This window comes from Streptomyces sp. NPDC025784 (assembly GCF_055558435.1).
Window position 1 is genome coordinate 1 of record NZ_JBVHMN010000029.1, and the last position, 57671, is coordinate 57671.

The 57671-nt window shown below is 71.3% G+C and carries 47 protein-coding genes and 2 pseudogenes (1 of these 49 running past the window's edge); 25 read left to right on the plus strand and 24 right to left on the minus strand.

All coding sequences use genetic code 11. The annotated features are described in order from the left end of the window. Positions 1-90: 90 nt before the first annotated feature. The 6 genes from ACZ4IF_RS41505 to ACZ4IF_RS41530 all read right to left on the minus strand — a co-directional run bounded on the left by ACZ4IF_RS41505 (position 91) and on the right by ACZ4IF_RS41530 (position 9446). Complete coding sequence (locus ACZ4IF_RS41505) at positions 91-660, minus strand: DUF6461 domain-containing protein (RefSeq protein WP_467573481.1); 570 nt, start codon at positions 658-660, stop codon at positions 91-93. Positions 661-856: 196 nt separating this feature from the next. Continuing rightward, positions 857-2320 carry a catalase gene (locus ACZ4IF_RS41510; RefSeq protein WP_345653025.1) on the minus strand — a complete coding sequence of 488 codons (1464 nt, stop codon included), beginning with the start codon at positions 2318-2320 and terminating at the stop codon, positions 857-859. Between the two features lie 249 nt (positions 2321-2569). Further along, on the minus strand, positions 2570-4747 hold the full coding sequence (locus ACZ4IF_RS41515) for an ATP-binding SpoIIE family protein phosphatase (RefSeq protein ID WP_467573486.1): 2178 nt from the start codon (positions 4745-4747) through the stop codon (positions 2570-2572). A gap of 454 nt (positions 4748-5201) precedes the next feature. Beyond that, positions 5202-5894, minus strand: coding sequence for a cytidylyl-2-hydroxypropylphosphonate hydrolase (fomD, locus tag ACZ4IF_RS41520; protein WP_345653019.1), 693 nt, complete (start codon positions 5892-5894; stop codon positions 5202-5204). Positions 5895-6009: 115 nt separating this feature from the next. Continuing rightward, entirely contained in the window at positions 6010-7413 is a 1404-nt protein-coding gene (locus tag ACZ4IF_RS41525; RefSeq protein ID WP_359504380.1) for a class II fumarate hydratase, read from the minus strand. A 365-nt stretch (positions 7414-7778) separates the two neighbouring features. Further along, positions 7779-9446 carry a fumarate hydratase gene (locus ACZ4IF_RS41530; protein WP_467573490.1) on the minus strand — a complete coding sequence of 556 codons (1668 nt, stop codon included), beginning with the start codon at positions 9444-9446 and terminating at the stop codon, positions 7779-7781. Between the two features lie 175 nt (positions 9447-9621). Here ACZ4IF_RS41530 and ACZ4IF_RS41535 point away from each other — a divergent pair, with 175 nt between their 5' ends. Next, the gene (locus ACZ4IF_RS41535) at positions 9622-10374 is read left to right on the plus strand and encodes a DUF1707 SHOCT-like domain-containing protein (RefSeq protein ID WP_467573493.1); all 753 of its coding nucleotides are present in this window, start codon (positions 9622-9624) and stop codon (positions 10372-10374) included. 199 nt (positions 10375-10573) lie between these two features. Beyond that, positions 10574-10951, plus strand: a complete 378-nt coding sequence (locus tag ACZ4IF_RS41540; RefSeq protein WP_095936405.1) for a WhiB family transcriptional regulator — start codon at positions 10574-10576, stop codon at positions 10949-10951. 240 nt (positions 10952-11191) lie between these two features. Here ACZ4IF_RS41540 and glpX read toward each other — a convergent pair whose 3' ends face one another. Next, entirely contained in the window at positions 11192-12223 is a 1032-nt protein-coding gene (gene glpX, locus ACZ4IF_RS41545) for a class II fructose-bisphosphatase (RefSeq protein ID WP_359504387.1), read from the minus strand. Between the two features lie 125 nt (positions 12224-12348). On the opposite strand from glpX, the gene ACZ4IF_RS41550 reads away from it, so the two are divergent. Beyond that, positions 12349-12867 carry a DUF4245 domain-containing protein gene (locus ACZ4IF_RS41550; protein ID WP_359504390.1) on the plus strand — a complete coding sequence of 173 codons (519 nt, stop codon included), beginning with the start codon at positions 12349-12351 and terminating at the stop codon, positions 12865-12867. Between the two features lie 111 nt (positions 12868-12978). Here ACZ4IF_RS41550 and ACZ4IF_RS41555 read toward each other — a convergent pair whose 3' ends face one another. The 5 genes from ACZ4IF_RS41555 to ACZ4IF_RS41575 form a co-directional block, all read right to left on the minus strand. Beyond that, entirely contained in the window at positions 12979-13569 is a 591-nt protein-coding gene (locus ACZ4IF_RS41555; protein WP_467573497.1) for a malonic semialdehyde reductase, read from the minus strand. 176 nt (positions 13570-13745) lie between these two features. Then, on the minus strand, positions 13746-13979 hold the full coding sequence (locus tag ACZ4IF_RS41560) for a hypothetical protein (RefSeq protein WP_467573500.1): 234 nt from the start codon (positions 13977-13979) through the stop codon (positions 13746-13748). Then, entirely contained in the window at positions 13976-14212 is a 237-nt protein-coding gene (locus ACZ4IF_RS41565) for an exodeoxyribonuclease VII small subunit (protein WP_467573503.1), read from the minus strand. Before ACZ4IF_RS41565 ends, ACZ4IF_RS41560 begins: the two co-directional genes overlap by 4 nt. Positions 14213-14221: 9 nt before the next feature. Further along, a complete protein-coding gene (gene xseA / locus ACZ4IF_RS41570; RefSeq protein WP_467573506.1) occupies positions 14222-15430 on the minus strand; it encodes an exodeoxyribonuclease VII large subunit in 1209 nt (402 codons plus the stop codon). A 259-nt stretch (positions 15431-15689) separates the two neighbouring features. Continuing rightward, a complete protein-coding gene (locus tag ACZ4IF_RS41575) occupies positions 15690-16163 on the minus strand; it encodes a MarR family winged helix-turn-helix transcriptional regulator (RefSeq protein WP_467573508.1) in 474 nt (157 codons plus the stop codon). A 60-nt stretch (positions 16164-16223) separates the two neighbouring features. Between ACZ4IF_RS41575 and ACZ4IF_RS41580 the strand changes: the two genes are divergently transcribed. Further along, entirely contained in the window at positions 16224-16658 is a 435-nt protein-coding gene (locus ACZ4IF_RS41580) for a hypothetical protein (protein WP_467573513.1), read from the plus strand. 546 nt (positions 16659-17204) lie between these two features. Here ACZ4IF_RS41580 and ACZ4IF_RS41585 read toward each other — a convergent pair. Further along, a complete protein-coding gene (locus ACZ4IF_RS41585; RefSeq protein ID WP_467573516.1) occupies positions 17205-18632 on the minus strand; it encodes an APC family permease in 1428 nt (475 codons plus the stop codon). Between the two features lie 112 nt (positions 18633-18744). On the opposite strand from ACZ4IF_RS41585, the gene ACZ4IF_RS41590 reads away from it, so the two are divergent. Both ACZ4IF_RS41590 and ppgK read left to right on the plus strand, forming a co-directional pair. Continuing rightward, positions 18745-19761 carry a 4-hydroxy-3-methylbut-2-enyl diphosphate reductase gene (locus tag ACZ4IF_RS41590; protein ID WP_359489393.1) on the plus strand — a complete coding sequence of 339 codons (1017 nt, stop codon included), beginning with the start codon at positions 18745-18747 and terminating at the stop codon, positions 19759-19761. A 29-nt stretch (positions 19762-19790) separates the two neighbouring features. Next, positions 19791-20540 carry a polyphosphate--glucose phosphotransferase gene (ppgK, locus tag ACZ4IF_RS41595; RefSeq protein WP_095936413.1) on the plus strand — a complete coding sequence of 250 codons (750 nt, stop codon included), beginning with the start codon at positions 19791-19793 and terminating at the stop codon, positions 20538-20540. 281 nt (positions 20541-20821) lie between these two features. On the opposite strand, the gene ACZ4IF_RS41600 is transcribed toward ppgK, so the two are convergent. Continuing rightward, positions 20822-21172 carry a DUF6542 domain-containing protein gene (locus ACZ4IF_RS41600; RefSeq protein WP_467573695.1) on the minus strand — a complete coding sequence of 117 codons (351 nt, stop codon included), beginning with the start codon at positions 21170-21172 and terminating at the stop codon, positions 20822-20824. A 429-nt stretch (positions 21173-21601) separates the two neighbouring features. On the opposite strand from ACZ4IF_RS41600, the gene ychF reads away from it, so the two are divergent. Further along, positions 21602-22690 (plus strand): redox-regulated ATPase YchF, encoded by a 1089-nt coding sequence (gene ychF / locus ACZ4IF_RS41605; RefSeq protein WP_467573522.1) that lies wholly within the window; start codon positions 21602-21604, stop codon positions 22688-22690. A 175-nt stretch (positions 22691-22865) separates the two neighbouring features. On the opposite strand, the gene ACZ4IF_RS41610 is transcribed toward ychF, so the two are convergent. Together ACZ4IF_RS41610 and ACZ4IF_RS41615 are read right to left on the minus strand one after the other, a co-directional pair. Next, positions 22866-23258: a PIN domain-containing protein gene (locus ACZ4IF_RS41610; RefSeq protein WP_467573525.1), complete on the minus strand. Its 393-nt coding sequence runs from the start codon at positions 23256-23258 to the stop codon at positions 22866-22868. Beyond that, positions 23255-23521 carry a hypothetical protein gene (locus ACZ4IF_RS41615; protein ID WP_109376801.1) on the minus strand — a complete coding sequence of 89 codons (267 nt, stop codon included), beginning with the start codon at positions 23519-23521 and terminating at the stop codon, positions 23255-23257. The genes ACZ4IF_RS41610 and ACZ4IF_RS41615 overlap by 4 nt, the downstream gene beginning before the upstream one ends. A 196-nt stretch (positions 23522-23717) precedes the next feature. On the opposite strand from ACZ4IF_RS41615, the pseudogene ACZ4IF_RS41620 reads away from it, so the two are divergent. Continuing rightward, positions 23718-24242, plus strand: a pseudogene (locus tag ACZ4IF_RS41620) (SNF2-related protein); the annotation flags it as partial. 218 nt (positions 24243-24460) lie between these two features. After that, positions 24461-24944, plus strand: a pseudogene (locus ACZ4IF_RS41625) (C-terminal helicase domain-containing protein); the annotation flags it as partial. Here the strand turns inward: ACZ4IF_RS41625 and ACZ4IF_RS41630 are convergent. After that, complete coding sequence (locus ACZ4IF_RS41630; RefSeq protein WP_467573529.1) at positions 24916-25995, minus strand: SMP-30/gluconolactonase/LRE family protein; 1080 nt, start codon at positions 25993-25995, stop codon at positions 24916-24918. The pseudogene ACZ4IF_RS41625 and the gene ACZ4IF_RS41630 sit on opposite strands and share 29 nt — an antisense overlap. Before the next feature lie 184 nt (positions 25996-26179). Between ACZ4IF_RS41630 and ACZ4IF_RS41635 the strand changes: the two genes are divergently transcribed. Further along, positions 26180-26620 carry a MarR family winged helix-turn-helix transcriptional regulator gene (locus ACZ4IF_RS41635; protein ID WP_467573532.1) on the plus strand — a complete coding sequence of 147 codons (441 nt, stop codon included), beginning with the start codon at positions 26180-26182 and terminating at the stop codon, positions 26618-26620. A 73-nt stretch (positions 26621-26693) separates the two neighbouring features. Here the strand turns inward: ACZ4IF_RS41635 and ACZ4IF_RS41640 are convergent, their stop codons facing one another. Next, the gene (locus tag ACZ4IF_RS41640) at positions 26694-29291 is read right to left on the minus strand and encodes a glycosyl hydrolase family 65 domain-containing protein (RefSeq protein ID WP_467573535.1); all 2598 of its coding nucleotides are present in this window, start codon (positions 29289-29291) and stop codon (positions 26694-26696) included. A gap of 181 nt (positions 29292-29472) precedes the next feature. Beyond that, positions 29473-30579 carry a threonine synthase gene (locus ACZ4IF_RS41645; RefSeq protein ID WP_467573537.1) on the minus strand — a complete coding sequence of 369 codons (1107 nt, stop codon included), beginning with the start codon at positions 30577-30579 and terminating at the stop codon, positions 29473-29475. A gap of 161 nt (positions 30580-30740) precedes the next feature. Between ACZ4IF_RS41645 and ACZ4IF_RS41650 the strand changes: the two genes are divergently transcribed. The 6 genes from ACZ4IF_RS41650 (at position 30741) to ACZ4IF_RS41675 (ending at position 38089) form a co-directional block, all read left to right on the plus strand. Then, positions 30741-32141, plus strand: a complete 1401-nt coding sequence (locus ACZ4IF_RS41650) for a DUF4190 domain-containing protein (protein WP_467573539.1) — start codon at positions 30741-30743, stop codon at positions 32139-32141. A 148-nt stretch (positions 32142-32289) separates the two neighbouring features. After that, the gene (locus ACZ4IF_RS41655) at positions 32290-33042 is read left to right on the plus strand and encodes a GntR family transcriptional regulator (protein WP_467573542.1); all 753 of its coding nucleotides are present in this window, start codon (positions 32290-32292) and stop codon (positions 33040-33042) included. A 633-nt stretch (positions 33043-33675) separates the two neighbouring features. Then, positions 33676-33858 carry an SPOR domain-containing protein gene (locus tag ACZ4IF_RS41660; protein ID WP_028804678.1) on the plus strand — a complete coding sequence of 61 codons (183 nt, stop codon included), beginning with the start codon at positions 33676-33678 and terminating at the stop codon, positions 33856-33858. A gap of 30 nt (positions 33859-33888) precedes the next feature. Then, a complete protein-coding gene (locus tag ACZ4IF_RS41665; protein WP_467573548.1) occupies positions 33889-34290 on the plus strand; it encodes a (deoxy)nucleoside triphosphate pyrophosphohydrolase in 402 nt (133 codons plus the stop codon). 217 nt (positions 34291-34507) lie between these two features. Continuing rightward, on the plus strand, positions 34508-34918 hold the full coding sequence (locus tag ACZ4IF_RS41670; RefSeq protein WP_345653037.1) for an ATP-binding protein: 411 nt from the start codon (positions 34508-34510) through the stop codon (positions 34916-34918). Positions 34919-35221: 303 nt separating this feature from the next. Then, positions 35222-38089 carry a SpoIIE family protein phosphatase gene (locus ACZ4IF_RS41675; protein WP_467573552.1) on the plus strand — a complete coding sequence of 956 codons (2868 nt, stop codon included), beginning with the start codon at positions 35222-35224 and terminating at the stop codon, positions 38087-38089. An 81-nt stretch (positions 38090-38170) separates the two neighbouring features. Here the strand turns inward: ACZ4IF_RS41675 and ACZ4IF_RS41680 are convergent, their stop codons facing one another. Then, on the minus strand, positions 38171-39760 hold the full coding sequence (locus tag ACZ4IF_RS41680) for a hypothetical protein (protein ID WP_467573555.1): 1590 nt from the start codon (positions 39758-39760) through the stop codon (positions 38171-38173). Between the two features lie 459 nt (positions 39761-40219). On the opposite strand from ACZ4IF_RS41680, the gene ACZ4IF_RS41685 reads away from it, so the two are divergent. Further along, complete coding sequence (locus tag ACZ4IF_RS41685; protein ID WP_467573558.1) at positions 40220-41377, plus strand: glycoside hydrolase family 18 protein; 1158 nt, start codon at positions 40220-40222, stop codon at positions 41375-41377. Between the two features lie 157 nt (positions 41378-41534). Next, complete coding sequence (locus ACZ4IF_RS41690) at positions 41535-41828, plus strand: hypothetical protein (RefSeq protein ID WP_467573561.1); 294 nt, start codon at positions 41535-41537, stop codon at positions 41826-41828. A 40-nt stretch (positions 41829-41868) separates the two neighbouring features. Here the strand turns inward: ACZ4IF_RS41690 and ACZ4IF_RS41695 are convergent, their stop codons facing one another. The 4 genes from ACZ4IF_RS41695 to ACZ4IF_RS41710 are packed head-to-tail and all read right to left on the minus strand — an operon-like array spanning position 41869 to position 45762. Beyond that, on the minus strand, positions 41869-42639 hold the full coding sequence (locus tag ACZ4IF_RS41695) for a succinate dehydrogenase/fumarate reductase iron-sulfur subunit (RefSeq protein WP_095936425.1): 771 nt from the start codon (positions 42637-42639) through the stop codon (positions 41869-41871). After that, the gene (locus tag ACZ4IF_RS41700; protein ID WP_467573565.1) at positions 42636-44579 is read right to left on the minus strand and encodes a fumarate reductase/succinate dehydrogenase flavoprotein subunit; all 1944 of its coding nucleotides are present in this window, start codon (positions 44577-44579) and stop codon (positions 42636-42638) included. Before ACZ4IF_RS41700 ends, ACZ4IF_RS41695 begins: the two co-directional genes overlap by 4 nt. A gap of 16 nt (positions 44580-44595) precedes the next feature. Further along, positions 44596-45417 carry a hypothetical protein gene (locus ACZ4IF_RS41705; RefSeq protein ID WP_345652936.1) on the minus strand — a complete coding sequence of 274 codons (822 nt, stop codon included), beginning with the start codon at positions 45415-45417 and terminating at the stop codon, positions 44596-44598. 18 nt (positions 45418-45435) lie between these two features. After that, positions 45436-45762, minus strand: coding sequence for a hypothetical protein (locus ACZ4IF_RS41710; RefSeq protein ID WP_467573570.1), 327 nt, complete (start codon positions 45760-45762; stop codon positions 45436-45438). A gap of 567 nt (positions 45763-46329) precedes the next feature. Here ACZ4IF_RS41710 and ACZ4IF_RS41715 point away from each other — a divergent pair. From ACZ4IF_RS41715 to ACZ4IF_RS41745, 7 genes are all read left to right on the plus strand, one after another. Then, entirely contained in the window at positions 46330-48771 is a 2442-nt protein-coding gene (locus ACZ4IF_RS41715; RefSeq protein WP_467573575.1) for an ABC transporter family substrate-binding protein, read from the plus strand. 300 nt (positions 48772-49071) lie between these two features. Beyond that, the gene (typA, locus tag ACZ4IF_RS41720) at positions 49072-50979 is read left to right on the plus strand and encodes a translational GTPase TypA (protein ID WP_467573579.1); all 1908 of its coding nucleotides are present in this window, start codon (positions 49072-49074) and stop codon (positions 50977-50979) included. Between the two features lie 630 nt (positions 50980-51609). Continuing rightward, positions 51610-52638: an ABC transporter permease gene (locus tag ACZ4IF_RS41725; RefSeq protein ID WP_467573582.1), complete on the plus strand. Its 1029-nt coding sequence runs from the start codon at positions 51610-51612 to the stop codon at positions 52636-52638. A gap of 114 nt (positions 52639-52752) precedes the next feature. After that, positions 52753-54552 carry an ABC transporter substrate-binding protein gene (locus tag ACZ4IF_RS41730; protein ID WP_467573584.1) on the plus strand — a complete coding sequence of 600 codons (1800 nt, stop codon included), beginning with the start codon at positions 52753-52755 and terminating at the stop codon, positions 54550-54552. Between the two features lie 81 nt (positions 54553-54633). After that, on the plus strand, positions 54634-55611 hold the full coding sequence (locus ACZ4IF_RS41735; RefSeq protein WP_467573586.1) for an ABC transporter permease: 978 nt from the start codon (positions 54634-54636) through the stop codon (positions 55609-55611). A gap of 20 nt (positions 55612-55631) precedes the next feature. Beyond that, positions 55632-56696: an ABC transporter ATP-binding protein gene (locus ACZ4IF_RS41740; RefSeq protein ID WP_028804693.1), complete on the plus strand. Its 1065-nt coding sequence runs from the start codon at positions 55632-55634 to the stop codon at positions 56694-56696. A gap of 86 nt (positions 56697-56782) precedes the next feature. Further along, positions 56783-57671, plus strand: the 5' portion of a protein-coding gene (locus tag ACZ4IF_RS41745) for an ABC transporter ATP-binding protein (protein ID WP_359489764.1). Its footprint extends 155 nt past the window's final position; 889 of the gene's 1044 nt are visible here — the first part of the coding sequence; its start codon is at positions 56783-56785; the stop codon falls past the right edge of the window.

Sequence of the window (57671 nt, forward strand, 5' to 3'; positions counted from 1 at the left end):
AGTACGTCCAGTACGAGGACTTCCGGCCGGCACACCGAGAGCACGCACCGGACGCCGCTCCTTGACGGGCAAACGTTGCCTGCCGCGGCACTAGGCCAGAAGAACAGCCTGCAGCGTTCCGGCCTCGAGCGCCGTGCGGGGGAGGTCCAGCGCGAAGACCCGTTCCGCCACGGTGAGGATCCGCTGCTCGGGCTCCCAGTCCTCCGGGTCCGCCGTGCCGTCCGGCAGCAGCATGCCCGCGCTCTGCATGGCCGGGACGAGGAACGACGGGTCGCTGCCGCCGATCTGCTCGGCCTCCACACCCGGTTCGAAGTCCGCCGCGATCTCACCGTCGCGGGCGTGGACGAACCAGTACGGCGGCATCCCGCTGTCCAGCAGCATGACCGCCTCGGTGCCCTCGGAGACGCGCCGCAGGAGGCGCCGGTCGGTGCCCTCGGCGCTCGCGGGTTCCAGGGCGAAGGCCCAGCCGTTGCTCGTGCCCAGCCGGGCGACCGGGCCCTTGTCGCGGGCGAGCTCCAGCGCGTCCTCGGCGGACAGGGAAGGCATGATCCGCCCGGGGTCCCCGCCCATCCGGCGGACCAGTTCCTCCGCGCTCAGACCCTTGGCGAAGGTGACGCAGTAGGCGTCGTAGGTCTCCCGGATCCATGCGATGCCGTCCACAGTGCCGCCCCCGCCTCTCGCCGCCACACGGGCCTGCCCGAACCGGTCCTTCCGGTGCTCGGGAACCGTATCCGGGTTCGCGGGCGACGGCGCGGCCTTCGCCACGACGGCGGCCGAAAATGATCTGCGGCGACGGCGCCCCGCCCTCCGCGGTGCGCGGAGGGCGGGGCGCCGGGGTCGTCCGGACGGAACCGGGTCAGCCTCCGTTGACCTGGTGCGCGATCCGGTCGCCGATCTCCTTGTCGATGTTGCGCCAGTACTGGAGCGCGCGGTCCAGGACCGGCCGCGACACATCGGCCTTCAGATGTCCGGTGACGTTCGACACCAGCCGGTCACGGGCCGCGTCGTCGAGCACCTGGCGGACCAGCGTGCCCGGCTGCCCCCAGTCGTCGTCCTCGCTGTGCAGCCGGTACGCCTCGCGCACCAGCTCGCCCGCGGTCTCCCAGCTCGCCGGATCCCCGAACTGCCCGTAGTCGGCGTCGGGTCCGCCGTACGAGTTGGGCGCGTACGGCCGGGCGGCGTTCGACGCCTCGTAGCGCATCGGGCCGTCCTTGGCGTACGAGTTGACCGGGGAGTGCGGCCGGTTGGGCGGCAGCTGGCTGTAGTTGGGGCCGATCCGGTACCGGTGCGTGTCCGGGTAGGAGAAGAGCCGGCCCAGCAGCATCTTGTCCGGCGAGGGGCCGATGCCCGGGACCAGGTTCGAGGGCTCGAAGGCGGCCTGCTCGATGTGGATGAAGTAGTCCTCGGGATTCCTGTGCAGGGTCATCCGGCCGACGTCGATGAGCGGGTAGTCCCCGTGCGGCCAGACCTTCGTCAGGTCGAACGGGTTGAAGCGGTAGTCCGCCGCGTCGTCGAACGGCATGATCTGGACCTTCAGCGTCCAGCTCGGAGCGTTCCCCGACTCGATCGACTCGTACAGGTCCCGGCGGTGCACGTCGGCGTCCGTACCGGCCAGCTCGTCGGCCTCCGCCTGGGTGAGGAAGTCGATGCCCTGGTCGGTCTTGAAGTGGTACTTCACCCAGAACCGCTCACCGGCACCGTTGATCCACATGTAGGTGTGGGACGAGTAGCCGTTCATGTGGCGGTACGTCTTGGGGATGCCGCGGTCGCCCATCAGCCAGGTCACCTGGTGCGCCGACTCGGGCGAGAGCGTCCAGAAGTCCCACTGCATGTCGTTGCTGCGCAGCCCGGTCGCCGGGTGGCGCTTCTGCGAGCGGATGAAGTCCTGGAACTTGATCGTGTCACGGACGAAGAAGACCGGGGTGTTGTTGCCCACCAGGTCGTAATTGCCGAGCTCCGTGTAGAACTTGAGCGCAAAGCCGCGGGGGTCGCGCCAGGTGTCCGGCGATCCCTGCTCGCCGGCGACGGTGGAGAACCGCGCCAGCATCTCGGTGCGCTTGCCCGGCTGGAAGAGATCCGCCTTGGTGAACTGGCTGACGTCGTTGGTGACTTCGAAGAATCCGTACGCTCCACTGCCCTTGGCGTGTACCACCCGCTCGGGGACCCGTTCCCGGTTGAACTGGGCCATCTTCTCGATCAGGTAGTGGTCCTGGAGCAGGATCGGACCGTCGGGGCCGACGGTGAGCGAGTGCTCGTCGCTCTCCACCGGATTCCCGACGTTGTTCGTGGTGTACGGAGCCTTCTGGGGTGCCTGCGTCACGAGCGTCCTCCCGTCAGAAAAGAGTCGTCAGGTCGCTTCGCTCACCCCAGCAGTCAACGCCGCCGACGGAATGTCGGCAACATGTGGACCGAGCCGGTCCACATGTGGACCGCGTCCGGTCCTGGCACCGGTCCGGCGCCGACGGCGATGCCGACGCCGGAAAACGGGCCCGGCACCGGGCGCAGCCGCCCGGCGCCGCACATCCGTGCCGGCCCGGGCCGCCCGGGGTGAGACGGGGCGAGTACCCCCTCAGCCCCGGTTCAACTCGAACCAGACGACCTTTCCGGTGCTCAGCCGCGTCGCGCCCCACCGCCTGGCCAGCCGGTTCACCAGGTACAGCCCACGGCCGCCCTCGTCGGTGGCGCGCGCCTGCCGCAGCCTGGGCAGCTGCGGCACGTCGTCACCGACCTCGCAGCGCAGGACGTCGGTCCGCAGCAGCCGCAGCGTCACCGGCCGTGACGCATAGCGCACGGCGTTCGTCACGACCTCGCTGACGAGCAGCTCCACCGAGTCGGTCAGCTCCTCCAGGCCCCACCGCGACAGCGCACGCCGGGCCAGCTTGCGGGCCCGCCCCGGGGCGGCGTCCTCCGGCTCCAGGAACCAGTACGCGACGTCGCTCGGCGCGATCCCGTCGAAGCGGGCGGCGAGCAGCGCGATGTCGTCGTCCCGGTCACCCGGACCGAGCATGTCGAGCACCTCGTCGCACAGCGCCTCCAGCGGCGGCGGGTGGTCGGGCCCGGTCAGCTGCGCCGTGGCGGCCAGCCGCTCCCGCAGCTGCTCTATGCCGGTCCACACGTCCCTGAGCCGGGACTCGACGAGACCGTCGGTGTACAGCAGCAGCGTCGCCCCGGCGGGCGCGTCCAGCTCGACCGCCTCGAAGTCCACGCCACCCACGCCGATCGGGGCGCCCGGCGGCACCCGCAGCACCTCGGCGCGCCCGCCCAGATGCAGCAGGACCGGCGGCGGATGGCCGGCGTTGGCGATGGTGATGCGGTGCGAGACCGGGTCGTAGACCGCGTACAGGCAGGTCGCCATGCGGTCGGTGCCCAGCCGCTGCGCCTGCTCGTCGAGGTGGTGCAGCACCTCCTGCGGCGGCAGATCGAGCCCCGCCAGGGTCTGCGCGGTGGTCCGCAGCTGCCCCATGATCGCCGCCGACGTCATCGAGTGGCCCATGACGTCACCGACGACCAGGGCGACCCGGCTGCCCGGCAGCGGGATCGCGTCGTACCAGTCCCCGCCGACGCGCGCCGTCTCGGCGGCGGGCAGGTAGCGGCTGGCCAGCCGCACACCCGTGGGCCGCGGCAGCGTCTCGGGCAGCATCGTGCGCTGCAGCTCGTCGGCGATGTACGCCTCACGCCCGTACAGCACCGCCTTGTCGATGCCGAGGGCGCTGTGCGTGGCGAGCTGCGCGGCGACCAGCAGATCGTCCGCCTCGAAGGCGAGACGCTCCGGGCGGCGCAGGAACAGGGCCGCGCCGATCACCCTGCGGCGCCCGCGCAGCGGGGCCAGGATCGCGCGCTGCCCACCGGGCACCACCAGATCGTCGCCGAGCAGCTCGGGCAGCGCGGCCCGTGCGGCGGGCGCGTCCGCGAACACCGGGCGGACACCACGCAGTACCTCGGCGAGGGCGCCGCCCGGGCGCACCTCGCACAGCTCGGCCGTCATCGCCGACAGCTCGCTCGGCTCGGGCCGCAGCGCCGGCATGAAGCCGCCGTCGGTGTCGCGCTCCTCGGGAATCCGGTCGGTGCGCCGCAGACGCAGCACGAGGGGCCCCGTGGGCCGCTCGTCGCCGACCGGCAGCGGGTCACGCAGATAGACGAGGATCGCGTCCGAGAACGTCGGCACGGTGGCCCGGCACAGGCCCATCACGATCTCGTCGAGGTCGATGCCGCGCGCGATCCTGCGGGTCGCGGCGCCCACGAAGCGCAGCCGGTCGCCGTCCCTGCGCATCGGCATCGGACCACCCTGCGGCACCGTCTGCCCGGTGCGCCGCTCCTTGGCGCCGGGGGCGCGCGGCGGGCGGTCCTGCTCCGCGGCCGGCTGGGCCGGGATGCCCTCAGGCGCGGGGCGCGGGCGGTGCGCATCGGGTTCGGTCGCCGACGGCTGGGAGTGTTCGGAACCGGAGGAGGCGGGCGGCGGTGTGGACGCGCCGGTGCCGGAGGAGCCCGACGACGACGTCATGTCGACGTCGGCCGAGACCTGACCCGTGGCGCGCCGGCTGCACGGCGTGGCGGCGGCCGGTCCCTGGGGCGCGTCACCCGTGCGGGCGGACTGGACGGGTAACGCGGAGGCACCCGGCAGGGATGACGACTGTTCCGGGGTACGCAGGAGTGCCCCGCGGGGGTCCGCGGGGGCGGGCGGCCGGCCGGCACCGGGCTGGCGGCGCTCGTGCGAGGTGGGGTACTCCGTCACGCGTGTCGAATCCATCCGTCCGGGGCTGCGCGCCGTGCGTGCAGTTCGTCCCGCAGCCCCGATACCCGGAATGTGTGCCCCAGGAACGGAATCTGCGCGTCGTCGGGGTCGGGCCCGAGGGTGAGCACGGCTGCGGCCGTGCCGGGGACGGGCCGTGCCGACCGGAGCGCCGTGCGCGACACCGCGTCAGGCAGCCTCGCCGGCCGCGCGGATGACGCCGTGCCGGACGACGCCGACAGGGAAACCGTACGCGACCGCGCGCCGGACGCCGACGGCAGCGCCGCGCGGGGCGCCGCTCCGTCCGGTCCGCCACGGGTCGCGCCGCCGTGCCCCTCGTACCGCTCGCTCACGTCCTGCCGCCCCTCGATGACATGTGGTCAAGCCCGGCTCGTACTGCGGGAGTTGTTGCTGCGGTGCGCCCTTGCGGAAGACGATCCTACGGTTGTACCACGGGGGCGCATCAAGGGTCTCATGAGGACACGTGCGCGGGCGTACGGTCCCAGTCATCGGGCAGGAAGGGAACCGGCCAGGACGGATCCGGCCGCCAGTGCTGCCATCCGTCCGAGAACGGCGCACCCCACGACCTGATCACATCCACGGCCGACCAGCCTGCCTCCCGCACCCGCGCGGCCAGTTGAGCGTCCATCAGACCGGCCCGCTGGGCCATCGCGAACTCGTCCTCGTCGAGCCAGCGCCAACTCCGGTCCGGGTGCACGGAGATGTCCAGGAAGTGGTCCTCGGAGTCGACCCCGCCCTCCCAACGGGCCAGCGGCGCCTCAAGATTCACGTACCAGTTCTTGAAACGCCAGCCCGGCTCCCAGAACAGCCAGACCGACCAGGCGTCCCCGGGGCGCGCCAGCTTCAGCACCCCGGTGCCGAACCAGCGGTCGCGCAGCACCGAGCGCGGCTTGGTGTAGCGCGATTCGAGCGGCTCCCCGTGCACCGGCGTGCCGTCGGCCAGCACCGGCTTCACGCACTCCGTGCCCGGGGCCATCCACACGGCGAGCAGCTCCGGGTCGTCGCGCACGACGGTCACCGGACGGCAGATGTGGAAGCGCGCGCCGGCGTTCTCCCGGTACCGCCACAGGATGTGACTGCCGGGGGTCCAGTGCTCCGCCGGCCCGCCCGCTCCCACTCGCCTCACCGCTCCACCGTCCGCCATGAACAGATATTAGGTGCCCCAGGCATACGACGCTGCGGCACGCGTCACGGTTCTCGTCAGCCGGCCCAGGACGTAACCGTCACGTCATGCGGCGTCCGCGGGGAGGCGGGAGCCGTCACGGGCGCGTCATCCGCAGGACATCCAGCGCCTCGTCCAGCTGCTCCAGGGTGAGGTCCCCGCGTTCCACGTGACCCGACTCCAGGACCACCTGGCGGATCGTCTTCCGCTCCGCCAGCGCCTTCTTGGCGACCTTGGCGGCCTCCTCGTACCCGATGTACTTGTTGAGCGGCGTCACCACGGACGGTGACGACTCGGCGTACTCGCGGGCCCGCTCGCGGTGCGCGACGATCCCGTCGACGGTGCGGTCGGCGAGCAGCCGGGACACATTGGCGAGCAGCCGGACCGACTCCAGGACGTTCCTGGCGATCACCGGCAGCATGACGTTCAGTTCGAAGTTCCCGGCCGCTCCGGCCACCGCGACCGTGGCGTCGTTCCCGGTGACCTGGGCGGCGACCATGAGCACGGCCTCCGGGATGACGGGGTTCACCTTCCCCGGCATGATCGACGATCCGGGCTGGAGGTCGGGCAGGGCGATCTCGGCCAGCCCGGTGCGCGGCCCGGAGGCCATCCACCGCAGATCGTTGGCGATCTTCGTCAGGCCCACCGCGACGGTCCTGAGCTGCCCGCTGGTCTCGACGATGCCGTCCCGCGCGCCCTGCGCCTCGAAGTGGTCGCGGGCCTCCGTCAATGGCAGCCCCGTGGCCCGTGCCACCTCCGCGATCACGGCGGCGGAGAACCCCGGCGGGGTGTTGATCCCGGTCCCCACGGCGGTGCCGCCGAGCGGCAGTTCGGCGAGCCGCGGCAGCGAGGCGCGCAGCCGCTCCACCCCGTACCGGACCTGCGCCGCGTACCCACCGAACTCCTGCCCCAGCGTCACGGGTGTCGCGTCCATCAGGTGCGTGCGCCCGGACTTCACGACGTCGGCGAACTCCCGCGCCTTGCGCTCCAGCGCGGTCGCCAGGTGTTCCAGCGCGGGGATCAGGTCCCGGGTCACGGCCGCGGTCGCGGCGATGTGGATGGAGGAGGGGAACACGTCGTTCGACGACTGGGACGCGTTCACCTGGTCATTGGGGTGCACGTCCCGGCCGAGCCGCTCGCTCGCGAGCGTGGCGATGACCTCGTTGGTGTTCATGTTCGACGACGTCCCGGACCCCGTCTGGAACACGTCGACCGGGAAATGCGCGTCCCAGCGGCCCTCCGCGACCTCGGCGGCGGCCTCCTGGATCGCCTCCGCGACGTCCTTGCCGATCACGCCCAGCTCGCCGTTCACCTTCGCCGCGGCCGCCTTGATCCGGGCGAGCGCCTCGATGTGGGCCCGCTCGATCCGCTGCCCCGAGATCGGGAAGTTCTCCACGGCGCGCTGTGTCTGCGCCCGCCACTTCGCGTCGGCCGGCACCCGGACCTCACCCATGGAGTCGTGCTCGGTCCGGTACGCGGTTTCCGCCTGGCCATCTGTCATTGACGACACCTCCATGGGGGACAGCATCCTGGACCCCACGGGTGTTCCCATCGCGGCCGGTCAACGGGGCGGTGGTGTTCGTCCGGGCGGACCAGTCGTAGGCCATGGGCACGCCGCCCGTCCTGGACGCGCGCGGAGACGGCGACGGACCGTCCTCGGAAGACGGCCGAGGGCCGCCTTCACCCGCACACGCGCGCGGAGACGGCGAAGGGCCGCTCCGACCCGCACATGCCGAAAGGGCCGCTCCCGCGGAGCGGCCCTCGACAGACCCCCGTTCGCGCAGGGCCACCCCCCGAGGAGCGGCCCTGCGCGAGTCCCACATGACGCCGGAGGCGTCGCGCGTCCGTCACGACGCCCGGGGCGTCCTACGCCAGGCCGGGGCCCCGGACGGGGATCGACGTGAACGTCGGCGCGGGCGCCGGGTCCTTGAAGAAGTCGTTGCCCTTGTCGTCGACCACGATGAACGCCGGGAAGTCCTCGACCTCGATCTTCCAGACGGCCTCCATGCCGAGCTCCTCGTACTCGACGACCTCGACCTTCTTGATGCAGTCCTGCGCCAGACGCGCGGCCGGGCCGCCGATGGAGCCGAGGTAGAAGCCGCCGTGGCTGCCGCACGCGTCCGTGACCTGCTGGGACCGGTTGCCCTTGGCCAGCATCACCTTGGAGCCGCCCGCCGCCTGGAACTGCTCGACGTAGGAGTCCATGCGGCCGGCCGTCGTCGGGCCGAAGGAACCGGACGCGTAGCCCTCGGGCGTCTTGGCCGGGCCCGCGTAGTACACCGGGTGGTCCTTCAGGTACTGCGGCATCTCCTCACCCGCGTCGAGCCGCTCCTTGATCTTCGCGTGCGCGATGTCGCGGGCCACGACGAGCGGGCCGGAGAGCGAGAGCCGGGTCTTGACCGGGTACTTGGTCAGCTCGGCGAGGATGTCGTCCATCGGCTGGTTGAGGTCGATGCGGACCACGTCCGACGACTCGTCCAGGTGCTCGTCCGTGGTGTCCGGCAGGAAGCGCGCCGGGTCGGTCTCCAGCTGCTCCAGGAACACACCCTCGGCGGTGATCTTCGCGACGGCCTGGCGGTCGGCCGAGCAGGACACGGCGATCGCGACCGGGCAGGACGCGCCGTGCCGGGGGAGACGGACCACACGCACGTCGTGGCAGAAGTACTTGCCGCCGAACTGCGCGCCGATCCCGATCTTCTGGGTCAGCTCGAAAACCTTCTCCTCCAGCTCCTTGTCCCGGAAGCCGTGCCCGAGCTCGGAGCCCTCCGCCGGGATCTCGTCCAGGTAGTGGGCGGAGGCGTACTTCGCGGTCTTGAGCGCGTACTCGGCGCTGGTGCCGCCGACGACGATCGCCAGGTGGTACGGCGGGCAGGCCGCCGTGCCGAGCGAGCGGATCTTCTCCTCCAGGAACTTCATCATGGAGCCCTCGTTGAGGACCGCCTTCGTCTCCTGGTAGAGGAAGGACTTGTTGGCGCTGCCGCCGCCCTTGGCCATGAAGAGGAACTTGTAGGCGCCGCCGTCGGTCGCGTACAGCTCGATCTGCGCCGGCAGGTTCGAGCCGGTGTTCTTCTCCTCCCACATGGTGAGCGGAGCCATCTGCGAATAGCGCAGGTTCAGGTTCTTGTACGCGTCGTAGATGCCGTGGGACAGGGCCGCCTCGTCGCCGCCCTCGGTGAGCACGTTCTGGCCGCGCTTGCCCATGACGATGGCGGTGCCGGTGTCCTGGCACATAGGCAGGACGCCCGCCGCCGCGATGTTCGCGTTCTTCAGCAGGTCCAGCGCGACGAACTTGTCGTTGGCCGACGCCTCGGGGTCGTCGATGATCCGGCGGAGCTGGGCGAGGTGGGCGGGCCGCAGATAGTGCTGGATGTCGTGGACGGCCTCTTCGGCGAGCTTGCGCAGCGCCTCCGGCTCGACCTTGAGGAACGTGCGCCCGTCGGCCTCGAAGGTGGAGACACCCTCGGAGGTCACCAGCCGATAGGGGGTGGTGTCCTCTCCCATGGGGAGCAGATCGGTGTACGCGAACTCAGGCATCTCGCCCATTCCTCACTCGACAGACAGCGGCGTGCCTCCATTGGCAGCGCCCACCAGCCTAGAACCTGGCCCGGACGGTGAGCTTGTGAGGTATGGCTCAGTTGCCCGACGTCGCCCGACCGAGAGTCGTCCCCACCCCTAGTCGCGATCTATCGCGTTTGGGTACGCTGCTGTCGTGGACCTTCACAAGCGCCCCGACCCGACCGCCCCGACGGCGGCGAAGCCGACCGCGGCCACGGCCGTGCAGCCGTCCGAGCTCCGTGCCTCCGACGCCGACCGCGACCGGATCGCCGACATCCTGCGCGAGGCGCTCGCCGAAGGGCGCCTGACCGCCGAGGAGCACGCCGAGCGGGTGGAGGGGGTGCTCGCCACCAAGACCGTGGGCGAGCTCGACCGCTTCGTCCAGGACCTGCCCGCCGCCCACGCGGCCCGGGCGAGCGCGGCATACACCTCCGCGCCCAACCGCCCGGCCGCGGGCGCGATCCCGGTCGAGGCCGACGAGAACGTGGTGGCGGTCTTCAGCGCCGCGGTCCGCAAGGGTCGCTGGCGCGCCGGCCGCCGTATCCACGTGTACTCGATCTTCGGCAGTGTCGAGATAGACCTCAGCGAGGCGATCTTCGAGTACCAGCAGGTCGTGATCAAGGCGATTTCCGTCTTCGGTCACGTGGAGGTCCGCGTCCCGGAGAATGTCTCGCTGCGCGGCAATGGCGGCGGCGTACTGGGCAACTTCGAAGTGGACACGCTGGATTCGGGCGATCCTCACGCGCCGGTCGTCTATGTCGACGGAATCGCCGTGCTGGGAAATGTCGAGGCACGGCCCAGGCGTGGCAAGCTCGTCGCGGACATTCTCGACCGCGTGACCAGCCGCGTGAACGAGCGGGTGGCGGACCGCGTCGACAGGGGTTTGCGCAAGCATCTGGACCGTTGACGCTTGTGAATTCAACGGCGCCGGCCGCGTATTGGTCCAGTCCCAACAGCCGTGCCACGCACGAGAATTCCAGGGCTTCGGAACTCAGTGCATAGGCGCGCGCACAGCGGGTAGGCCTTGCTGCATCGTCTCTTGGAGGGCGCTGTGGGACTTTCCGCGGCGCCCGGCACGCTCGCGAAGCCGTCGTCAGGAGTAGACCGTGCTGCAACCGCCGCATCAGTCCCTGCAGGTAGCTGCCGTTCCGGCCCCGCGGGCGCCCGTGCGGGACAGGGATCAGGAAGCGCCATGGCACACGGAGGCCGTGTGCCGCCGAGACGAGGCCGGCCTGTTCTTCGCCCCTTCCAAGGAGCCCACCGCGGCCCGGCTCTCCCGTGAGGAGGCGGCCAAGCGAGTCTGCGCCCGCTGCCCGGTGATGGTCGAGTGTCGCGAACACGCGCTCCTGCAACCCGAGCCCTACGGCGTGTGGGGCGGCCTCACCGCCGCCGAGCGCCGTGTGGTGCTCGCCCGGCGTCGCCGCCGCGACCTCGAACTGAAGAAGGCCGCGCGCGCGACGGGGAGGATAGCGGCCGCCGGCTAGCCGGGGCCGTGACCGGGCGGCCCGCCCCTGCGGGCCGAAGCCGCCCGCCCGGCCCGTCGGACGCGGAAGAGGGCGCCCTCCCCGCACGGAGGGCGCCCTCTTCCACGTCTGTGCGACCGCTTCCGACGGGTCCGCGGACCCGCCCGCACTCGCGTCCGTACGACCGCCTGATCGCACCGGTACGGCTGCTTCGAGTGCCGGGGCGGCGCCGGTCACCCGGCGCCGCTCATACGGTGGCGCTCACTTGGCCCGGTCGAAGTCGATCGCGCTGTACGCGCGCAGCTTGCTCAGCCGGTGCTCGGAGTTGATCTGGCGGACGGTGCCGGACTTCGAGCGCATGACGATCGACTCGGTCGTCGCCGTCTCGGAGCGGTAGCGCACCCCGCGCAGCAGCTCGCCGTCCGTGATGCCGGTCGCGACGAAGAACACGTTCTCGCCGGAGACCAGGTCACCGGTGGTCAGCACGCGGTCCAGGTCGTGACCGGCGTCGATGGCCCGCTGCCGCTCGTCCTCGTCCTTGGGCCACAGCTTGCCCTGGATCGTGCCGCCCAGGCACTTGACCGCACAGGCCGAGATGATGCCCTCGGGCGTGCCGCCGATGCCGAGCAGCAGGTCGATGCCGGTGCCCTCGCGCAGGGCCAGGATCGAGCCCGCGACATCGCCGTCGGAGATCAGCTTGATGCGGGCGCCGGTCTCCCGGATCTCCTTGATGATCCCCTCGTGGCGCGGACGGTCGAGGATGACGACCGTGACGTCCTCGGGCGTGACCCGCTTGGCCTTGGCGACCCGCCGGATGTTCACCGAGACGGGGGCGTTGATGTCGACGAAGTCGGCGGCCTCGGGGCCGGTCACCAGCTTGTCCATGTAGAAGACCGCGGACGGGTCGAACATGGTGCCGCGGTCGGCGGCGGCGAGCACCGCGATCGCGTTGGTCATGCCCTTGGCGGTGAGCGTGGTCCCGTCGATCGGGTCGACGGCGATGTCGCACTCGGGGCCGGTCCCGTCGCCGACGCGCTCCCCGTTGAAGAGCATCGGGGCCTCGTCCTTCTCACCCTCACCGATGACGACGACGCCGTTCATCGAGACGGTGGAGACGAGGGTCCGCATGGCCCGGACGGCGGCGCCGTCGGCGCCGTTCTTGTCGCCGCGGCCGACCCAGCGGCCCGCGGCCATGGCGGCGGCCTCGGTGACCCGGACCAGTTCCAGGGCGAGGTTTCGGTCCGGGGCCTCGGAAGGGACCTCGAGTTCGGACGGCAGATGATGCTCGGTCATCGGAGCGCACCTTTCTGATACGACGACGGCCGGATGAGGGTGTGTCCCGACTCTATCGTTAGGCAGACAAAATGAGCAGGGGGCCCCACGGATGAGCAGGCCAGGGCACCTGCGACGATAGGTACGTGGCAGGTATGAAAGGCAAGCAGTCGGTCCGGGACATGCTGATCTCCCTGGGCCTCATCGGGCTCATGGCGGGCATCATCTACATCTTCATCCCGCACGACGACTCTGAGCCTCCTCTCAAGCGTGTCGACTACCGTGTCGAGCTCCTGACGGCTCGCCGTGCGGCGAGCTATCCCGTGGCGGCGCCCGAGGGCCTGCCCCGGACGTGGAAGGCGACGTCGGTGCGGTACGACGGCTCCGAGTTCGACGCCTGGCACCTGGGCTTCCACGACCCCGACGGTCAGTACGTGGCGGTCGAGCAGTCCACTCAGAAGCCCGCCGTGTTCATCGAGACGGCCAGCCAGGGCGCCGAGCAGACCAAGGCCACCCAGCGCATCGGCGACCAGACCTGGGAGCGCTACGAAGGCGACCACTACGACGCGCTCGTGCTCAGGGGCAAGGGCTCCACGACCGTGGTGACGGGGACGGCGTCCTTCGACCGGCTGACGAAGATGGCGCAGTCGCTCGCCACCTCCTGAGCCCCGTGTCAGCGCGCCGTGCGCGCCGAGACGGCGGAAGGGCCCCCGGCGGACTGCCGGGGGCCCTTCTCGTGTGCGTACGGGGTCGGTGTACGCGCCCGACGTGCGGGATCAGACGGTCGTGACGACCTGGTCCAGCTCCAGGCGCGGGGAGCGCGGGAACCAGGCGTCCTCGCCCGGGCGGCCGATGTTGACGATCATCAGCGGGGTGTGGTCGTCGTCCAGGAACTCCTTCTGGACACCGGCGAAGTCGAAGCCGGTCATCGGGCCGGCGGCGAGGCCGGCGGCGCGGACGCCGATGATGAAGTACGCGGCCTGGAGGGCGGCGTTCAGCGTGGCGGCGCCCTCACGGGCGGGACGCTCGGAGTAGAAGACGTCCTTGGCGGCCGGGAAGTGCGGGAAGAGGGTCGGCAGCTCCTCGTGGAACTCGTTGTCCGCGGAGAGGATCGCGACCAGCGGGGCGGCGGAGGTCTTCGCCTGGTTGCCCTCGGCGAGGTGCTGCACGAGGCGCTCGCGGGCCTCGGTGGAGCGGACCAGGGTGATGCGCAGCGGCGACTGGTTGAAGGCGGTCGGGCCGTACTTGACCAGGTCGTAGATCGCCTGCACCTGCTCGTCGGTCACCGGCTCGTCGGTGAACGTGTTCGCGGTACGGGCCTCGCGGAACAGCAGGTCCTGTGCGGTGGGGTCAAGAACGAGGGACATCGAAAACCTTCTCGGTACGTGCGGTCGATCCGGGGGGATCTTCTTGCGGCACCGACACTACGACTTGGAGGTTTAATTTTCAACCAAAAGCGGGGCGTGGTGATCCGCTTCACATGCGACGGGGTGATGAAACACCGCCTGACCTGGGCGGCGAGGCGGTGAAGGCGCGCCGTTCGTCACGGAGGCAGGGTGCCGATCGCGTCGACGATGGGCGCCAGTCGTGGCGCCGACAGGGCGCCGACCGTGACGACGGGGCGGCCGGCCGTGACAGTGACGCGACGCCGGTCGTGGCGGCGCAGCGTGCCGACCGTGGACGCGGTGGCGCGCCGCCCGTGACGGGACGGGGCCCCGACGGGCGTCGTCAGTGACAGGACGCCGACGGACCCCGAGGAGCCGTCGGCATCGATCACTCGGAGTCGGCGGCGTCCTCCTCTTCCGCTTCCTCCTCGGCCAGCGCAGCGTCCAGCCGCGCCCGTGCGCCCTCGAGCCGGCGCCGGCACACCTTCGCCAGCTCCTCGCCCCGCTCCCACAGGGCGAGGGACTCCTCCAGGGTCGTACCGCCGGCCTCCAGGCGGCGTACGACCTCGATGAGCTCGTCCCGCGCCTGCTCGTACCCGAGCGCCTCGTCCACCTTGCTGGTCATGCGCCCACCCTATGCATCGACTCGAACCGTGAATTCACCCTCGGCGACCCGCGCCCGCAGCGTCTCGTCCGCCGCGACCTCCCCCGGGTCACGCACCACGTGACCATCGGCCTTCTGCAGCACCGCGTACCCGCGCTGGAGGGTGGCGGCGGGGGAGAGCGCCACCACGCGTGCGTGCGTGTGCGTCAGCTCGGAGTCGGCGCGGTCGAGGAGGTGGCCGAGGGTGCGCCGCCCGCGGTCCAGCAGGGAGGCGACGTGGTCCGCCCGCTCGTCGACCATCCGGTGCGGGTCCTCTACCGACGGCCGGGCCAGCGCGTGCGCCAGGCCGCGCTCCTCGCGATCGATGAAGGACGCCACGCAGCGCCGCGCCCGGTCCCGCAGGAACCTCACCCGCTCGTACTCCTCACCGACGTCCGGCACCACCTTCTTCGCGGCGTCCGTCGGGGTCGACGCGCGCAGGTCGGCCACATAGTCGAGGAGAGGGGTGTCGGGTTCGTGCCCGATCGCCGACACGACGGGCGTCCGGCACGCCGCGACCGCCCGGACGAGCTGCTCGTCGGAGAACGGCAGCAGGTCCTCCACGCTGCCGCCGCCGCGCGCCACGATGATGACGTCGACGTCGTCGAGGGCGTCGAGATCCTTCACGGCCTGCACCACCTGCGGCACCGCGTGGACGCCCTGCACGGCGACATTGCGGACCTCGAAGCGTACGGCGGGCCAGCGGTGCCGCGCGTTCTCCAGGACGTCGCGCTCGGCCGCGGACGCGCGCCCGCACACCAGCCCGACGAGCTGCGGCAGGAAGGGCAGGGGCTTCTTGCGCTCGGGCGCGAACAGCCCCTCGCCGGCCAGGGACTTCTTCAACTGCTCCAGCCGGGCGAGGAGTTCGCCCACGCCCACCGGCCTTATCTCGGCGGCCCGCAGCGACAGCTGTCCCCGAGGCGCGTACCACTCGGGCTTCGCGTGAACCACCACGCGGGCGCCCTCGCTCACCACGTCGGCGACGGCGTCGAACACCTGGCGGTAACAGGTCACGCTCACCGAGATGTCGTGCGACGGGTCGCGCAGCGTGAGGAACACGACGCCCGCGCCCGGGCGCCGCGACAACTGGGTGATCTGTCCCTCGACCCACACGGCGCCGAGCCGGTCGATCCATCCCCCGATGAGCCGCGACACCTCTCCGACGGGCAGCGGGGCGTCCGCGGACGTGTTGAGAGCCATGCGCCCGAGCGTAACGGCCACCACCGACAGCGCCCTCCCTCGTGGGTGCGGGCCTTCGCCCGTGCCCCAGGCGTTGTCGTCACCTGCCCGCGCCTCTAGGGGGCTTCGTTCGGATCGGCTCGGGTCCGCGGCGCCCGGCACGGCACCTCGCCGCGTTGTCGCCTCACCCGGGTACGCCCAGGACGCGGGTGAGGCTCCGCCTTGCGATGCACCGCACCGGACGCCGCGGCCTGATCCGAGCCGATCCGCACGAAGCCCTCTAGGGCAGCCCGGCCTCCCGGGCGAGTACGCCCATCGCGTGGGCCAACGCGGTCCGTTCGGCCTCGCTCAGGCCCGCGGTCAGCTCCTCGTCGACGGCACGCGCGCGTGCCGTGCACTCGGCGAGCAGGGTGCGGCCGGCCCCCGTCAGCCCGAGCCGGTGCCGCCGCCGGTCGTCGGGATCGCGTACGCGCTCGATGGCGCCCATGCCTTCGAGCTGGTCGGCGAGCGTCACCACGAGACTCGGCACGACCCCCATCGTCCGCGCGACGTCCTGCTGGGAGGCGGGCGCGCCGCCGCTGAGCACGGTGAGCAGCCCCACGTGCTTGGGCTTCACGCCGAGATCCTCGACGGCCGCGGCGAAGCGGGCGGTGACCAGGGTGCCGACGGTTCCCAGCCGGAAGGCGAGTGTGCCGGTGAGTGCCGGGTGCCCTTGGCTGCCGGCGGTGCCCTGAGGGCCCTTGACATCGTTCACGGAGCCAATGCTAACTTCTCCGAATCATTCTCATCTCGAATGATTTGGAGCGTGACTCAAATGGTCGAGAAGGCTTTCCGTGCGGCATCAGGGACCGGAAGCGGGGCGGTGGCGAGGAAGGAGACGTGGGTCCTCGTCGCCAACACCGTCGCCGTGACCGTCTCGGCGGTCTCCAGCGTGGTGGGCACGGCCGCCCCCGGGCTCCTCCTGAACGGCGCCACACCGGGCGACGGCGCCGAGATCTACGCGCAGGCCTACGCCGTACGCCAGCTCCCGCTGACGGCCGCGTTCCTGACCGCCCTGAGCGGCAGACACCGGCGCCACCTCGTCCCCGTACTGCTGGTCAGCGGCCTCGTGCAGGCGGGCGACGCGCTCATCGGCGCCACCTCCGGCATCCCCGGCATGGCCGCCGGGGGCACCCTCGCCGCGACGCTGCACTTCGCGTCGGCGGCGTGGCTGAGCCGCCACCGGGAACCGACCGCAGCCCTGGCCTGACCCCCGCCTGCCGCAGCAACCCACTACTGCCCGCACCCGGCGTCCTACGGAAGGGACCCTGCGCACCCGCCCTCAGCCAGTGGCCGCAACCCACTACTGCCCGCACCCGGCGTCCTACGGAAGGGGCCCCGCGCACCCGCCCTCAGCCAGTGGCCGCAACCCACTACTGCCCGCACCCGGCGTCCTACGGAAGGGACCCCGCGCACCCGCCCTCAGCCAGTGGCCGCAACCCACTACTGCCCGCACCCAGCGTCCTACGGAAGGGGCCCCGCGCACCCGCCCTCAGCCAGTGGCCGCAACCCACTACTGCCCGCACCCGGCGTCCCACGGAAGGGGCCGTGCCGGTGAATCACATGCCCGTTGCGGACGGCGCCACGCACCCACCGAGGTCCTACCAGCGCCGCCCCGCACAAGGGCTGCAACGGGCGGATCACCGGCACGGACCCGACCCACCCACCGGACAGGCGGCACGGCGCACCCACCCACCGGACAGCGCCCACCTGACAGGCGGGAGCAGAGCCGTCAGCCCCGGCCCGAGCCGGGGCGTCACGGCCGAGGCGGCGAACCGTCCGAGTCCCCGCGGAGCGTAGTGCCCGACGGGACGGGAACCGCCGGCTCCGGGCGCCCCCGCTGCACGAGCAGGACGACCAGCCCCACCCCCAGCCAGACCGCCCCCACCACCTGCGCCGTCCCCGACGCCTCGACGATCACCGCGACGGTGACGGCCGCCCCGACGACCGGTACGAGGACGTGCCGCCACCACACCACGGGCCCGCCCCGGCGGCGTACCGCGAACCAGCCCACCACGCTCGCGTGCAGCAGCGTGAACGCGGAAAGCGCGCCGATGTCCACCACGGACACCAGCTTGTCCAGGCCGTCGTCGCGCCGCGCCGCCCAGACCGCGGCGACCAGCGTGATGACCGCCGCGCACAACAGGGCCGGCCGCGGCCCACCGGAGTCCGTCCGGGCGAGGACCCGCGGCAGCCGCCGGTCGCGGGCCATCGCGAAGAGGAGCCGGCCGGCCGCGGCCTGCCCCGCGAGCGCCGCGAAAGCCGCCCCGATGGCCTTGCTCACGGCCACCACGTCGTGCAGCCACACACCGACCGAGGAGTCCACGGCGTCGTAGAAGGCCGAACCCTGCTTCCCGGGATCGGCGGCCAGCTGCGCGGACGACAGCGGCTCCAGCAGCGCGACCAGATACGTCTGAGCCACGAACAGCACGCCCGCCAGAGCGAGGCAGAACAGCACCGCGCGGGCCACCTTCTCCGAGCCGCCCATGACCTCCTCGGCGAACGTGGCGATCGCGTCGAAGCCCAGGTACGACAGGACCGCGACCGAGACCGCGCCGACGACCGCCGACAGCGCGAATCCCCCCTGCGCACCGTCACCGGACAGCGGGGAGAGCCAGCCGCGGTGGGCCCCGTCCCGCCCGAGCACCACCACCGCGGAGACGACGAACACCGACAGGACCACGATCTCCATCGCGAGGACCAGGAACCCGACCCGGGCGGCCGTCCGCACCCCCCACAGGTTCAGCGCCGTGGTCACGACCACGGCCAGCGCCGTCCACACCCACCGGGAGACCCCAGGGACGAGGGCGTTCATCGCGATCCCGGAGAAGAGGTAGGCCACCGCGGGGATGAGGAGATAGTCGAGCATCACCATCCACCCGGCGACGAACCCCGCGCTCCTGCCGAGCCCCGCGCGCGCGTAGGCGAACACCGACCCCGCCTGGGGGACCACACGCACCATCTGGGCGTAGCTGAACGCGGTGAACGCCATGGCGACCGTGGCGACGACGTAGACCAGCGCGACGGCGCCGTGCGACTTGGCGTCGAGGGTCCCGAAGACACCGACCGGCGCCATCGGCGCGATGAACAGCAGTCCGTAGACCACCAGATCGCGGAATCCGAGGCTGCGCCGCAGCCCCTGCTCGGCGCCGGCGGCGTCCGCGGCGGTCCGCGTGTCGGACATCGTCTCTCCCGAGGGTCGCGCCTGTCCCACCCCTCCCGGCTCCCCACCAGTCTCCCCAAGGAGGCAGTCTCCCCAAGGAGGCGATCTCCGACCCGCCGGACGCGGCCTTACGATGGGGGGCATGTCTGCTTCGCCTGGCCGCCGTGTCCTGCTCGCCGCCCCCCGGGGCTACTGCGCGGGCGTGGACCGCGCCGTGATCGCCGTCGAGAAGGCCCTGGAGCAGTACGGGGCCCCGATCTACGTCCGCCACGAGATCGTCCACAACAAGTACGTCGTGCAGACCCTGGAGAAGAAGGGCGCGATCTTCGTCGAGCAGACGGCGGAGGTCCCCGAGGGGTCCATCGTCATGTTCTCGGCCCACGGCGTCGCCCCCGTGGTCCACGAGGAGGCCGCGGCCGGCAAGCTCGCCACGATCGACGCGACCTGCCCCCTCGTCACCAAGGTGCACAAGGAAGCGGTCCGGTTCGCGGGCGAGGACTTCGACATCCTCCTCATCGGGCACGAGGGCCACGAGGAGGTCATCGGCACCTCCGGTGAGGCGCCCGACCACATCACCCTCGTCGACGGCCCCGAGGACGTCGCCAAGGTCGAGGTCCGTGACCCGTCCAAGGTCGTCTGGCTGTCCCAGACCACGCTGTCGGTCGACGAGACCATGGAGACGGTCGACGCGCTCAAGGAGAAGTTCCCGCAGCTCATCTCCCCGCCCAGCGACGACATCTGCTACGCCACGCAGAACCGTCAGCTGGCCGTGAAGCAGATGGGCGCGGAAGCCGACCTCGTGATCGTCGTCGGCTCCCGGAACTCCTCCAACTCCAAGCGGCTCGTCGAGGTCGCCAAGCTCGCGGGCGCGCGCGACGCGTACCTCGTGGACTTCGCCGACGAGATCGACGACGCCTGGCTGGACGGCGTGACCACGGTCGGTGTCACCTCGGGCGCGTCCGTCCCGGAGATCCTGGTCGAGCAGGTTCTGGAGCGGCTGTCGCAGCGCGGCTTCGAGGACGTGGAGATCGTCAAGGCCGCCGAGGAGTCCATCACCTTCTCGCTGCCGAAGGAACTGCGCCGCGACCTGCGCGCGGAGGCGGCGGCCCTCGTGGAGCGGCGCACGGGCACCGGCCCCTCCGCGGAGTGACTGTCCGTCGTACGACGTAACGTAGAGCCATGCAGATCTTCGGCGTGGACATTGGCGGATCCGGGATCAAGGGTGCCCCTGTGGACCTTGACCGCGGGGACCTGGCGCAGGAGCGCTACAAGGTGCTGACCCCGCATCCGGCGACACCGGACGCGGTGGCCGACGGCGTGAAGGAGGTCGTCGGCCACTTCGGCTGGACGGGCCCCGTCGGCATCACGTTCCCCGGCGTGGTCACCGGCGGTGCCACCATCCGTACGGCGGCGAACGTCGACAAGGGCTGGATCGACACCGACGCGCGGGCCCTCCTGGGCGAACGCCTGGGCGGCCTCCCGGTGACCGTGCTGAACGACGCGGACGCGGCCGGCGTGGCCGAGATGCAGTTCGGCGCCGGGCGCGACCGTCAGGGCACGGTCATCCTCCTCACCTTCGGCACGGGCATCGGCAGTGCCCTCTTCATCGACGGCGACCTCGTCCCGAACACCGAGCTGGGCCACCTGGAGCTGGGCGGCCACGACGCGGAGAAGCGGGCCTCCACGAAGGTCAAGGAGGACCAGGACCTCTCCTGGGAGCGGTGGGCGCACCGCGTGCAGAAGTACCTCGCCCACGTGGAGATGCTGTTCTCCCCCGAGCTCTTCATCATCGGCGGCGGCGTCAGCCGCAAGGCGGACAAGTTCCTGCACCTGATCGAGGGGATCAAGGCGGAGCTCGTCCCGGCGCAGCTGCAGAACAACGCGGGAATCGTCGGGGCGGCGATGCGGGCGGCGAAGGCCGGGGGCTGACACCCGCGGTCGGCCGCCCGGGCCGCCCCGGCCCGGGGCGGTCGCCCGGAGAGACAGGCGGGGGACTCGGAACGGGCGTGCGACGGGTTCACGGCGGGCGGTCGGGGACCCGGACCGATCGTGGGACCAGGTTCGGGTCCCCGACGGCGCTGCGGGACTCCGACCGCGGATGCGCCCGGGGTCGGGCCGCCCAGGGGGACTGAGGGACTCTGACCTGGCATCCCCCTGGTTCACGGCCGGCGGAGAAGCCGGACCCGGCACGCGCCCGGGGCCCGGCGGGGTCAGACCGGGCGGCGGGCCGCCCGCCGCTGCGCCGCGCGGCGGCTCATCAGCCGCACCTTGCGGACGGTCACGATCAGACCCGCGACCAGCGTCCCCCCGTACAACCAGCCCGCCTGGAGGGCGAGCGCGGTGACCAGGCCCATGAACCGGCCCGCGAGCCCGCCGCCACTGTCGTCGGCGACGGGCAGGAGCCCGAAGGTGAAGGCGATGGGGACGACGACGGGCGCCGTCGCCAGGTCCCCCCGCCGCACCCACACCGCGGTCAGCGCGCACACCGGCAGGAACAGCACCCCGTACAGCACCATCGACGCCCCGAACAGCAATTGGTCGAGGCAGGCCAGTGCGAACATCGTCACGCCGCAGAACAACCCTGTGCCCAGCCCCGTGAGCCGCGGATTCGGCATGCGCCGCGCCGCGGGGGCCCGGGGCGGCGGGGGCCGTCGCACCACGGGCGCGGTCCGCCGGACCGCGTCGGCCCCGCCACGTCCCGTCTGCGCCGGAACGGGCATGCCGCGCCGCGGCCTGTACTGAGGGGGACGCGTCCTGTGTTGCTCCACTGGACCAACTTAGGTCGGTTTATGTGCCGAATGGCCCCACAGACACGCCGATGAGAAGAGCTTGGCCAAGCGTTCGATACGCCGCCGGTCCGGGCCCCCGGCACGCCGTAGACTGGTGGATCGGCCCGCGCATCGCCACGTCGGTCATGCCGGCCAGGAAGGTCCGGGGCCACACGGCTCGGTCCGCACTCCACACCATCCTCACGTACGGGAAGTCGCAACGTGTCGCTCACGATCGGAATCGTCGGTCTGCCCAATGTCGGCAAGTCGACCCTGTTCAACGCCCTGACCAAGAACGACGTGCTCGCGGCCAACTACCCGTTCGCCACGATCGAGCCCAACGTGGGCGTGGTCGGCGTCCCGGACGCCCGGCTCACGAAGTTGGCCGAGATCTTCGCCTCGCAGCGCGTCCTCCCGGCGACCGTCGACTTCGTCGACATCGCGGGCATCGTGCGCGGCGCCTCCGAGGGCGAGGGCCTGGGCAACAAGTTCCTCGCGAACATCCGCGAGTCGGACGCGATCTGCCAGGTCATCCGTGCCTTCAAGGACGAGAACGTCGTCCACGTCGACGGCAAGGTCTCGCCCAAGGGCGACATCGAGACGATCAACACCGAGCTGATCCTCGCGGACCTCCAGACGATCGAGAAGGTCCTGCCGCGCCTCCAGAAGGAGTCGCGCATCAAGAAGGACATCGCCCCCAAGGTCGCGGCCGTCGAGGCGGCGAAGGAGATCCTGGAGAAGGGCGACACGCTGTTCTCCGCGGGCATCGTCCAGGGCTCCGGCAACGAGGAGCTGCTGCACGACCTGCACCTGCTCACCACCAAGCCGTTCCTCTACGTCTTCAACGTGGACGAGGACGAGCTGGTCGACGAGGACTTCAAGGCCGAGCAGCGCACCCTGGTCGCCCCCGCCGAGGCGATCTTCCTCAACGCCAAGCTGGAGGCGGACCTCGCCGAGCTCGACGAGGAGGACGCCATGGAGCTGCTGGAGTCCGTGGGCGCGGAGGAGCCGGGTCTCGCGACCCTCGCCCGGGTCGGCTTCAACACCCTCGGCCTCCAGACCTACCTGACGGCCGGCCCCAAGGAGTCCCGGGCCTGGACGATCAAGAAGGGCGCCACCGCCCCCGAGGCCGCCGGTGTCATCCACACCGACTTCCAGAAGGGCTTCATCAAGGCCGAGGTCATCTCCTTCGACGACCTCGTCGAGACCGGCTCGGTCGCCGAGGCCCGCGCCAAGGGCAAGGCCCGCATGGAGGGCAAGGACTACGTCATGCAGGACGGCGACGTGGTGGAGTTCCGCTTCAACGTGTAGCGCCTGATTCCTTGATCGCCGGAAGTGGCTGGTCGGGGTAGGAAACCCCAGGTCAGGGGCCAGATCTTCGGGTCTGGCCCTTCCTGTATTCTCCTGCGGATTCGGGCCGTTTCCGGATTGTGTGCTGACTTGGTGCTGACCCTCTGGCCGGGTGTCGGCCGGGGATCACGGGAGGTCAGACGGTGCGGATGACGGGGGCGGGCTTGATGTCCTGGGCGTCGATGAGGGTGCGGATGTCGTCCGGGTCGGAGGTCCAGATGATGGCGCCGAAGGTGGCGGCCATGACGACGACGGTGGCGTCGACGACGTCGGCAGTGCCTGCCTTGCCGCACAGGATGCCCGCAGCCTTGGCGGTCTCCAGGCCCACGGGCGCGACATCGCATCCGGCGAGGAACTTGCCGAGCCGGACCTGGCGCCGGGCGTCCCGCCACGCTTGGCTCACGACGACAGAGGGGACGTGGATGTGCCGGCCGTCCTCCAGGGCCAGATGGTGGCGGGCCCACATGTGCCGGTCACCGTTGTCGATGGCGATGAGCGCACCGGCGTCGTACAGGTAGGGGATGTTCACGCGGCCGAGGCCCTCGAGCTGCTGAGGTACTCGGCGTCGGCGTCGGCCATCTCGGAGCGGGCGGCGGCGAGCTCTTCGGGGGTGAAGCCTCCGTGCTCCGCCTGCCACTCCTGGACCACGGCCCGTCCGGCTCGCAGCCGCAACTCTCGCTCAGCTGCTCCGGCGACGAGCCGGGACAGCGGGATGCCTTCTTCCTCGGCGGCGCCCGCCAGGGCCGCGACCAAGGATTCATCGAGGGTGATCGTCACCTTCTTGGTAGCCATACCAACACCATACCCCTGTATGGCGTCGATGTGGGGCGGGTTTCGAGGGGTGGGGGATGACCCCCTGAGCCTTTTCCGCTCAACCGCCGGGTTCGGGTGTGTCAATTCAACGGCCCTGTCTCACATGCGGTGGTAACGGAAAGTCATTGCTGATGTGCCTGGTCCGAGCTTCAAAGGGAGCAGTCGCAGACGCGCCATCGTCGTCGACGAGGCGCACTACGTGAAGAACCCGGACACCCGCCGCTCCCGAGCCGTCGCGGCCTGGACCGGCCGGTGCGACCGCGTCCTGTTCCTCACCGGCACACCGATGGAGAACCGCGTCGAGGAGTTCCGCACGCTCGTGCGCCACCTCCGCCCCGAGCTGCTGCCGGAGATCCACGGAAGCAGCGCGGCGGCGGGCCCGCACGCCTTCCGTCGTTCCGTCGCACCCGCCTCTCTGCGTCGTAACCAACGGGACGTGCTCACCGAACTCCCCGCGCTGCTGCACGTCGACGAGTGGGAGGAGTTCAGCGCGGCCGACCGGCAGGTGTACCGGGAGGCCGTCGAGGCGGGGAACTTCATGGCGATGCGCAGGGCGGCGTACGCGGACGCGGAGAGGTCCGCGAAGCTCCAGCGGCTGCGCGAACTGGTCTCCGAGGCGGCGGGGAACGGGCTGAAGGTGGTCGTGTTCTCGTACTTCCGCGATGTGCTCGCCACCGTCCGGGAGGTTCTGGACGACGGCGCCGGCGCGACCTCCGAGGAGTCCACCCCCGAGCCGACGGCGTCGAGGGGACCGGCTCCGAACCGACCGACCCCCGGTCGACCGGCATCGAGGTGACCGGCTCCGAGCCGACGGGCGTCGAGGTGGACAGCTCCGGACCGACCGCCGACGACGGCAGCGGCTCCGAAAGCGTGGCCGGGTCCACGGCCCTTGGCGGCCGGGAAGCCGACCGCGGTCGTGTGTTCGGGCCGGTCACCGGGAGCGTGTCCGCCGCCCGACGCCAGCGGCTCGTCGACGAGTTCGCGTCGGCGGACGGGCACGCCGTGCTGCTCTGCCAGATCGAGGCCGGCGGCGTCGGCCTCAATCTCCAGGCGGCGTCCGTGGTCGTGCTGTGCGAACCGCAGGTGAAGCCCACCCTGGAGCACCAGGCCGTGGCCCGTGCCCACCGCATGGGGCAGGTCCGTTCGGTCCAGGTGCACCGACTGCTCGCCGCGGACAGCGTGGACGACCGGCTCCTGCACATCCTGCGCGACAAGGACCGCCTGTTCGACGCGTACGCTCGTCGCAGCGACACGGCCGAGGCCACCCCCGACGCGGTCGACGTCTCGGACGGCGGGCTGGTCCGGCGCATCGTCGAGGAGGAGCAGCGGCGGCTGGCCGCCGCAGGCTGAGTACCCCTCAGATCCCGTGCGACTCAGATCCCGTGCACCTGAGCCACGGTGAAGGGCGTCTCGGGTGTGCCCGGCCCCATCGGCCCGCCCTTGTCGAACTGGGAGCGGACGACGAGCGTGCGGCCGCGGTGGCGGACGAGGGTGGTCGGGATCTGGAGAGCCGGATCCGTGACGCTCCGCTCCAGGCGGGCCGAGGCGCCGTCCGCCGAAAGGTGCCAGCGGCTGACGGTGTCGGTCCGGTTCTGGGCGGCCCACAGCGTGCCGCCCACGAGTTCCAGGCCGTCGCCGTTCACCAGGTCGCCCCCGTGCAGGGTGACCTGTCGTACGGAACCGTCGACGAGGTCCACCCGGTGGAGGGCGCCCGCGGTCATGTCGACGACGAACAGGTGGCGGCCGCGGGCGACGATGCCGTTCAGGGTGAAGGTGCCCGCGGGGTGGGGTGCCACGACGCCGCCGAGGTCGTACGCGACGGTGAGTTCGGCGCGGCCCCCACGCGCCACGGCGCGTGCCAGGTCGGCCGGGGTGACCCGGTGGACGACCTCGCGCACGCTGTCCGTCAGGAACACGGTGCCGTCCCCTGCGATCGCCAGGTCGTTGACGAAGCACGGCGCGTCGCCGGGCACGTCGAAGCGGGCGAGCAGCGCGCGGGTCCGCAGGTCGTACACGTCGACGCCGGCGGTCGAGTCGGTCACCCAGAGACGCCCCACCGCGTCGGCCTTCAGCCCGTTGGCGGTGTTCCGGCCGTCCGCGCCGGCGGGCAGGAAGATTTCGGCCGTGCGGCGGCCCGGTGCCGCCCGGTACACGGCGCCGGTGGTGTACGAGCCCACGTACAGCTCTCCCGTCCGCGGGTCGGCCGCGATGCCCTCGGGATAGACGCCGTCGCCGGGCAGCGCGAAGGCGGTGGAGATGCGAGCGGGGGCCGGGGCGGAGTCCCGGTACGCGGAGGCCGCGGCCGGGGTGGCGACGGCGACCGCGGCCGCGGTCGAGGCGGCGGCGGCCAGGAACGAACGGCGCGGCAGCGAGGAGGGCTGCCGGGAGGGATTCCCCTGCTGGGCGTCACGGGTGTGGTCCAGGAGCGGAGCGTGCTGGATCGGACGGGACACGACGGTGCCTCTCGGTCGGCTTCTCGAATTCCACGGCACGAGCAAGGAGCAAAGGGCGATGAGCATCTGACGCTGAGCAACGCATACGAATCTAAGTTAGAGCTCTAATCATCGTCAATGTATTTATTGACGAGTGGGCACTCACCTTCGTATCGCCTGTATGGTGCGCCGCTACCATGCGGAGATGACGTCCATGCCCGTGTCCGAGCGCCTCGGCTCCCACCTCAAGCGGGCCGAACAGGCTCTCAACGCGACCAAGACCGCGGTCCTCAAACCGGCGGGCGTGACCGTCGCCCAGTACTCGGCGCTGCTCCACCTCGGCGCCAACCCCGGCATCTCGGCCGCGGCCCTGGCCCGCCTGTGCGCGGTCACGCCCCCGACCATGAACACGGTCCTGAAGAACCTCCAGGACCGCGGGCTCATCGAGCGCACTCCGCACGAGTGGCACAGGAACGTCCTGGAGACCCGGCTCACCGACGAAGGACGCTCCGTCCTGGCCGACGCGGACGCCCGCGCGGTGCGGGTCGAACGCGCCCTCGCCGCCGAGTTCACCGACGAGGAGCGCGCGACACTGGTCGGCCTCGTCGGCCGGTGCGTCGCACTCCTGGAGAAGGAACGCCCCTAGGACCCCTAGCCCCCGGGCCCCCTATGTCCTCCAGGACCCCTGGGCACCCTTGGTTCGGACCCCCGTTCCGCCGTCAGCGCCGGACGTCCAGCGCGGCGAGCGCCGCGGGCCCCCGGACGCTCACGCGTACGTACCGGGCCGCGCCGCCGTCGGGCGCGTGCCAGGCACGCCCGTCCGCCGAGACGTCGACACGGGCCGACGCGGGCCGCGTCGTCCAGGCCGGCCGGACCGAACCGACCGGGGTCACGCGTCCCAGGTCGACCGTGAGCGATGCCCGGTCGGCGTCCGGCGCCCACGCGGTCGCCGCGTTGCCGTCCACCGCCGCCTCCGGGTAGAGGCCGGGCTCCGACGAGGTGGCCGTCGCCTTGCGGCAGCGGGCGAGGTCGGAGGTCGGGGCGAGGTCCGGGCGGCGGGTCCTGAGGGTGGTGGTGCCGGTGAGCGTGCGGCGTCCTTCGGGCGTCTCCAGGGTGAAGGGGGCGCCGGAGCGCAGCCGGACGGTCGTGGTCGTGGGCCCGATGGCGACGTCGTACGTACGGCCGCGCCAGCGCAGGCCCGACAGACGTACCCCGCCGGACAGTTGGGGCGGGAGCAGCGGATCGAGACGCAGGGCGTCCTCGCGCAGCCGCAGCCCCGTCAGACCGTGGGTGAAGATCTGCAGGAAGCCGCCCTTGCCGGTGAGGAAGTCCTGGGCCGGGGAGCCCGCGAGGGTGTCGCCCGCGCCCGCCTTGTCGCCGCGCGCCTCGGAGAAGAGGGCGAACGGGCCGCGGGCGAAGGGCCGGTAGGCGCGCTGGAGGAAGGTGTACGCGGCGCAGCCCGGCTCGCCGATCGCGGCCGCGTCGATCGCGTGCACCGAGTCGGTCATCGCGGGGCCGTCCGGATCGGTGCGCGCCGTGTAGTGGTCGAGGGTCGCGGACGCGGCGCCCTCGGGCATCGGCCACTCCAGCGGGTAGATCAGCAGAACGGTGTCCGCCTGCTTGATCCGTGACCCGTCGTACCCCGCGTACTGGAGGAAGATCTTGCGCTCCGGGTCGTACGGCATGCGCAGCCTGCCCGCGACCTCGGCCCACTCGGGGGCGGCGGATGTGCCGAGGAGAGCCGCCGCGCGGGTCGCGGCGCGCAGGGCGGTGGCCGCGACGCCGTTCGTGTACACGCCGTCGTCGACGCCGTTGCTGTACTCGTCCGGCCCGGCGACGCCCTTGACCGAGTAGGAGCCGTCGGTGTTCGCCGTGGCCCGTGAAGTCCAGTACTCCGCGAGGCCCTTGAGCAGCGGCCAGCCGTGCGTGCGCAGCCACGCGCGGTCCCCGGTCGCGAGGTAGTACTGCCAGACGGCCAGCGCGATGTCGCCCTGGAGGTGGTTCTGGGTGAGGCAGTGCGGCGGGTTCCAGCTCTGGCACTCGGTCCACAGCCGGCCGTGCCGCGCGCTCGTCCACGGATAGAACAGCCCCTGGACGGCGGTCCTGTGCGCGTTGTCGGCCGCCGCGCCGCGTGTGCGGTGGCGGTACTCGACCACCGGGCGGGCGAGTTCGGGCCGGGTGGCGAGCAGCGGCGGGAACATCCACGTCTCGGCGTCCCAGAAGACCATGCCCGCGTAGTCGTCGCTCGTCAGCCCGGCCGGTGCGACGCTGTCGCGGGCCCCGGCCCGCAGCGCGGACAGCAGGCCGTACTGCGCCGAGCGCGTCCACAGCTGGATGTCCGGATGGCCCGGCACCTCGATGTCCGCGCTCCACAGCGTGCGCCAGGCCGCGGTGTGCGCCGCGACCAGCGCGTCCCAGCCGCGGTCCGCGGCGCTCAGCGAGGCCCTGCGGGCCGCGTCGAGGGGATCGTGCGCGGTGAGCGAGGTGTCGACGCCCACGTACTTGGTGACGTCGGCGGCGCGGCCCGAGCGGACCTGGAACGTCGCCGGCCGGTCCGCGCCGAGCGTGCCGTGCGCCGCGGCTCGTCGGGGGCGTCGGGGCGCGTCCAGCGTGGACACGACCGCGCCGTCCACCGCGGTGCCGTCCGTGCGGAACGTCACTCCCGTCGTGCGGTGGCCGGAGCCGACCGTGCCCGTCTGCGTGAGACGCCGGGCCCCGCGGCCGTCGATGCGGTCGGTGACGGTGACCTCGCCGTCCCAGTGCGGGGTGAGGCGCAGGCGTACGGCCCCCGTGTGCGGGGAGTCCCGGGCGGTGAGCACGTCGTACGTCAGGTCGGTGCGGCGGCCGTCGGCGGTCGTCCAGGTCAGGGACGTGCGGACGTATCCGCAGCGCAGCGAGAGGGTCTGGCGGTAGTGCGAGGTCCGGCTGCCGGCGCCGTACGTCTCGTCGCCGACGCGGATGTCGAGGCCCGTCCAGGTGGGCAGCGCGGCCAGTGCCTCGCGGCCGGCCGTGTTCTCCGGGCCCCGGGCGTAGAGCCCCGCCACGAACGCGCCGTCGTAACGCGGGGTGTAGAGGGGCCAGCCCGTCCTCTCGCCGGTGGCCGCGTACCCGGCGCCGGCGGCCGGGACGCGGGCGCCGAGGTAGCCGTTCCCGACGTAGGGGTGGTGGCTGTCCGCGGGGTCGATCGTCGTCGCGGCGGGGGACCAGGCGGGATCGCCCTCCGCGCAGCCCCGGGGCCCGTCGGCCGCGGACGCCGCGGGGACGGGCAGCAGCAGGGCGGCGGCGAGCAGCGGGACGAGGCGACGCGGGGTGATCACCGTCCGACCATGCGGCGCGCACCGGACGGGGAGCGGTACGCGCGCCGGGGCGTCCCACGGACGGAGCGCATCCGGCGACGGCGCGGGCTCGCACTGCCCCGTGCCGCGCGGAGGGCGTCCGGCGGCGGCCCGGGACGCTCATCCGTGGGGCCGTTCCGGCGGCGGCGCGGGCCGCCGTCCGTCACGCCCGCGCCATCCCCGTCTTCAGTCCCGCCCCGCACAGCGGCACCACGGCCGAGCGCTCCCCGAGCGCCCCCTCCCGGACGGCCGCCCAGCACGCCACCCCCGTGGACTCCACGTACAGTCCGCGGGAGGCCAGATCCCTCTGGGCGTGGCGGATCTGATCCTCAGTCACGGTCAGGAAGGTGCCCCCGGAGTCCCGTACCGCCCGCAGGATCTGGCGGGCCCGGGGCGGAGCCGGGATCGCGATGCCCTCGGCGAAGGTGGGCGCCATGGGGGTGACGCCGACCAGGTCGTCCGCGTCCTTCGACCAGGCGTGCGCCAGCGGTGCGACCGCGGCCGACTGCACGGCGTGCAGAGCGGGCCTACGGTCCACGAGCCCCGCCGTGTGCAACTCGGCCACGGCGAGCGCGGCGCCGAGCAGCAGGGTGCCGTTGCCGACAGGGACCACGATGACGTCGGGGAGCCGTCCGCCGAGGTCCTCCCAGAGCTCGTGGACGTAGGTCTTCGTGCCGTGCAGGAAGTACGGGTTGAAGACGTGCGAGGCGTAGAAGGTGCCGGGCTCGTCCGCGTCCTCGCGCGCCGCCCGTGCCGTCGCCTCACGGTCGCCCTCGACGACGCGCAGCCGCGCCCCGTGCGCCTCGATCTGCTCCAGCTTCTTCGGCGAGGTGCCCTCGGGGACGTACACCGTGCAGGGCAGCGAGGCCCGCGCGCAGTAGGCGGCGATCGCGGTGCCCGCGTTGCCGCTGCTGTCCGCGAGCACCCGCCGGGGCTCCAGCCGCAGTGCCAGCTCGGCCAGCAGGACCGCCCCGCGGTCCTTGAACGACAGGGTCGGCATCAGGAAGTCGAGCTTGGCCGAGATGCCGTCCCGGAGCGGGACCAGCGGGGTGCGGCCCTCACCCAGGCTCACCGAGGGAGCGGCCAGCGGCAGGCACTCCGCGTACCGCCACAGCGAGTTCACCCGTCCCGTCAGGGACTTGAGGGGGGCCGGGGTCGGTGCGAAGTCCAGGTCGAGCGGACCGCGGCACACCGGGCAGCACCAGGCGAGGGAACCCCCGGGGACGCGGGTGCCGTCCACGGGGCAGAAACAGTCCGGCGAGGAAGTCATGCCCGCAGGTTAGATGCGGTGACCGGGGAGGCCGTGGCAGGACGGGCGGGGCAACGGGACGCCCGCGTTCCGCGCCAGGCCGCCGCGCGCTTACGATGCGCCCAGCCAGTTGGCAGCCGTACGCACGTTCCATCCCGCCTGGACTAGGAGCAAGGGAACTCGTGGCCATACCCCCGCCGCCCGGGTCGCAGCAGCCCGAGGACCAGTACCCGCCTCCAGGGACGCCGCCGGGCGGACACCCCGCGTACCCCTCGCACCCCCAAGGGCCTTACCAGCAGCCCGGGGTGTACCCGCAGCCCGGTGCCCATCCGCAGGCCGACGAGCCGGGTCCGTACCAGCAGCCGGGTGCGTATCCGCAGGCCGGTGAACCGGGTCCGTACCAGCAGCCGGGTGCGTATCCGCAGGCCGGTGAACCGGGTCCCTACCAGCAGCCCGGGGCGTACCCGCAGCCTGGAGTCCCCGGGCAGTACCAGTCGTGGGGCCAGGGGTACTCCCCGTACAACAGTCCGGCGCCGGTCAACGGGCTCGCCATCTCCGCCCTCGTGCTCGGCATCCTCTGCTTCCTGCCCGCCGTCGGTCTCGTGCTCGGGGCCGTGGCGCTCGCGCAGATCAAGAAGCGGGGGGAGCGCGGCCGGGGCATGGCCGTGGGCGGCATGGTGATGTCGTCGATCGGCGTCGTGCTGCTCGCGGTCGCGGTGGCGACCGGCGGTGCCCGCGACTTCTGGGACGGCTTCCGCGACGCGGCGAACGACGGGGGCGGCGCCGCCTTCTCGCTCGAGAAGGGCGAGTGCTTCGACGCGCCCGGCGGCGCGCTGGAGGGCATGGCGTACGACGTCGACAAGGTGCCCTGCACGGGCGAGCACGACGCCGAGGTGTTCGCGGACTTCGAGCTGCACGACAGCGGCGGCTACCCCGGAGACGGCTCGATCACCGAGACCGCCGACCAGCGGTGCTACGCGCTGAAGGACAGCTACGCGATGGACACCTGGGCCGTCCCGGACGACGTCGACGTGTACTACTTCACCCCGACCTCGCAGAGCTGGCGCCTCGGCGACCGCGAGATCACCTGCCTGTTCGGCAACACCGACGAGAAGGGCAGCCTGACGGGCTCGCTGCGCAAGGACTCCCTGACGCTCGACCCCGACCAGTACGCCTACCTGGGGGCCGCTCAGATCCTCAACAGGGCGATGGACGCGGCGCCCGACGAGGAGTACGTCGAGGACGACCTGCCCGGCCACAAGAAGTGGGCGACCGATGTCGTGGAGGCGCTCGGCCGGCAGTCGGACCGGCTCCGCGGCCACACCTTCGCCCCGGCCGCCGGGAAGCCGGTCGCCGCGCTCGTCGAGGACATCGGCCGGTCGCGGAAGGAGTGGGCCAAGGCGGCGAAGGCGGACGACGCCGAGGCCTTCTACGCCCACTACGAGAAGGCCATGAAGCTCATCGATCCCAAGAAGACGGTCACCGCACGCAAGGCTCTGGGCCTCGCCACCACCCCGCCGGCGGTCGACGAGGAGGGCGGCGACGGAAGCGGCGCGGGAAGTGGCACCGGAATGGAGGTGTGACGGCGGCTATAGCGGGGAGAAAGTGCCTGCGTAAAGCCCTTGTACAGATCTCGTCATCACATCGAGTGATTCTCTGGCCTTCGCTTGCATGGCACAACCCACGGTTGCCACGCTGTTGCTGTCTGTACAACCTGATGGGAGCGGCTAAGTGACATTCGGTGAGCAGCCGGCGTATCTGCGCGTCGCGGGTGATCTCCGCAAGAAGATCGTCGACGGTTCGCTGCCACCGCACACCCGCCTCCCCTCGCAGGCCAGAATCCGCGAGGAGTACGGCGTCTCGGACACCGTCGCCCTGGAGGCCCGCAAGGTGCTCATGGCCGAAGGGCTGGTCGAGGGCCGCTCCGGCTCGGGCACATATGTGCGCGAGCGCCCGGTGCCGCGTCGCGTGGCCCGCTCCGGGTACCGCCCGGACAGCGGCGCGACCCCCTTCCGGCAGGAGCAGGCCGACCTCGCGGCGCGCGGCACCTGGGAGTCCCACAGCCGGCAGGTCGAGGCGAGCGGCGCGATCGCCGAGCGGCTGTCCATCCCGCCCGGCGACCGCGTGATGTGCACGCACTACGTCTACCGGGACGGCGGCGAGGCGATGATGCTCTCCACGTCCTGGGAGTCCCTCGCCGTCACCGGCCGCAGCCCCGTCATGCTCCCCGAGGAGGGGCCGCTCGGCGGCATGGGCGTGGTCGAGCGCATGGCCGCCATCGACGTGATCGTGGACAACGTCACCGAGGAGGTCGGAGCGCGCCCGGGCCTCGCCGAGGAACTGCTCGCGCTCGGCGGGGTCCCCGGGCATGTGGTCCTGGTGATCCAGCGGACGTTCTACGCGTCGGGACGTCCGGTGGAGACGGCCGACGTCGTCGTCCCTGCGGACCGGTACCGGATCGCCTATCACCTGCCGGTGAAGTAGCGGGCGCCGTTCCGGCGGCGAGCCGGACGGGTCTGCCGAGGGGCGGGCGGGGCACCGCCCCCGTCGCCCGCGGACGGCACGTCCCGGCGGCCGCCGGCATGCGGACCGACGGTGGGGCCGGGGGAGAGGCGCCGGCGTGCGGACCGACCGTCGCTGGGCCCGGGGGAGAGGCGCCGGCGTGCGGACCGACCGGGCCGGGGCAGGGTGCCGTCGTGCGAAGTGCCCGGATCCGGCCCGGGGGTGAAGGGGCGTAGGGCGCCCGCGGGCCTTGTGACGGACGGGTCTTCCGGGACGAGAAGTGCCTGGTGGCCATTGCCGTGACAGGGCTGCCGCGCCGACCGGTCCGGCCGCCAAGTGACCACCTCGTGAAGCCCGGTTGGAATCTGGCCTTTCTCAAGTGCCGCGCCGGGACCGGACTTCGCCCTGCTCGACGGCGCACCAGGAGCGGCCGGCAGCGCGTTCCACGGTGCGCGCCCCCCGGTCCCGGCTCCCTTATTGGCTGGTTGCGTACCTCTTTGTGAAAAGCCGTATTCGCTGAGTGAAGGTTAGGCGTAGGCTCGGGCATATGCGGATTGCGGTTTCCTCAGAGGGCGGAGCACGACGGGGGCCCGGGACGGGAAGTGGAGGGGCGCGATGAACGACGGCACGATCACTCTTCCCTGGCTCGTCATACGACAGGACGACAACGGCAATCGCTATCGCGTCGGCAGGTACGCGACCCGCGCGGAGGCCCAGAAGATCGCGGACAGCCTCGACGATCGCGGGCACAAGCAGCTCTACTGGGTCGAGCGCATCGGCCAGAACGGAAGCCGGTGACCGAGGCGCCGCTCCCGTAGGCTCCGGCGCATGACGGAACGGATCGTGGTCGTCGGAGCCGCCCTGCTCGGCGGCGGACGCCTGCTCGCCGCGCGCCGCAGTGCGCCCCCCGAGCTGGCCGGGCGCTGGGAGTTGCCGGGCGGCAAGGTCGAGGAGGGGGAGACCCCCGAGCACGCGCTCGTACGCGAACTGCGCGAGGAGCTGGGCGTGGACGCGGAACCGCTGGAGCGGATCCCCGGCGAGTGGCCCCTGAAGCCCGGATACGTCCTGCGGGTGTGGACCGCCCGGCTGCTCGCCGGAGAGCCCCGGCCCCTGGAGGACCACGACGAGCTGCGCTGGCTCACTCCCGAGGAGATCTGGGACGTGGACTGGCTGGACCAGGACGTGCCGGCGGTGAAGGGCGCGCTGCAGAGGCTGGACGCGCAGGCGTGACGGCCCGGCGCGCGGACGTGCCGCTGTGCCCCGGCCGTGCGCCCGGTCGCCGCGGCGGGACGCGTCGTACGGATGGCGCAAGGAAAGGAGGGAACGGGTTTCACGGCTCGTACGCCGTTCGTGCCACAGTGCGCCTCCGTAGGCGGTAAGCCGCCTCGGATATCGGGTATGTGCCCATTAACCCCACGAAACCGGACATGGGTTGCTGGCCTGGGAAGTGATCGGCGTGATCGACACCGAAGGCGACTGCGCCGAGTGGACCTTTCCCGCGGAGCCAGGTGCCGTCCGTACGGCACGCGCCGTCGTCCGGAGCCAGCTGCGCACGTGGGAGCTGGACTCGCTCGGTGACATCGCCGCCCTGCTGGTCAGCGAGCTCGTGACGAATTCCCTGCGGTACGCCACCGGTCCCATCGGAGTGCGGCTCGTCCGCCCCGACGGACTGCCGGGCGAAACCCTGCTGGTCGAGGTCTCCGACCCGCTGCCCGAACCGCCGCGCGAGCGGACCGCCGATGCCGAGGACGAGAGCGGCCGCGGACTCCAGCTGGTGGCCGGATCGTCGCGGCGCTGGGGCACCCGCCTCGCGGAAGCCGGCAAGACCGTCTGGTTCGAACTCGCGGTACCCGGCTGAGCGCCGGCGGACCCTCCCCCGCCGAGCGGCTCCGTGAGCAGGCCGGGCGGGGCGGGCGGGGCGCGTCCGGACGCGGCGCGATGCGACCGTATGGTTCAGGCCACTGGCGCTTGCCGGACTCTTTGGTTCGAGGGGGCGCGACCTGGTTAGAAGACTGGGAGTATGTCGCGGCGGGTCCAAAAACCATCGGGACCCTGCTGTGATCGTGAACACCGTGTTGTGCGGCGCCGTAGTGCTGGATACTGCGGGCAGCCGCCTCCGGTGACCGGTGCCGGACGCGGTGAGCTGGAGGGGACGGTTCGCGTGAGCGAGATACCAGCGAAGGCCACGGAGTCCGAGGACCCGTCGGACGGCGCGAGGGCTGATGCGTCGGGCGATCCTGCGGGCCACTCGGGGAACGACTCCGTGCGCGAGACGCCCGACGGGGGCCACCACGCGGGCGACGCCCGGCGCACGACGCCCGGCGGGACGGATGCCGCGACCGGTTCCCGGAGCGGCACGAGGGCCGAGGAGGCCGTCCGTCGCGGGGCGCGGAGCGAGGAAGTCCCCCGGAGCGAGGCCCGGGACCAGGGCGCCGCGGTCGGCGAGGCCCACGACTCCTTGCGTACGACGCCCGGCTCCCTGCGCACGGCGCCCGGCGAGGGTGACTCCGCGGGCGACGCCATGTGGCAGAGCAGCCCGCCCGGCTCGATGTACGACTACATCAAGGTCGCCTCCTTCTCCATCGGTGCCGACGGGCTGATCGACCAGTGGAGTCTGCGCGCCGAACAGCTCTTCGGCATCTCCTCCGAACGCGCCGTGGGCATGGACCCCATCGAGGCGTTCGTCACCCCCGACCGGCGTGAGTTCGGGCAGCGCAAGATGGCGGAGATCCTGGACGGCCGCGAGTGGACGGGCGTGGTCCCGTTCCGGAAGCCCGACCCCCTCGACGCCGGCCCCGAGGGCGTCGGCGAGGGGGCCGAGGGGCTCGCCGAGGTCTATGTGATGCCCACCACGACGGAGGACGGCGAGCGGGCCGCCGTGTGCATCGTCGTGGACGTCCGTACCCTCCGCCGGATCGAGACGGACCTCGCCGCCTCGCAGGCGATTTTCGGTCAATCTCCTTTCGGCTTCCTGCTGATCGACACCGACCTGCACGTCCGCCGCGCCAACCAGCGGTTCGCTTCGACCTTCGGCGGCACCGTCGACGACCACCGCGGACGCGGTGTCCACGACTACCTGCCGCACGCGGAGGCCGAACGCGTCTCGGCGACCCTGCGCCGCGTCCTGGAGACCGGCGACTCCATCACGGACATGCACGTCACCGGCCACATCCCCGGGTCCGACGAGCGCCGCCACTGGTCCGTCAACCTGTACCGCGTGCACAGCGGAACCGGGCGCCCCATCGGTATCGCCTGGCTCGGAACCGACATCACCGCCCGCCGCGCCGCCGCCCGTGAGGCGGCCGCCGCCCGGCGCAATCTCGCCCTCCTGAACGAGGCCGGTGCCCGCATAGGCAACTCCCTCGACCTGGAGACCACCGCACGCGAACTCCTCGACGTCGTCGTCCCCGGGTTCTGCGACCTGGCGACGGTCGACCTGTACCAGGGGCTGCTGACCGGCGACGAGACCCCGCCGGGCCGGGCCGACGGCAGCGCCGAACTCCGCCGCGTCGCCTTCGCCAGCGCCGTCGCCGACGCGCCGTTCGTCGGCGGGCCCGCACCGGTGGCCGTGGGCGCCGTCCACCACTACCCCTTCAACTCGCCCTGTGCGGACGCCCTGCGCACCGCGCGGCCGCAGAACATCCCGGCCGACGAGGGCGGCCTCATCCAGTCCACGCTCGCGGTCCCGATGGTCGCCCACGACACCGTCGTCGGGCTGGCCCAGTTCTCCCGCACTAAGGGCAGCGAGCCGTTCGGGGAACGCGACCGCGCGCTCGCGGTGGAGCTGGCCGCGCGTGCCGCCGTCTGCATCGACAACGCGCGCCTGTACCGCCGTGAGCACGAACGCGCGCTGATCCTCCAGCGCTCCCTGCTGCCCCCGGGCGACCCCGAGGCGTCCGGCCTGGACATCGCGTGCCGCTACCTGCCGGGCAACGCGGCGACCGAGGTGGGCGGCGACTGGTTCGACGTGATCGAACTTCCCGGCCACCGCACCGCGTTGGTCGTCGGTGACGTGATGGGGCGCGGGCTGCGCGCCGCCGTGGCGATGGGTGAACTGCGCACCGCCGTACGGACGCTGGCGCTGCTGGACCTGGAACCCGCCGAGGTCCTCTCGGCGCTGGACGAGATCGCCCGCGGCCTCGGCACCCCCGGCGGAGTGCAGCAGGCCACCCGCACGGCCCGCCAGCCCCGCGACGCCGACCTCTCCGAGGTGTACCTCGCGACCTGCGTGTACGCCGTCTACGACTCCGTCACGCGCCGGTGCACCTTCGCCAACGCGGGTCATCTGCCGCCCGTGCTCGTCGAACCCGGCGAGAGCGCGCTCATGCTCGACGTGCCGCCCGGGATGCCACTCGGCGTGGGCGGCGAGCCCTTCGAGGAGGTCGAGGTCGAACTCCCCGAGGGCGCGCTGCTGGCGCTCTACACGGACGGGCTGGTCGAATCCCGCGACCATCCCCTCGACGAGGGCCTGCAGGCCTTCGTCGGCGCCCTGACCGACCCCACCCGCCCTCTGGAGGACGTCTGCGACCACGTCCTCAACACCCTCGACACCCACCACGGCGAGGACGACATCGCCCTGCTGATGGCACGTGTTCAAGGGCTGCCCGCCGAGTCCGTCGGAGACTGGACGCTGCCGCGCGAGCCGCGCAGCGTGGGCCGCGCCCGCGAGTACGCGCGCACCCAGCTTCAGGCCTGGGACCTCGAGCCCCTCGTGGACACGACGGAACTCCTCGTCAGCGAGCTGGTGACCAACGCACTGCGGTACGGCGAGGGGGAGATCAGACTCCGGCTGCTCCTCGACCGCACCCTGGTGTGCGAGGTGTGGGACGCGGGCCTCGTGCAGCCGCGCCGCCGCCGTGCCCGGGACACCGACGAGGGCGGCCGGGGCCTTCAGCTCGTCGGCCTGCTGTCCGCCGCCTGGGGCTCCCGGCGAACCCCTCGCGGAAAGACGGTGTGGTTCGAACTCCCCCTGCCGGACGGTGAATCGGGCCTGGTGGACCCGGCGGAGGCGCTCCTGAGTCTGTTCTGAGGCGGAGCGGCCGGCACCTGCTCCCGCCGTCGAGGCGCGAAGGGCCCAGGCTCCCGGCGGGGCGCCGGCACGGGCCCGGCGTCAGTCGGGACGCACCGCCCGCCGGCCCCGGGTGCGGGGACCGCCGAAGCACGCGGGACCGGCGGCGCCGGGCAGCAGGATGCCGCCGAGCACGGCACCGCCGACCCCGGCGCCCTCGTACCCCCCGGCGGGGTTGCCGTGCGCCCGCACGTCCCGCTCCGCGAGGTCCCGTGCCTCCCGGGCGAGCACGTCGGCCCGCCGCACCTCGGCGAGGGCGAAGGCCCCCGCCGCGAGGAGCTGTTCGGCCGCCGCGAGACGTGTACGCGCCGCGCAGCCGACCGCCCCCCGGTTGGTGGCCACGAAGTCCGCCGCGGCACCGACCGCCGCACGGGCCGGAAGGAGGGCGTCGTCGCGCAGGGCGCGGAAACGTTCCCCGGGCACGGTGCACGCCTCGGCGAGGACCACACCCGCCTCGGCGACCCGCCGCAGCGCGTCGAGCGGATCGTACGGTCCGGCCGTGATCTCGCGATGCACATCGGCGAGCAGTGCCTCGGCGTGCGCGACCCGCACGGACAACCCCCTGACGGCCCCGTCGGCGCGCGGACCGCGCGCCTCGGCGAGATCGTCCTCCAGCGCGTCCAGTGCGGCCGGCAACCGCCCTTCCGCCGACCCCAGTTCGCCCGCGAGCCGGTCGACCCCGTCGATGAGCAGGGCGGCCTGGCCGAGGGCGCCCTCCGCCGCGCGCAGAAAGGCCGCCGCCTTGCCGCCCTTGCCGCGGTCGGCGCACTGACGCGCGAGGTTGAGACGGATGGTGGCGAACACCAGCCGCTCCTTGGTGTGTTCGTGGTGCCCCGTGACCGGGGCGGTCGCGGAGCGGGCGTACCGCTTGTGCAGCTCGCCCAGCGTCGTCTCCATGGCCGGGGTACGCGCCGCCACCGCGCGGAACCGGGTCTCCGTGAGTCCCAGCGCGCCGGCCGTGTCGTGCTCCAGGCCGCGCAGCTGGTCGAATCCGGCCGCCTCCGCGTCCAGCCGCCGCTCGGCGTCGCCGCAGTGGGCCCGGATCTCCTCCAGTGCGCCCCGGTCCTCGGCGCCGCGGCCGGTCTCCTCGAGCAGCTGCCGAAGCCCGAAGGCCGCCGCGAGCTCGGACCTCGAACCGGCCAGTGCGCCCGTGTACGGCTCGACGGCCGCGTCGCCGAACTGCGCCCTGGCGCAGTCGAGTTCCTCGGCGCTCGTGCGGACGCAGTCGTCGGTGTCCACGAGTAACGACCGTATCTGCCGGTCGAGTTCGGGCACGGACGTCAGTCCGGCCGGGTGCCCGCCGGGTGTCGTGCGGGTCCTCGCGCGCTGCCTGCGCCGCGCGTATCCGTACGCCCCCAGCGCCGCCGCGGTGCCGACGGCGACCAGCGGCAGGACGAGGTCCCCGGTGGCCGTCCCGTCCGGTCCGTACCGGGCTGCCGTCTCCTCGGTCACGGCCCCGTCGGTGCCCTGCGCGTTCCGCGCCGCGGTCACCGGCGCCTCGCCGTCCTCCGTGGCCAGGGGCAGCACCAGCCACCCCACCGCCATGAGCCCCCCGAGCACGGCATGCGCCACCCGCACGGCTATGTGCGACGGGGCCTGGCGCGACCGGCTTCGGCTCAGGGGCGACGTCACATTTGGGAGCGTATGGCCGCATGCGCGCAGACGCGACCGGGGTGCGCCGAGGCGGGGGCGCCTAAGGTACGGGGGATACGGGGACGTACGGGAGGGGCACGGGGGATGGCTACTGGGCGGGCGGATTCCGGAAACGAGGCCCGTGCGGGCGGCCCCGGTCCCGAGACGGAGACACCGCGGGCGGAGCCGGGCACGGGGACACCGGCCGCGGTACCGCCCGCCGCACCGGCCACCGCCGCGTCCCCGGCGGCCCCGGATCACGACCCCGGCCCCGCTTCGGATCCTGTGCCGGACCCCGCACCCGGCCCTGTGCCGGACCTCGAACCCGGCCCTGCGTCGGCCTCCGCGACCGGCCCTGCGTCGGCCTCCGCGACCGGCCCTGCGGCCGATTCCGCGACAGGCCCCGCGTCGGGCCCCGCGGACACCGATCCCGCGTCGGGCCCCGCGGACACCGACACCGTGTCCGCCCCCGCGGAGCCCTCGTCGGGCCGGGCAGAGACCGCGCCGGGCCCCGCCGAGGCCCCGCGGCACGCCACCGAGAAGCCGCCCGGGGCCGTCCCGGAGTCCGGGGCGGGAACCCGGGGCGGGCCCGTCGGGCGGATCTGGCGGCACCCCCGCCTGCGGTGGCCCAAGCGCGTGCTGCTCGCGCTGGTCCTCGCCCTGCTGGTGCCCTCCCTGGCCGCGGGCATCGCCCTGCGGGTGAACTACGCCGGAGACCCCGGGCCCGGGACCGCGACGAGGAACCGTGACGCCCTCTGGCTGGGGCACGCCTGGGTCGACGGCCGGAAGAAGGACGCGGACGTCACCTCGCTGGCGGCGCGGCTGCGGAGCACCGGCATACACGACCTGTACGTGCACGCGGGACCGCTGGAGCACGACGGGACCCTGCCGAGGACGGCATACCCGCGGGCCGCGTGGCTGATCGCGGCGGTGCACCGCGAACTGCCCGGCGTACGTGTGCAGGCCTGGCTCGGCGACGCGCTGGCGAGCGAAGGGCCGAACGGGCTGCGCATGGAGCGGGCGGCGACCCGGAAGGCGGTCGTGGGCTCCACCCGGCAGATCCTGGCGGCCGGATTCGACGGCGTCCACTTCGACTTCGAGCCCCTGCACTCCGGCAACCGGGACTACCTCTCCCTCCTCGACGACCTGCGTGAGGTGACCCGCTCCCGGCAGGTCCCGCTCTCCGTCGCCGCCCATCAGATCGACCCGCTGCCGGCCGCCCACGCGGTCCGCGGCACCCTCACGAACCACCCCAAGTGGTGGTCCCAGTGGTACTTCGGACAGGTCGCCCGACGGGTCGACCAGATCGCCCTCATGTCGTACGACACGGCCCTTCCGATGGAGAGCCTGTACGGCGGCTACGTCGCCCAGCAGACCTCGCTCGCGCTGGAGGTCACCCCGAAGTCGACCGACCTGTTGATGGGCCTGCCGTTCTTCCACGAGGACGACATGAGCCACCACGAGTCCGCCGAGACGGTCACCGCGGCCGTGCGCGGCGCGCGTCTCGGCCTGTCCCGTACGGACCGCCACCGCGACCGCTTCGGCCTCGCCCTCTACGTCGACTTCGCGGCGACCGAGGCCGACTGGACCGCCTACCGGGAGGGCTGGGTGCGCTGACGGGCCCTGCCCTCGCCGCGGTCGCCGATCCGTACGCGTTCTTGACGCGGGGTCTCTGGAGGCCCGGGCGCCCGCGTGCCATGATCGGCCCGTGGGTGCGCTCCGGCCCGCCCGCGCGACGGCGTGCTTCCGAGGCGCGCCGGAGGAAGGGGGAGCCGTGCACCCGTATCTGGTGGCGGCGGCCGTGCTGGCCATGGTGGCTCTCGCGGCGCTGGGGATCGTGGCCATCACGACGGGCTGGCTGATGCCGCTGGGCCGCCACCGCGTGCTGCGTCCGAAGCTGTGGGGCTACGGAGCGGTGACGGCGAGCGCCGGGATGAGCCTGTTCATGTTCCTCGGCCCGTTCCACGGTCCCGACGCCGAAATGACCACGTTCGCCATGTCGGGCATGGGCCTGTTCCTGCTGGGCAACGTGCTCCAGGTGGCGGCGCAGCGACCCGGCCGGCGCTGAGCCGGGCCCGCGGCCGCTGCCTCCCGCCGGGTCGGACCCGCTAGGTCCGACGCCTGCCGATCTTCGACCCGAGCCACACCAGCGGGTCGTACTTGCGGTCGACGGCGCGTTCCTTCAGGGGGATCAGCGCGTTGTCCGTGATCTTGATGCCTTCGGGGCAGACCTCCGTGCAGCACTTGGTGATGTTGCAGTAGCCGAGGCCGTGCTCGTCCTGGGCGGTCGCCTTGCGGTCGAGTCCCGTGTCGGCGGCGGCGTCCAGCGGGTGCATGTCCAGCTCCGCGACCCGCATCAGGAAGCGCGGGCCCGCGAAGGCGGTCTTGTTCTCCTCGTGGTCACGCACGACATGGCAGGTGTCCTGGCACAGGAAGCACTCGATGCACTTGCGGAACTCCTGCGACCGGTCGACGTCCTCCTGCTGCATCCGGTACTCACCGGGCCCCAGTCCGGCGGGCGGCACGAAGGCTGGGACCTCCCTCGCCTTCGTGTAGTTGAAGCCGACGTCGGTGACGAGATCGCGCACCACGGGGAACGCACGCAGGGGCGTGACGGTGATCGTCTCCTCGCGCGTGAACACGGACATCCGCGTCATGCACATCAGCCGCGGCCGTCCGTTGATCTCCGCCGAGCACGAACCGCACTTGCCCGCCTTGCAGTTCCAGCGCACGGCCAGGTCGGGGGCCTGTGTGGCCTGGAGCCGGTGGATGATGTCCAGCACCACCTCGCCGTCGTTCACCTCGACCGCGAAGTCCTCCAGGCCGCCGCCCTTGACGTCGCCCCGCCACACCTTGAAGCGGGCCTCGTAGCTGCTCACTCGTAGAGCTCCTCTTCGGCGAGGTACTTGACCAGCTCTTCCTTCTCGAAGAGAGCGAGCAGGTCGGAGCGGATGGGTTCGGTGGTCTCGCGGACCAGGTCGATCTGCCCGCGTACGGGGTCGGTCGCGGCGAGTCCGCCCGTCGGGTCGGTCAGCCGGCAGAGCAGATTGATCCGCCGCCAGGCGCGGTCCATCGACGGATGGTCCTCGCGGGTGTGCCCGCCACGGGACTCGGTGCGTTCCAGTGCGGCCCGGGCCACGCACTCGCTGACCAGCAGCATGTTCCGCAGGTCGAGGGCGAGGTGCCAGCCGGGGTTGAACTGGCGGTGCCCCTCCACGCCGGCCCGGCGTGCCCGTACCCGCAGGTCCGCGAGTTTCTCCAGGGCCTGTTCCATCTCCGCCTCGCGCCGGATGATGCCGACCAGGTCGTTCATGGCCTGTTGGAGTTCCTGGTGCAGGGTGTACGGGTTCTCGGGCGGGCGGCCGTCCTCCTCACCCGCTTCGGGTCCTTCGGCGGAGAAGGGCCGCAGCGCCTCCGCTGCCGCCGTGTCGATCTGGACGTCGTCCACGGGCGGGCGGGCGTCGTCCAGGCCGGCGGCGTACTCGGCCGCGTGCAGACCGGCCCGGCGGCCGAACACCAGCAGGTCGGAGAGCGAGTTGCCGCCGAGCCGGTTGGAGCCGTGCATGCCGCCCGCGACCTCACCGGCCGCGAACAGCCCCGGTACGCCGCGCGCCGCCGCCGTGTCCGAGTCGACCGCGATGCCGCCCATGACGTAGTGGCAGGTGGGGCCGACCTCCATCGCCTCCGCCGTGATGTCGACGTCGGCGAGCTCCTTGAACTGGTGGTACATCGAGGGGAGCCGGCGCCTGATCACCTCGGCGGGCATACGGGTGGACACGTCGAGGAAGACACCGCCGTGCGGCGAGCCGCGGCCCGCCTTCACCTCCGAGTTGATGGCGCGGGCGACCTCGTCCCGGGGGAGCAGTTCGGGGGGACGCCGGTTGTGGTCCGGGTCCTCGTACCAGCGGTCGCCCTCCTCCTCCGACTGCGCGTACTTCTCCTTGAAGACGTCGGGGATGTAGTCGAACATGAACCGCTTGCCCTCGGAGTTCCTGAGCACTCCGCCGTCGCCGCGCACGGACTCGGTGACGAGGATGCCCTTCACCGACGGCGGCCAGACCATGCCCGTCGGGTGGAACTGCACGAACTCCATGTTCAGCAGGGGCGCACCGGCGAGCAGGGCGAGCGCGTGCCCGTCGCCGGTGTACTCCCACGAGTTCGACGTCACCTTGAAGGACTTGCCGATGCCGCCGGTGGCGATCACCACGGACGGTGCTTCGAGGACGAAGAAACGGCCGGTCTCCCGCTCGTAGCAGAAGGCACCGGAGACGCGTTCGCCGTCCTTCAGGATCCGGGTGACGGTGCACTCCTGGTAGACCTTCAGGCGCGACTCGTAGTCCCCGGTCTCCTTCATGTCCTCCTGCTGGAGGGAGACGATCTTCTGCTGGAGCGTGCGGATCAGTTCCAGACCCGTCCGGTCGCCGACGTGGGCGAGCCGCGGGTATTCGTGGCCGCCGAAGTTGCGCTGCGAGATCCGCCCGTCGGCGGTGCGGTCGAAGAGCGCGCCCCACGTCTCCAGTTCCCAGACGCGGTCCGGGGCCTCCGTGGCGTGCAGCTCTGCCATCCGCCACTGGTTGAGGAACTTCCCGCCGCGCATGGTGTCGCGGAAGTGAACCTGCCAGTTGTCACCGGAGTTGACGTTTCCCATGGCCGCGGCGATGCCGCCCTCGGCCATCACGGTGTGCGCCTTGCCGAACAACGACTTGCAGATCACCGCCGTACGGGCGCCCCGCTCCCGGGCCTCGATGGCGGCACGCAGCCCGGCGCCACCGGCGCCGACCACGACCACGTCCCACTCCTGCCGGTCGACCACGGACATCACAAGGCCCCACTCACTAGAAGAAGCGCGGATCGTCGAAGGCGCCGGACGCGACCAGGTACACGTAGAAGTCGGCGAGTGCCACGCTCACCAACGACGACCAGGCCAGCAGCATGTGACGGGCATTCAGCTTCCCGACCCACTGCCACATCCGGTAACGCACGGGATGTTTGGAGAAGTGCTTCAGCTTGCCGCCGACGATGTGCCGGCAGGAGTGGCAGGAAAGGGTGTACGCCCAGATCAGGACGATGTTGACGAGGAACACCAGCGTGCCCAGGCCCATGTGGCCCCAGCGGTAGTGCTCGTCGCGGAAGGTGAGCACGGTGTCGTACGTGAGGATTCCCGCGACGACGACGGCCGCGTAGAAGAAGTACCGGTGGATGTTCTGGAGGATCAGCGGGAAGCGGGTCTCGCCGGTGTACTTCTTGTGCGGTTCGGCGACCGCGCAGGCCGGTGGCGAGGCCCAGAAGCCCCGGTAGTAGGCCTTGCGGTAGTAGTAGCAGGTCAGCCGGAAGCCGAGCGGGAAGATCAGGATGATGATGGCGGGGGACAGGCCCCACCAGCTCCCGAAGAGGTCCGCGTTGGGCCCGGCGTGCATCGTCCTGCACCGGTCCGCGAGACACGGCGAGTAGAACGGCGAGACGTACGGCGCCGCGTAGTAGTACGTGTCGGCGAAGGCCCGCCAGGTCGAGTACACGACGAAGGCCAGCAGCCCGGCCGCCGTGACGGCGGGCGCCAGCCACCAGCGGTCGGTCCGCAGATGCGGTTCGGCGATCGCGGCGCGCGTACCGGAACGTACGCCGCCGCTGTTCAGATGAGGTTCCGTGCCAGTGGTCAACGAATGCTCCGGTCGGGGTCAGGGGGCGTGCCGGTTGCGGGCGCCGAGACCCTCGTCGTCCGAATCGGTCCACAGGGAGCTGTCGTACGGGGTGTCGGGGATGGGGACCAGGTCGGGTCGGCGGGGCGACGGGGGGCCACCCCGGGCGGTCGCGGCCGAGCGCTCGGGGGAGGTCCCCGAGGCGGCCTCGCGCAGCAGCGCGACGCTCTCGCGCAGGTGATCGGCGTCTGTGCGCACCCGGCGCATCTCCAGACCGCCGCCCATCTGCTGTTCCAGCCGCCCGACGGACCTCTGGAGGTCGTCGAGACAGCGCTGGACTGACGTCAAGTCTTCGTGCACGGACATGACTTGCCCTCACTTCCACGGACACTGTGGTCCCAGGCGGCAACGTTCATGCGCCTGCGAGTGTTGCGCGTCACAGACGCCCGTGTGAAGGCGCGTGCACGGATTTGAGGTCACGCCCCCCGCGGCTCGGCCACCGGATCGGCTGTGAGAACCGGGGCGCGGGGGACGGGAGCCCGGAGAGCCCCGGAACCCTCCGGGGTTCTCCGGAGCCGCTGAGAGCGGCAAGGCTCAGGGGGCGGACCGGGGCCGGGGGACCGACGTGGCTCCCAGCGCGGGCCGGTTCGAACCACGCGACTCGGGGTCGGGCCGGCTCCTGGGAGCGACGCTCCAGGGGGCGGAGCGGTGACAGGCCGGGGCCTCCGGCGCACAGGACGGCCCCGGAGGCCCCGGCACCGCCCGGCATTGCTCCGCACGGGTGGGCTTCGAGCCCTCCACCGCCGTGTCGCCGCGTCCGTGAAGCCCCTCTCCCCTTCAGTGGGCGCATAGATCTGATCAGCTCCATATACCGCCAAACGTGATCAGAAACCGACCTGCCCCACAGCGGAGCATCCCCCGGAGGTTGCAGTGATGTCCCACGACGGCGTCGGACTGCGCGCGGTGATGCGCTCGGTCGCGTTCCTCACCGCGGGAGCGCTCGCGGTACCCCTCCTCAGTGCGTGCAGCTCGGAGGACGACGCGAGCAAGCCCATTGCCGCGCAGGACATCGCGCCCGCCTCCCGTGACCAGATCACCGACGGCGGCACGCTGCGCTGGGCCGTGGACTCCGTTCCGGAGACTCTGAACGCCTTCCAGGCGGACGCCGACGCCGCGACCACGCGCGTCGCCGGTGCCGTCCTGCCGTCGATGTACCGCCTCGACCAGAACGGGCGCCCGCAGATCAACCCGAACTACCTGGAGTCCGCGAAGGTCGTCGAGAGCGAGCCCAAGCAGGTCGTGCTGTACAAGCTCAACCAGCAGGCGGTCTGGAGCGACGGGCGGGAGATCGGCGCCGCCGACTTCGCCGCCCAGTGGCGGGCCCTGTCCGGCAAGGACACCGCGTACTGGACCGCCCGCAACGCCGGCTACGACCGCATCGAGAAGGTGGAGCGCGGCAAGAACAACCTGGAGGTCCGCGTCACCTTCAGCCGGCCCTACGCCGACTGGAAGTCGCTGTTCTCGCCGCTGTACCCGAAGGACGTCATGGGCACCCCGGACAGCTTCAACGACGGCGCGCGCAGGAACCTGAAGGTCACCGCCGGGCCGTTCGCGGTCCAGGCGGTCGACCGCACGGGCGGGCAGGTCAGTCTCACCCGCAATCCGCGCTGGTGGGGCCGTCCCACCAAGCTCTCCGAGATCGACCTCGTCGCCGTTCCGCGCGCCGATCGGACCACCGCGCTCGCCGCGGGCCGGGTCGACCTGGCCGAGGTCGACGCCGCGCAGGCCGAGCAGATCAGCCTCGCCTCCCGCGACAAGGGCACCGCGCCCCTCCAAGGGGCGTACGTCTCGCCCGGCACGTCCGCGTCCGCATCGGGCACGGCATCCGGCGAGGCGTCCGCGTCGGGGACCGCATCGAGCGAGGCGTCCGCCGGCGCGTCCGGCGAGGCCTCCGCGAGTGCGTCCGACGGAGCTTCCGCGAGCGCGTCCGACGGAGCTTCCGCGAGCGCGTCCGACGGAGCTTCCGCGAGCGCGTCCGGTGAGGCCTCTCCCGACGGTTCCCAGAAGGCGTCCGCGAGCGCGAGCGGCACGGCGTCGGCGAGCGCGTCCGACGACGGCAAGCCCGCACGGCGTACGAAGCACGGGAAGAAGGCGGAGCCGGCCGACCAGGTCGCGGGCCTGAGCGGATTCGTGATCCGCAAGTCCCTCGAACCGGCCTACACCCAGCTCGCCCTCAACGGCTCCGAGGGCCCGCTCGCCGACGAGCGCGTGCGCCGTGCCGTGGCCCGCGCCCTCGACCGCAAGGAACTCGCCCGGGTGGTGCTCCAGCCGCTCGGTCTGCCCGCCGAGCCGGTCGGCAGCCACCTCGCGCTCTCGGGTCAGCAGGCGTACGCCGACAACAGCGGCGCGCTCGGTGACCAGGACACCGCCGAGGCGCAGGCCCTGCTCTCCGACGCGGGATGGGTGCGTGGCGGCCCGATCACCGAGGAGAAGAAGACGGAGAAGGCCGCCGGGTCCAAGGGCAAGAAGGCGGAGGACGCCGAGGACCAGGACGGTTCCGGCGACGACGGGACGTACATCGTCGGCGAGGACAACAAGCCCGCCGAGGCCGACCGGGAGCAGAAGAACGACCCGAAGGACCACTCGGGGAACCACCCGTACAAGCCGGCCGACGAGCAGGCCGGCGGGCACCTCGACGGCACCCGCTACGGGCACAAGGACGCCCATCGGGACGCTCCGGCGGGCGGGGCGCCCGGGGCCTACGCCCCCAAGGGCACGGCCGCCCCCGCCGGCGCCGCGGCCGGCGCGCTCGCCAAGGACGGCAAGCCGCTGACGCTCCGCTTCGTCCTGCCCTCGGGCCCCGGTTCGGATCCCCTGCGCACGGTCGCCGACCGCATCTCGCAGATGCTCCAGCGCATCGGCATCCGCACCGACGTGTCCAGGGTCGCGGACGAGAGCTACTTCAAGGACCACATCGCCTCGGGACAGTACGACCTGGCGCTCTACTCGTGGCCCGCCTCCGCCTTCCCGGCCACCGACGCGCGCCCGATCTACGCCAAGCCGGTGCCCGCCGCCGACGGCTCCCTGAGCGTCGAGCAGAACTACACCCGCGTCGGCACCGACCAGGTCGACCAGCTTTTCGACCAGGCCATCGCCACGCTCGACGAGGACGAGGCGAGCGCACTGGTCCGCAAGGCCGACGCCCGGATCTGGGCCGCCGCCGGATCGATCCCGCTCTTCCAGCGCCCCCAGCTCACGGCCGCCCGCTCGACCCTCGTCAACACCGGCGCGTTCGGGTTCCAGACCCCGATCTACGAGGACATGGGCTTCCTGAAGAAGGGCGCGAACCCCTCGGCCGGCCCGTCGAAGAGCTAGTGCCGCGGCACTAGCGGCCGGGACCACCCGCCGGCGCGCCGGGCCCGCCGTCGAACAGCGGGGGACCGTCGGTCGAACGGCCGGGGACGCCCTGGGGTCCCCCTTCCCCGGGAGCGGGCCCCGGCGGACCGAAAAGGCCCGGTGAGCTCGGAGAAGAGCTCGCCGGGCCGTCGCCGTCGTGGCCCTGCGGAGGCCGCCTCCGTCGCGGCCACGTACCATGGGGTAAGGCCGTGGCGTGTTCAGCCCGGCAGGCCCCGCGCAGCGGAGGCCGTCCACTCACCCCGGGAGAAGCGCCTCAATATGGCCACGCGCCACGACATCCGCAACGTCGCCATCGTCGCCCACGTCGACCATGGCAAGACCACCCTGGTCGACGCCATGCTCAAGCAGGCCGGTGCCTTCGCCGCGCACGCCGCCGAGTCGCTCGACGACCGCATGATGGACTCGAACGACCTGGAGCGTGAGAAGGGCATCACGATCCTGGCGAAGAACACGGCGGTCAAGTACCACCCGAAGGATGGCGGCGACGCCATCACGATCAACATCATCGACACCCCCGGCCACGCCGACTTCGGTGGTGAGGTCGAGCGCGGTCTGTCGATGGTGGACGCGGTCGTCCTCCTCGTCGACGCCTCCGAGGGCCCGCTGCCGCAGACCCGCTTCGTGCTGCGCAAGGCGCTGCAGGCCCGCCTGCCCGTCATCCTGTGCATCAACAAGACGGACCGCCCGGACTCGCGCATCGACGAGGTCGTGAACGAGGCGTACGACCTCTTCCTCGACCTGGACGCCGACGAGGACCAGATCGAGTTCCCGATCGTCTACGCCTGCGCGCGTGACGGCGTGGCGTCGCTGACCAAGCCGGAGGACGGCACCGTCCCGGCCGACAGCGACAACCTGGAGCCGTTCTTCTCCACGATCCTGGAGCACGTCCCGGCCCCGTCCTTCGACGAGTCCGCGCCGCTCCAGGCCCACGTGACCAACCTGGACGCCGACAACTTCCTCGGCCGTATCGCGCTGCTCCGCGTCGAGCAGGGCGAGCTGCGCAAGGGCCAGACCGTCACGTGGATCAAGCGCGACGGCACGATGGCGAACGTGCGCATCACCGAGCTGCTGATGACCGAGGCGCTCACCCGCAAGCCCGCCGAGGTGGCCGGCCCCGGTGACATCTGCGCCGTCGCCGGTATCCCGGACATCATGATCGGTGAGACCCTCGCCGACACCGAGAACCCGATCGCGCTGCCGCTGATCACGGTCGACGAGCCGGCGATCTCCATGACCATCGGCACGAACACCTCGCCGCTGGTCGGCCGCGGTGGCACGGGCAAGGGCGCGGACGCCAAGACCGCGGTCAAGGACCGCAAGGTCACCGCCCGCCAGGTCAAGGACCGCCTCGACCGCGAGCTGATCGGTAACGTCTCCCTCCGCGTGCTCGACACCGAGCGCCCGGACGCCTGGGAGGTCCAGGGCCGTGGTGAGCTCGCGCTCGCCATCCTGGTCGAGCAGATGCGCCGTGAGGGCTTCGAGCTGACCATCGGCAAGCCGCAGGTCGTCACCCAGGAGATCGACGGCAAGATCCACGAGCCCGTCGAGCGCATGACGATCGACGTGCCCGAGGAGCACATGGGCGCGGTCACGCAGCTCATGGGCGTCCGCAAGGGCCGGATGGACAACATGTCGAACCACGGCTCCGGCTGGGTCCGCATGGAGTTCGTCGTCCCGTCCCGCGGCCTCATCGGCTTCCGTACGGAGTTCCTGACCGGCACGCGCGGCACGGGCATCGCCCACTCCATCCACGAGGGCCACGAGCCGTGGTTCGGCACGCTGGCGACCCGTAACAACGGCTCGCTCGTCGCCGACCGCGCCGGCGCCGTCACCGCGTTCGCGATGACGAATCTCCAGGAGCGTGGCGTGCTGTTCACCGACCCCGGCACCGAGGTGTACGAGGGCATGATCGTCGGCGAGAACTCGCGCTCCGACGACATGGACGTGAACATCACCAAGGAGAAGAAGCTCACGAACATGCGGTCGTCCTCGGCCGACTCGTTCGAGGCAATCGTGCCGCCGCGCAAGCTCTCGCTGGAGCAGTCGCTGGAGTTCTGCCGCGACGACGAGTGCGTCGAGGTGACCCCGGAGGCCGTTCGCATCCGCAAGGTCGTGCTCGACCAGCGTGACCGTGCCCGCACCGCGAGCCGCGCCAAGCACGGCTGATCCACTGCGCCGAGTACGGCTGATCCGCCGCGCCGAGCGTGGCTGATCCGCCGGGAATCGAGCCCGGGTGCCCCGTCATGGGGTGCCCGGGTTTTTTCGTTGCGGAAGATCTAGCCTTTCGCGCCGTCCCGTACAACCGGTTTTTTCCGGCTCTCGTGTCCGAAATGCGGAGCCTGCCGCCCGATACGCATGTAACACGTCCGTTTCGCGGGCTTCTCTCTCAGATCATTTTGTCCAGATTTTGGAAGATGTACGCGACAGCTGTGATGGAACCGAGACCTAAAGGCAGTGGTCGGTAGTTGGCTCATGTCAGATAGTTAGCCGCGTAACGCTCGGGTCAATGGGTCATGCGCTGTGGGGACAGCGCCGACTCACGAGCACAGTGGGGTGTTTGACCCTCCGTCAGGGGTGTCGGAGGTCAGTCAGGGGCCCCTCCTGTCCGTGCACCGGTTGAGTCATGAGGAGGCACCAGATGCCAACTACGCGTGTTCATCTGCGAGTTGTCGCATACCGCGCCGCGGCGCACAGCGACCGCTAGGCATACGTCTCTCCTGATCCGCATGGTCCGAACGTGGCCGCCCGCACCCTGAGGCGGCCACGGACTCGGCGTACCCATGAAATGGACGAACCATGACGAGTCCGATCGAGATCGAGGGCGCGGAAGCCTCCACCGAGGTCGACGAGCAGACGCCGCAGAAGGGTTCCGACACGCCGGAGAAGCTGGAGGGCCGATCGCCCGGCCAGCTGATGTGGCGCCGGTTCAAGCGAGACCGCACCGGTGTGGTCTCCGCCTACGTGGTGCTGTTCTTCTTCCTGATCGCCGCCCTCGCTCCGCTGATCTCGAAGCTGTACGGCAAGAACCCGTACACGCTGTACGGGCAGGACGATCCGCTGCTCCTGAACGACTTCAACATGCCCGCCGGCCCCAACGGCGGCATCACCTCGGAGTACTGGTTCGGCATCGAACCCACCCTGGGGCGCGATGTGTTCACGCAGCTCCTGTACGGCATGCGCACCTCGCTGTACACGGCGTTCGCGGCGACCGTCGCGATGGTCTTCATGGGCGTGCTGATCGGCCTGTTCGGCGGCTACTTCGGCGGCAAGGTCGACTACTGGCTCGGCCGTCTCACGGACTTCCTGCTGGCCTTCCCGCAGCAGCTGTTCATGATCGCCTCGATGCCGGTCATCACCGCGGTGTTCGTGGCTCCCGACGAGGAGACACCCACCTACATCCACGCGCTCGCGATCATCGGAGTGCTGTGGTTCCTCGGCTGGATGGGCCTCGCCCGGCTCATCCGGGCGGTCACCCTCTCGCTGCGCGAGCGGGAGTTCGTCGAGGCCGCGAAGGTCGCGGGCGCCTCGCCGTGGCGCATCATCCGCAAGGAACTGCTGCCCAACCTCGTCACACCGATCCTGGTGCAGGGCACCTACATGCTGCCGAGCACCATCCTGTCGGTCGCGTTTCTCTCGTTCGTCGGCGTCGGTTACACCGAACCGACCCCCGACTGGGGCCGGATGTTCGCCATCGGGTCGGACATCTACGAACAGGACCCCGTCTACATGTTCTTCCCGGGTGTCGCCATGGTCATCTTCGTCGTGGCGTTCAACCTCCTCGGTGACTCGGTCCGGGACGCCTTCGATCCCAAGACGGGCCGCTGACCCCGAGTGCGGGGTGCCGCTGCCACCCGGGAGCCGGCGACGAACCGGCAGTGCACCGCCAGGCAGCACCAGTGGATCACTGATCACAACTCACAGGCAGGTGGACTCGACTCCATGAGCATCATCAGTTCTCGCAGAGCGCGGACCGCCGTCGTCGCGGTCGCGGCCGGCGCCCTCGCGCTGGCCGGCTGCAGCAGCAGTGACAGCGGCAACGGCAAGGACAAGAGCAAGAGCAAGAAGGAGGCCGCCGCCCAGTCGGCCGCGGTGACCATGGGTACCGCAGCGGACTCGACGGGTCCTGCCGAGGAGGTCCCGGGTGCCAAGCCCGGCGGCACGATCCAGGTGTACGAGGAGGACGACTTCTCGCACCTCGACCCCGGCCAGATCTACGTGAGCGACGCCGGCCTGCTCTCCAAGCTCATCTTCCGCGGCCTCACCACGTACAAGGAGGACGACAAGGGCGCCCTCACCGTCGTGGGTGACCTCGCCACCGACCCCGGCAAGATGTCGGACGGCGGCAAGACGTGGACGTACACCCTGAAGGACGGGATCAAGGACGAGACCGGTCATGTGATCGACTCGGCCGACGTCCGGCACACCTTCGAGCGGCTCTACGACCCGTTCATCACGGACGGCCCGTCCTACATCCAGCAGTGGATGTCGGGTTCCGGCACCACCTACCGCAAGGCGTACGCCGGCCCGTTCAAGGGCGGCAAGCACCTGCCGGACTCGGTGCTCGCCACCCCCGACGACAAGACCGTCGTCTTCCACTTCAAGGTCGCCCAGCCCGACCTGCCGCAGGCCCTGGCCATGGCCGGCTACTCCGTCGTCCCGGAGAAGACGGACACGAAGGCGAAGTACGACACCAAGCCCGTCGCCCTCGGCCCGTACAAGATCTCGGAGTTCAAGGCCGGCAAGAGCGTGAAGCTGGTCAAGAACACCAACTGGGACGCGAAGAGCGACGCCATGCGGCACCAGTACGTCGACGGCTTCAACATCGACATCAACCACGACGACGAGGACCAGACCAAGACGATCCTCGCCGACCGTGGTGACGCCAAGAACGCCATCATGATGACCGGCCAGGTCGCGACCACGCAGGTGCAGAAGGTCGTCTCCAACGCCGCGGCGATGAAGCGCACCATCCAGGGCTACGCGCCGTACGTGTGGCAGATGAACTTCAACATGGACCGCATCAAGGACAAGAAGATCCGCGACGCGATCACCTACGCCATGCCGTCCACCGCCATGTACAAGGCTGACGGTGGCGCGTACGGCGGTGAGGTCGCCAACAGCCTGATGTCGCCGACCACTCCGGGCTACCAGAAGGACTACGACCCCTTCGGCCGCTCGAAGAAGCCCAACGGTGACATCGAGAAGGCCAAGAAGCTGATCGACGAGGCCGGCGCCAAGGGCATGAAGATCGTCTACGCCTACGCCAACGTCCCGGTCCGCCAGCAGCAGGCGGTCCTCGTCGAGAACGCCCTCACCAAGATCGGCCTCGACGTCCAGAAGAAGGAGATCGACGCCGCCACCTGGTACGAGCAGGTGGGCAAGGTCAAGAACGGCTTCGACATCTACATGACCGGCTGGGGCCAGGACTGGTCCTCCGCCTCGACCGTCTTCCCGCCGCTGTACGACGGCACGCAGATCCAGGACGGTGCGTCGAACTACGCGCACATCAACGACGACCACGTGAACTCCGAGATCCAGCGGATCCTGAAGATCACGGACACCGCCGAGGCCACCAAGGCCTGGACCGCGCTCAACCAGTACATCAGCGAGAAGGTCAACCCGGCGTCGCCGATCTACTACACCAAGACGTTCCAGATCGCCGGCACCAACGTGGGCGGCCTGCGCTACTCCACGGTCACCAGCTACACCGACCCGACCCGGGTCTTCCTCAAGAGCTGACCACCCTCCCGGGGCGCACTGCGCGCAGTGCGCCCCGGGCGCTCCTGTCCCTGGCCGCCGTCCTGAGAGCAGCGTTCCGCCATGCTTCGATTCATCCTTCGCCGGACGTTCGGCGCGGTGCTCATCCTCCTGCTGATCAGCGCCTTCACGTTCTTCATGTACTACGCGATCCCCCAGGACCCGGCGACACTCGCGTGCGGCAAGAACTGCACCCCGGACGCGCTGGCGATCATCCACAAGAACCTGGGGCTCGACGATCCGATCCCGGTGCAGTACTGGAAGTTCCTCGTCGGCCTGTTCGCCGGGCGGGACTTCGCCGTAGGACACTGCCCGGCCCCCTGCTTCGGCGTCTCCTTCCGCGACCAGCAGATGGTCTGGGACACGATCATGGACCGCTTCCCGCTGACGCTGTCCCTCACCATCGGCGGCCTGCTCGTCTTCCTGATCGTCGGTCTCGGCACCGGTCTCATCGCCGCCCGCTACCGCGGGACCTGGCTCGACAAGACGTTCTCCAGCATCTCGCTGGTGCTCAGCTCGATGCAGATCTACTTCCTCGGCCCGGTCGTCCTCGGCATCTTCGTCTACAGCACCGGCTGGCTGAACAAGCCCAAGTACGTGCCGTTCAGCGAGAATCCGGCGCAGTGGTTCATGGGCCTGCTGATCCCGTGGATCGTGATGTCCGTCATCTTCACCGCCAACTACACACGTATGTCCCGCTCGACGATGATCGAGCAACTCCAGGAGGAGCACGTCCGCGCGGCCCGTGCGAAGGGCATGACCGGGAAGTACGTCTTCTTCCGGTACGCCTGGCGCGGCTCGCTGATTCCGATCCTCACCATCCTCGGCATGGACCTGTCGGCGCTCCTCGGCGGCGCGGTCGTCACCGAGTTCACCTTCGGACTCGCCGGCATCGGACGGCTCGCCGTGGACTCGGTCGTCGGCAAGGACCTGCCGAAACTCATGGGCGTGATGCTCTTCAGCGCCGCGTTCATCCTCCTGCTCAACGTCATCGTGGATGCCCTGTACGCCGTGATCGACCCGCGTGTGCGGCTGTCCTAGTGCTTGAGGAGCCCTCTGAAGTGACCACACTCACCAAGCCCGAGGACGCCCCGGCCGCCGGCGCCTCCGACGCGTTCCTGTCGGTGCGCGACCTGCACGTCCGGTTCGCCACGGAGGACGGCGTCGTCAAGGCGGTCGACGGACTCTCCTTCGACCTGGAGCGCGGCACGACGCTCGGCATCGTCGGCGAGTCCGGCTCGGGGAAGTCCGTCACCAACCTGACCATCCTGGGCCTGCACAACCCGCTGAGCACCACGATCGAGGGCGAGATCGTCCTCGACGGCAAGGAGCTCATCACCGCCACGGAGCCGGAGCTGGAGAAGCTCCGCGGCAACAAGATGGCGATGATCTTCCAGGACGCGCTCACCGCCCTGTCGCCGTACCACAGCGTCGGGCGGCAGATCGGCGAGCCGTTCCGCAAGCACACCGGCGCCTCGAAGAAGGAGGCGCGCGAGCGGGCGATCGAGATGCTGGAGAAGGTGGGCATCCCGCACGCCAAGCGGCGCGTGGACGACTACCCGCACCAGTTCTCCGGCGGTATGCGCCAGCGCGCGATGATCGCGATGTCGCTGGTCTGCAACCCGGATCTGCTGATCGCCGACGAGCCGACGACGGCCCTCGACGTGACGGTCCAGGCGCAGATCCTGGACCTGCTCAAGGACCTCCAGCAGGAGTTCGGCTCCGCGATCATCATGATCACCCACGACCTCGGCGTGGTCGCCAACATGGCGGACGACCTGCTCGTGATGTACGCGGGCCGCGCGGTCGAGCGTGGCACCGTCCGTGAGGTGCTCAAGACTCCGCAACACCCGTACACCTGGGGTCTGCTGGCGTCCATGCCACGTCTGACGGCGGACGTGGACGAGCCGTTGACCCCCATCCCGGGCGCGCCGCCGTCGCTGCTGAACCCGCCCTCGGGCTGCCCGTTCCATCCGCGGTGCGCGTTCAGGAACGAGGTCGAGGGCGCCGACCGGTGTGTGGACATCCGGCCCGAGCTGCCGACGGGACGCGGCGCCGCCTGCCATCTGACGTCGGATCAAAAGAGCCGCATCTTCACCGAGACGATTCGGCCCAGGCTGGGCTGAGGGGACTGACTGTGAGCGACGAGAAAACCGCGGTCGTGACCGATGTGATCCCCGGTCAGCGGGACGTGGACCCGGGCGAGCCCCTCATGCGGGTGACCGACCTGAAGAAGTACTTCCCGGTCAAGGGAGGCTTCCCGATCCGCCGGACGGTCGGCGCCGTGCAGGCCGTGGACGGCGTCTCCTTCGACGTCTTCCCCGGTGAGAGCCTCGGACTGGTCGGTGAGTCGGGCTGCGGCAAGTCCACCACGGGACGGCTGCTGACCCGCCTGATGGAACCCACCCAAGGCACGATCTCGTACCGCGGGAAGGACATCAGCCGCTCCAGCCGGCGTCAGCTGTCCCCGATCCGCTCCGAGATCCAGATGATCTTCCAGGACCCGTACGCCTCGCTGAACCCGCGGCAGACGGTCGGCACGATCATCTCCTCGCCGATGGAGATCAACGGCGTCAACCCGCCCGGCGGGCGCGAGAAGCGCGTGCGTGAGCTGCTGGAGACGGTGGGTCTCAACCCGGAGCACTACAACCGCTTCCCGCACGAGTTCTCCGGCGGTCAGCGCCAGCGCATCGGCGTGGCCCGCGCGCTCGCGCTCAAGCCGAAACTGATCGTGGCGGACGAGCCGGTCTCCGCCCTCGACGTGTCCATCCAGGCGCAGGTGGTGAACCTCCTCCAGGAGGTCCAGCGGGAGATGGGCATCGCGTTCGTCTTCATCGCCCACGACCTCGCCGTCGTCCGCCACTTCTCGCAGCGCGTCGCGGTGATGTACCTGGGCAAGATCGTGGAGCTCGCCGACCGGACGTCGCTGTACACCGGCCCCCGGCACCCGTACACCCACGCGCTGATGTCGGCCGTCCCCGACGCGGACATCGATGCCGAGAAGAAGGAACGCATCCGTCTCCAGGGCGACGTCCCGTCCCCCATCTCCCCGCCGTCCGGCTGCCGTTTCCGCACGCGCTGCTGGAAGGCGCAGGACAAGT

Coding starts and splice junctions, on each gene's coding strand:
- ACZ4IF_RS41580 (WP_467573513.1), top strand. CDS start 16,224: ATGGTCGAGAAGGCTTTCCGTGCGGCATCAGGGACCGGAAGCGGGGCG.
- fomD (WP_345653019.1), bottom strand. CDS start 5,894: ATGGCGGACGGTGGAGCGGTGAGGCGAGTGGGAGCGGGCGGGCCGGCG.
- ACZ4IF_RS41555 (WP_467573497.1), bottom strand. CDS start 13,569: ATGTCCCTCGTTCTTGACCCCACCGCACAGGACCTGCTGTTCCGCGAG.
- ACZ4IF_RS41665 (WP_467573548.1), top strand. CDS start 33,889: ATGACGGAACGGATCGTGGTCGTCGGAGCCGCCCTGCTCGGCGGCGGA.
- typA (WP_467573579.1), top strand. CDS start 49,072: ATGGCCACGCGCCACGACATCCGCAACGTCGCCATCGTCGCCCACGTC.
- ppgK (WP_095936413.1), top strand. CDS start 19,791: ATGCAGATCTTCGGCGTGGACATTGGCGGATCCGGGATCAAGGGTGCC.
- ACZ4IF_RS41585 (WP_467573516.1), bottom strand. CDS start 18,632: ATGTCCGACACGCGGACCGCCGCGGACGCCGCCGGCGCCGAGCAGGGG.
- ACZ4IF_RS41700 (WP_467573565.1), bottom strand. CDS start 44,579: ATGTCCGTGGTCGACCGGCAGGAGTGGGACGTGGTCGTGGTCGGCGCC.
- ACZ4IF_RS41715 (WP_467573575.1), top strand. CDS start 46,330: ATGTCCCACGACGGCGTCGGACTGCGCGCGGTGATGCGCTCGGTCGCG.
- ACZ4IF_RS41590 (WP_359489393.1), top strand. CDS start 18,745: ATGGGGGGCATGTCTGCTTCGCCTGGCCGCCGTGTCCTGCTCGCCGCC.
- ACZ4IF_RS41635 (WP_467573532.1), top strand. CDS start 26,180: ATGACGTCCATGCCCGTGTCCGAGCGCCTCGGCTCCCACCTCAAGCGG.
- ACZ4IF_RS41600 (WP_467573695.1), bottom strand. CDS start 21,172: ATGTTCGCACTGGCCTGCCTCGACCAATTGCTGTTCGGGGCGTCGATG.
- ACZ4IF_RS41615 (WP_109376801.1), bottom strand. CDS start 23,521: ATGGCTACCAAGAAGGTGACGATCACCCTCGATGAATCCTTGGTCGCG.
- ACZ4IF_RS41645 (WP_467573537.1), bottom strand. CDS start 30,579: ATGACTTCCTCGCCGGACTGTTTCTGCCCCGTGGACGGCACCCGCGTC.
- ACZ4IF_RS41725 (WP_467573582.1), top strand. CDS start 51,610: ATGACGAGTCCGATCGAGATCGAGGGCGCGGAAGCCTCCACCGAGGTC.
- ACZ4IF_RS41660 (WP_028804678.1), top strand. CDS start 33,676: ATGAACGACGGCACGATCACTCTTCCCTGGCTCGTCATACGACAGGAC.
- ACZ4IF_RS41525 (WP_359504380.1), bottom strand. CDS start 7,413: ATGACAGATGGCCAGGCGGAAACCGCGTACCGGACCGAGCACGACTCC.
- ACZ4IF_RS41735 (WP_467573586.1), top strand. CDS start 54,634: ATGCTTCGATTCATCCTTCGCCGGACGTTCGGCGCGGTGCTCATCCTC.
- ACZ4IF_RS41515 (WP_467573486.1), bottom strand. CDS start 4,747: ATGGATTCGACACGCGTGACGGAGTACCCCACCTCGCACGAGCGCCGC.
- xseA (WP_467573506.1), bottom strand. CDS start 15,430: ATGGCTCTCAACACGTCCGCGGACGCCCCGCTGCCCGTCGGAGAGGTG.
- ACZ4IF_RS41730 (WP_467573584.1), top strand. CDS start 52,753: ATGAGCATCATCAGTTCTCGCAGAGCGCGGACCGCCGTCGTCGCGGTC.
- glpX (WP_359504387.1), bottom strand. CDS start 12,223: ATGACCGAGCATCATCTGCCGTCCGAACTCGAGGTCCCTTCCGAGGCC.
- ACZ4IF_RS41710 (WP_467573570.1), bottom strand. CDS start 45,762: ATGTCCGTGCACGAAGACTTGACGTCAGTCCAGCGCTGTCTCGACGAC.
- ACZ4IF_RS41530 (WP_467573490.1), bottom strand. CDS start 9,446: ATGCCTGAGTTCGCGTACACCGATCTGCTCCCCATGGGAGAGGACACC.
- ACZ4IF_RS41565 (WP_467573503.1), bottom strand. CDS start 14,212: ATGACCAGCAAGGTGGACGAGGCGCTCGGGTACGAGCAGGCGCGGGAC.